This window comes from Macellibacteroides fermentans (genome assembly GCF_013409575.1).
GTDB lineage: Bacteria > Bacteroidota > Bacteroidia > Bacteroidales > Tannerellaceae > Macellibacteroides > Macellibacteroides fermentans.
The window spans coordinates 173,015-230,685 of the sequence record NZ_JACCCY010000003.1 but is presented as its reverse complement, the minus strand read 5'-3'; the positions used below and the strand labels follow the sequence as shown (position 1 = coordinate 230,685).

Here is a 57,671-nt window from a genome sequence, read left to right as displayed (position 1 = left end):
ATTATTATACGTAAAGAGTTGCTTATCCCGATACTTTGTGGTATCTTTTTCGCAGAAAGCATATCGGTGATGATGCAGGTAGCTTACTTTAAATACACGAAAAAGAAATATGGCGTTGGAAAACGCATTTTTAAGATGACTCCGTTGCATCACCATTTCCAGAAACCCGGAAATGCAGGCATCGAAGCCCTGTTGCAAAAGCCGTTCAATGTGGTACCCGAATCTAAAATCGTAGTAAGGTTCTGGCTTATCGGCATTATTCTGGCTGTTATTACAATTGTCACTTTAAAGATGAGATAAAGATGGGTAAAAAGATGGTAATTTTGGGAGCCGGCGAAAGTGGAACAGGTGCTGCTGTGCTGGCTAAAGCCAAAGGGTATGATGTGTTTGTTTCGGATTTATCGGTCATTAAACCCGTTTACAAAGAGATGATGGATGCACGTGGCATCGCCTGGGAAGAGGGGCAGCACACGGAATCGATTGTTCTTGCAGCAGACGAAATAGTAAAGAGTCCCGGTATTCCCGACAAAGCAGCCATCATTAAGAAACTGAAGGAAAAGGGTACCTCCATTATTTCTGAAATAGAATTTGCAGGAAGGTATACCAACTCCAAAATGATATGTATTACCGGTAGTAACGGCAAAACCACTACCACGATGCTTACATACCATATCCTTAAGCAGGCCGGACTCGATGTGGGACTTGCCGGAAACGTGGGAAACAGTCTGGCGTTACAGGTTGCAGAGCAGCCGCACGCATACTATGTGCTTGAACTAAGCAGTTTCCAGCTGGACAACATGTACGACTTTAAGGCCGATGTTGCCATATTAATGAATATAACTCCAGACCATCTGGACCGCTATAATTATGAATTTCAGAATTATGTGGACTCTAAATTCCGCATCATTCAGAATCAAACGGAGGAAGATGTCTTTATCTATTGGAACGACGATCCCGTGATTGCCCGTGAGATAGCAAAGCATAATCCCAAAGCTGCGTTGTATCCTTTTTCTGAAACAAAAAAGGAGGGCGTAAAAGCATTCACAGAGAACAAACAAATAGTAATTGAAACAGATAACGGAATATTTACAATGGATCAGGATCAGTTAGCATTAACGGGTACGCACAATCTATATAATTCGCTGGCTTCGGGTATTGCTGCAAAGGTGACGGACATCAAAGACGATGAGATACGTGCTTCGCTGAGCGACTTTGCCGGCGTGGAGCACAGATTGGAAAAGGTGGCCCGTGTTCGTGGTGTCGATTATATCAATGATTCCAAAGCTACAAACGTAAACTCCTGCTGGTACGCCCTGCAGAGTATGAATACACCCGTTGTGCTTATCCTGGGAGGAACGGATAAAGGAAACGACTACACCGAAATTGAAGAACTGGTGATAAACAAGGTGCACTCCCTGATCTTTCTGGGTGTAGACAATACCAAGTTGCATGCGTTCTTTGATGGGAAGGTGCCGGTTATTGAAGATGCGCAGTCGATGGAAGAGGCCATCTCCAAAGCATATAAACTGGCCAGTAAGGGAGATACGGTATTGTTGTCGCCCTGTTGTGCTAGTTTCGACCTTTTCAAAAATTATGAAGACAGAGGCAACCAGTTCAAAGCTTGTGTGCTAAACTTATAAAACAGCGGATTATTTATGGATCTGGCAAGTAAACTATTTAAGGGCGACAGGGTGATATGGATCATTTTCATGTTCCTGTGCCTGGTCTCGGTGGTCGAAGTTTTTAGCGCAACCAGTACAATTGCGTATAAAAACGCAAATCACTGGGCTCCCATAGTGCGCCATGCCACTTTTTTGCTGGGCGGATTTGTTGTGGTTATACTACTGCATAACATCCCTTACAAATTTTTCTCGGCATTCATCGCTTTACTTCCGCTGTCTGTACTGATGCTGCTTATCACTCCGTTTATCGGCGTGAGTGCCAACGACGCCCATCGTTGGTTGGAGCTTTTCGGAGTGCAGTTCCAGCCGTCGGAATTCGGAAAACTATCGTCGGTGGTTTATGTTGCCTTCTTGCTGAGCAAACGTAACAAGTTTACGGATGTGCAGCTATTCAAATGGCTTTTGTTAGGTGTCGGAATTATCTGTGTGTTGATTCTTCCCGAAAACTTCTCCACGGCATTTATGCTCTTTGGGGTGTGTTTTCTGTTGATGTTTGTAGGACAGATCCCACTCAGACTGCTGTTTAAGCTAATGGCCGTTCTTATTCTGGTCTTTTCCTTTTTAGGAGCCGCCCTCATCTTTATGCCCGACAGTGCAATGAAGTACCTGCCTAACCGTGCCCAGACCTGGAAAGCACGTATTGCCGACTTCAACCACAAGAGTGATTTTAAAGAGGGTGAAACCTATGTAATCAACGACGACAATTACCAGGTATCCCATGCCAAAATAGCCATTGCCCGCGGAGGAATTATCGGCCAACTGCCCGGTCACGGTCAGCAACGCGATTTCTTACCCCAGGCCTATTCAGATTTTATCTATGCCATCATTATAGAAGAGCTGGGAGTTGTAGGAGGGGTGTTCGTATTGTTACTCTACATCATGCTGCTTATCAGGGCAGGTATGATTGCCCGGCGGTGCGATAAGCTGTTTCCTAAATTTCTGGTGCTGGGCTGCGGGTTGCTGGTGGTTACACAGGCACTTGCCAACATGGCGGTGGCAGTAAACCTAATACCTGTAACCGGTCAGCCGTTGCCTCTTATCAGTCGTGGGGGAACCTCCACGGTTATCACCTGTATCTATTTCGGCATCATTCTCAGCGTGAGCCGTTTTGGAGCCGGTATGGGAGAAGAGGATACTACGGAGGAGGGACCCGAAGAGGCGGAAGTTTCGGAGGAGCCGGAAACCGAAGAGGATAACACGGCGGTGAAAACAATAAAAGAACTTGAAACAATCGTAGAATAAGATATGAGAACGTATCGGATTATGATAAGTGGCGGTGGAACGGGAGGACATATATTCCCGGCTATATCCATTGCCAACACACTGCGGAAACGGTTTCCGTCGTGCGAAATTTTGTTTGTAGGCGCGGAAGACCGTATGGAAATGGAAAAAGTTCCGGCGGCGGGTTATCCGATAGTAGGACTTCCGGTAAGCGGATTCGACCGGTCCAATAAGCTGAACAACATCAAGGTGATCGGGAAGTTGTTGAAAAGTCTGCGCCTGGCAAGTAAAACCATCCGCGAATTTAAGCCCGATATCGCTATCGGAGTAGGAGGATATGCCAGCGGTCCCACGTTGTGGATGGCAGGCCGGCAGGGAATCCCCACGCTTATCCAGGAACAGAACTCGTATGCCGGGGTAACCAACAAGCTGCTGGCCCGCAGTGCCCGCAAGATCTGTGTTGCCTACGAAGGAATGGAGAAGTTCTTTCCCTACGAGAAACTGATTGTTACCGGTAACCCGGTACGGTCTGATCTGGAAGAGGCTCTCACCAAAAAAGAGGAGGCCGTCCGTTTCTTCGGATTGGATCCGAACCGCAAAACCATCTTGGTTGTGGGAGGCAGTCTGGGCGCAAGAACCATCAACCAAAGTATCATTGCCGGTCTGGATGCCCTTTACACCCTGGAAGATGTGCAGGTAATCTGGCAGACAGGTAAGAATTACCACGAAGAATCGTTGAAACACCTGAAGGCCTATCATGGAATTCCGGTCTGGTGTTCCGACTTCATTACACGGATGGATTATGCCTATGCGGCGGCCGATCTGGTTATCTCCAGAGCCGGTGCAGGTTCAATTTCAGAACTATGCCTTTTAAGGAAACCGGTCATTCTGGTACCTTCGCCCAACGTGGCAGAAGATCATCAGACTAAGAATGCCCTGGCTTTGGTAGTTAAGAATGCGGCCATCATGATACCCGATGCCGAGGCGCGGGAGAGGCTCATCCCAACGGCCCTTGAGGTGGTGCGCGATGAAAAGCAGCTGGCTATGCTCGGAAAGAATATCGAATTGCTGGCCCAGCACCGGAGTGCCGAACGGATTGTGGATGAGATTGTAAATATTATTGATAAATAAGAAAGGTTCGTGCAGAACCTTGCAAGAAGATAGAACGAAGATGAATATAGATAAAATTAAATCGGTATATTTTGTAGGAGCCGGAGGTATCGGAATGAGCGCCTTGATCCGCTATTTCCTTTCTAAAGGCAAGCTGGTGGCAGGTTACGATAAAACCCCGTCCGATTTAACAAAACAACTTAATGAGGAGGGAGCTTTGATTCATTACGACGACAACGTGGACCTGATTCCCGAAGTCTGCCGCAACCCCCTCGAAACTCTGGTAGTCTACACCCCGGCTGTACCCTCCACCCATACGGAGCTAAGTTATTTTCAGTCGGCAGGCTTCGAAGTAATGAAGCGTGCCCGCGTATTGGGCGAGATTACCGGTTGTACCCGCGGACTCTGTGTGGCCGGTACCCATGGTAAAACAACCACCTCATCCATGATTGCGCATCTGCTTAAACAATCGCATGTGGGCTGCAACGCTTTTCTGGGCGGTATCCTGAAAAACTACGACAGCAACCTGTTATTGTCGGAAACCAGCGACCTTACGGTAATTGAAGCCGACGAGTACGACCGTTCGTTTCACTGGCTCACTCCCTATATGGCCGTAATCACGTCGGCCGACCCCGACCATCTTGATATCTACGGAACGGCTGAGGCATACCGCGAGAGCTTCGAGAAATTCACCTCCCTGATTCGTCCGGACGGATGCCTGCTTATGCGCAAAGGCATTGCCGTAACTCCCAGACTGAATACAGGCGTTTCATGTTATACCTATTCGGCTTCCGAGGATGGCGATTTCCATGCAGAAAACATCCGTATCGGAAACGGTACCATTGTGTTCGACTTTGTTTCGCCGGACGGAGTAATCAAAGATGTGGAACTGGGAGTTCCCGTTAAAGTAAATATAGAGAATGGCGTAGCCGCCATGGCCATCGCCTGGTTGAACGGCGCTACCGAAGAAGAATTAAAGGATGCCATGCAGACCTTTCAGGGACCAAAGCGCCGATTCGATTTCCGCATGAAAACGGACCGTTGTGTGCTGATAGACGATTATGCCCATCACCCCGAAGAGTTAAAGGCGAGTATTCAGTCGGTGAAGGAACTCTATGCCGGCAGAAAGGTTACCGGTATCTTCCAGCCGCACCTGTTTACCCGTACACGCGATTTTGCACCCGAGTTTGCCGCCAGTCTTTCGCTGCTGGACGAACTGATCCTGCTGGATATCTACCCTGCACGCGAAGAACCCATTCCGGGAGTAACCTCGTCCATCATCTTCGACCGGGTGACTATCCCTGCAAAGAGGCTTTGCACGAAAGCAGAACTGCCCGGTATCATCGAGGCAGGAGCGTATGATGTTGTACTGATGGTTGGAGCCGGCGATATAGACCGGTTGGTTGAACCTGTAAAACAAATATTGGAAAAACGGTGATCCGCGCATTATCCATAGTAGTTGCCACGTTGTTGTTTGCCTACATCGTGTTTGTCTCTTTCTATTTCAGGGAAAAGAGACACAACCCTCGTTGTCACGACCTGGAGATTGTGGTGGAAGACAGCCTCGACAAACACTTTGTGAGCGAATCAGATATCATAGCCATACTCAGGCAAGCCGATCTGAACCCCATCGACAAACGGGCAAGAAAGGTTAACACCAACAAGATTGAGGCCGAACTGCTCAAGAACCAGATGATAGCCCGGGTGGAAGCCTATAACACCCCTTCCGGAACAGTCAAGCTGGAGGTAACGCAGAAAGTACCCATTCTGCGCATTATGAGTGTGCGGGGTAACTATTATGTGGATAACGAAGGCAGCACCATGCCAGTTAGTCCCCGCTACGTGGCCCACGTACCAATTGCAACCGGTTACATAGAAAAAGAGCTGGCTATTACCGATTTATATAAATTTGCATTATTTTTGCAAAAGGATGAGTTCTGGAATGATCAGATTGACCAGATATTTGTTCATCCCGACGGCGAAACAGAACTTATACCCCGGGTGGGAAGTCACCGGATCGTATTAGGTACACTGGACGATTTTGAAACCAAGTTTCAGAACCTGAAGCTGTTTTACGATCAGGCCATCCCTATCGTAGGATGGGAGAAATACAGTGTAATCAGTTTAAAATATAAGAATCAGATTGTTTGTACAAAAAAATAAATGATATGGCATACACAGACTTTATAGCAGCTATTGATCTAGGTACCTCCCGGATAGTCGGGATGGTGGGAAAGAAGAACGAGCACGGAGTTCTTTCCATAATTGCCTACGAAGTTGAAAACTCCGGTAACTGCATCCGGAGGGGATGTGTATATAATGTGGAAGAAACAGCCAATAAAATTAAACGCCTGGTAAGGAAACTTGAAAACAAGCTTCACGAGGCAAAGATAGAGAAGGTGTACGTAGGCGTAGGCGGACAGTCACTCCGTTCAATCAACCACACAGTACCCCGTGTACTTGGTACGGAAGGAGTGGTGACGGACGAGATCATCTCTTCGCTGCATGCAGAATGCCTCAACTTCCATCCCGATATGCTGGATGTGCTGGCTGCGGTGTCTCCCGTATATTACCTGGATAACAAACCCGAGGCCAATCCGGTGGGCATTCCCTGCACACGCATCGAAGCAAAATATAAGCTTATTGTGGGCCGTCCTTCGCTGAAGCGACATATCATAAACAGTATCGCCGAAAGAGCCCAGATAACCATTGCCGGAATTATTGTCTCACCCCTTGCCCTTAGCGATGCCGTTCTGAACGACGACGAACGCGATCTGGGATGTGCGCTGATCGGTTTTGGAGCCGGCGTTACAACACTTACCGTTTATAAGGGAGGAAAACTGCTGCATCTTTCTGTTATTCCGTTGGGAAGCAATCTGATCACAAGAGATATAACCAGTCTGCATCTGCCTGAAAGCGAAGCCGAAAGGGTAAAACAAACCTACGGAAGTGCCATGATGGATCAGGATAACGACCAATCCATCCAGGTAAGTCAGGCCGACGGCTTGGGTATGCGTGAAATCAAGCTATCGGATCTCAACAACGTGGTTGAGGCACGTATGGGAGAAATTCTTGAGAATGTGTACGCCAGACTGGATGCCATCGAGATGGAGGGAACGTTAGGAGCAGGTATCGTTATTACAGGAGGTGGAGCAGCGTTAAAAAGTCTGCCCGAAGTAATACGCAAGCGCACTAAAATGGAGGTACGTTACGCGGCTACCCGCAGAGGGATTGTGGCCAGCGGCGACCTGGAAGCAGGGAATCCTTCGTATGCATCGGCCGTAGGCTTGTTGCTGAACGGAACCGAAAACTGTGCCGGCTTTGTGCCGAAAGCCTATGCTGCAGAACCAGAGGCCTTCCTGATTGAGCCGGTAGAGGTACCGTCCATGCCGAAGAGTGAACCCGTTAAGCCGTCAAAACCCAAACCGGAAAAGAAACAGGGCGGGCTTTTAAAGAACCTTTCATCCAAGTTTGACAGCATGACACGGAATCTTTTTGATGATAGCGAAGATAAGTCATAAGCAATTGTAATATAATAACTGAACACATGGACGATACAATATTAGAATTCAATTATCCTACGGATAGTCCATCCATCATTAAAGTGATTGGAGTAGGAGGGGGTGGCGGTAACGCCGTAACCCATATGTATAAAGAAGGTATTCATGATGTTACATTTGTATTATGTAATACCGATAATCAGGCGCTTCTCAGATCGGATGTTCCTGTCAAGATAACTTTGGGACGCGAGATCACCCAGGGACTGGGAGCCGGCAATAAACCCGAGCGGGCCATGATGGCTGCCGAAGAGAGCCTTGATGATATCCGGAAGATGCTTAGTGACGGAACCAAGATGGTATTCATTACGGCAGGGATGGGAGGCGGAACCGGAACCGGAGCAGCTCCTGTTATTGCCCGTATTGCCAAAGACATGGGTATCCTTACGGTGGGTATTGTTACCATTCCCTTTGTATTTGAAGGCGAACGCAAAATTATACAGGCACTTAACGGTGTTGAAGAGATAAGCAAGAATGTAGACGCACTTTTGGTTATCAACAACGAACGCCTGCGCGAAATATATGCCGACCTTTCCATTACCAATGCTTTTGGCAAGGCCGATGATACGCTTACGATTGCAGCAAAAAGTATTGCCGAGATTATTACCCTGCCGGGACTTATCAACCTGGACTTCGCGGATGTGAAAACAACCATGAAAGACGGGGGAGTGGCCCTGATGAGCCGCGGATACGGCGAAGGCGAAGGCCGGGTGCGCAAATCTATCGAAGATGCGCTTAACTCGCCGTTGCTTAACAACAACGATATATTTAATGCCAAGAAGATCCTGTTTAACGTTTCCTTCTGCGAAGACACCGAACTTCGTATGGAAGAGATGAACGACGTACACGACTTTATGTCGCGTTTTGGACGGGATATCGAGGTTATCTGGGGTACTACCCTTGATAACACCCTTGGAAACAAGGTGAAGATCACCATTCTGGCAACCGGATTCGGCGTGGAGGATATTCCTCAGATTGCCGATCGGAGAAGAGCCGAAAACTCGCGGATGTCTGAAGAAGAACTCCGTCAGGAAGAAGATCGCCTGCGCAAGGAGCAGGAAGAGAAGGACCTGATTGACAAATACTACGGAGCTTCCGGTCAGCGGATGCGTCGTGCTTCCACCAGAGCGAAAGCCGTTATTCTCTCTACAGAAGAGATGGACGACGACGCCTTTATCGTATTGATGGAAGAGAATCCTACCTATAGCCGCGATCCGAAGATAATTACCCGTGCCCGTTCCAAAACAACCCGCGAAGAGGTAATAGCGCCGGTTATACAGGAAGAGAGTATCCAGGTAACTGAAAAGAAGGAAACGCCCGAAAACAACGGACCGGTGATCCGTTTCCGTTAATGAATGAACTGTTTGTAAAATAATAAAGATATGAATCTATTTGATCAGGTAAGTGCCGACATTAAAGCAGCGATGCTGGCCAAAGATAAAATCCGTTTGCAGGCATTGCGCGGAGTAAAGAAAGAATTTCTTGAAGCGAAAACAGCCAAGGGAAGCGATGGAGAGCTGAGCGACGAAGCTGCAGTTAAAATCTTGCAGAAGATGATTAAGCAACGTAAGGAAAGCGCAGAAATCTACGTAACTCAGGGCCGTCCCGAACTTGCTCAGGATGAATTGAGCGAAGCCGCTTGTATCGAAGTATATCTGCCCAAACAGATGAGTGCCGAAGAGCTTGAGCAGGCTTTGAAAGCAATCATCGAGCAGACAGGTGCCGCCGGAGCCAAGGATATGGGCAAGGTGATGGGCATGGCCACCAAAACACTGGCGGGAAAAGCCGAAGGCCGCATGATCTCCGAAACCGTAAAACGCTTGCTGAGCTAATTGCCAGGACCCAATCATACAAAATCCACCGTTCTTAGATGAAAGAACGGTGGATTTTTTGTTTAAAATACTTACCTCGAATATATCTCTTTTCCTTCTGAAATTAGACTAATTGCCTTAGATATAGTACACTCCTGCCGCTACCTACTTTTTCGAGTTTGTTTTGTTCGATCAGTTTCTTTATATCGGCCAATGCAATTTCCTTCGAGCACTGGTTAATTGCCATACAACGACTCGTAGAGATAGCGCGGGTCACCTGCAGTTCGTTCAGTATCTGCCGGAGTCTTTGTTCTTCAGTCTTCACCTCTTTCTTTTCCGATGTTTTCCGTTCCAGGGTCATGGAGCTTAAAGCCGACTTCATAGTTGGCGAGCAACGGAAATTGACGTTCTTAAAACTAATTGAGCCCGATCTTATCTGCGATTCTTTAGTAACTCCCGCCGGACATTTCAGCGAAACGGAATAATGCCCCAATCCATCCAGATTTACATTCTTACCGTTCTTAAGATGCGTTATAATAAGCGACGTAAAAGCCTCCAGCATCCCCTTGACATCTGCCGAACAGAATGACGACTGGTGTGATATTTCCGTAGCAAGATAGTTGATATCCACCGTCATGGAAGGTACGATCCGTGCATGTAATTCACCTTTACTCTCTTCCCCATTTGTTGGGGGATTTTTATACAACCTGTAGTTAGCAGCCATACCTATATATTTAATTGTTGATCCTATTGTAACTAATCGATTTTATGCCGAACTGCTAATCGTTGGACCTAGGTCTACTTTTCGTTGGACCATGGTTGAGATATCGTTGGACCCAGGTCAATATATTGTTGGACCTAGGTCCAACGATTAGTTGTTCGTTTGTAAAGATACTAATTATATAGTCAACATCACTAGTTCTCCATTGTATTTTTGCTAATTCATTCCTTATAATTTCTTCAACACAGCAATGTCTCTTTACAACCCACCATCTAAGATGATTCATTCAATATTGACATTTTTTATGATTAATTTATTAAATAGCTTGTGCTATTAATAAATTAATTGATACATTTGGAGCGACTAGTATTAGTTATTTGTAACAACCTTTAATAATAATGTAATGAAAAACACCCGATTGCCTATTATAGGTTACCAATTCAATTTCATTCAGTGGATTTTTCTTTTTGTATTTCTGTTTTTTTTCTCTGCCTGTAGTCATGAAGATATAACGCATAAAGACTTGAATCAATTGCTTATAATACTCTTAGGTTTTTTATTAGCGTTTATAATTTACATTTCAAGAAGACTTTATCAAGCTCGTACAATATTAAAAGAAAAGGAGAATACTCATATTATTAATCTTTCGAATGAAGAAGATTTACGTGAGATGAATTTTATTCAAACTGAAATTTATTTGAAGCTTAAAGAAATAAGTAGCGACGAAAAAGGGAAAATGATGACCCAGGAAGACTGGATCACGTTAGAACTGGAATTAAATAATATATATAACAACTTTGCGGTACGCTTAAAAAGCTGTTGTGAACAAATTTCCGAAACAGAACTCCGCGTCTGCTATCTCCTTAAAGCAGGTTTTTCTGTAACTTCCATCGCAAAAATTATAGGCAGAACCAAATCGGCAGTCTCTATGAGCCGAAAAAGATTACTAGAAAAAATAAACCGTTGCGATTGCCCCGCAACAGATTTAGATGATTTTATAACAACAATCTAGCCGTAAAACTCATTTGTGATCAATTAATGAACAAAAGTGAACAAAAGTGACCGAAAAGTGACCAGCTTTATGGGTATTGAACCAAATTTAGTGCTTAGTTTTGGAGTAACTAATTTATTCTATGTTCGAAGGATATATTATTCTTTGTACTAAAATTAAAACAAGTAATAATTTTAAGTTAATCTACAAATTGTATGGATTATGGAAAAAGTGGATATCTTTAGTTCATTCTGCAAAGTTGTTCTAAAAGTATTATTTTGCAATGGGCTATTAATTTTTGATAGTGAAAAATTCTTTATGCGATTGGTATTTAAAGATGAAAAAGGTTTTGGTTTGTGAGAACTTGATCACAATAGAAACTTTAATATTACTAATTTTAGTTATCGATACTAAATAGTCATTGCAAAGTTATAGGGCGATGAATAACAGACCGATCAACTGTTATAAATAAATTCTGTAAAGTAAATTAAATTCATTTTATCATGAAAAAGTTAAAAAAATTGTCATTAAACAAAGAAACTATTACCAATCTTAATGATAATGAAATGAAACAGTTAGAAGGAGGCTTGTGGGATTCCAGAGTATGTGGAACTTACTTTAATGGAGGAGGCTGTTATGGAACAGGGAGTAAAAACTCTTGTGCAGTAAATGCAACAGGGTACTATAATACAGCACTTATTTGTTTCTAAATCAGACACTAAGCCAACCCCGTCAGATGTGGAATATCTGACGGGTAATTTTTAACATTTTAAGCTATTCTATGAAAACTAAATATAAAATAATTGGTCTGTTGGTAACCTTCCTCATACCCATATCTTTAAATATGTACTCTAAAACTAAGAATGAGTGGAAGAAAATAGATAATTTATCGAATCAAGAATTAAGTAATATTGGTTCTTTAGCTAAACTATATGGATATTCAAGGTATTTTTATCCTAATCAACAAGTTCTTAGGGAGATAGATTATATAGACTGGTACCGATTCCTTGTGTTTGCTTCAAATAAAGTTATAGATTCAGAAACAGAAACAGAGTTTAGAAATAAAATTCTAAAAATCTTTACGCCAATTGTTCCTGAATTATCCTTTGATACGCCAGATAATTCAAAAAGTGTATCTGCAAATGCAAACGAAAGTTATGCTTGGGAGCATTATGGAATAGGAATTCGGTTGTACAACAATATTTTTCATAGTGATATTATAAGTTACAATGCCAAACAAAGAATTAACTTACCTACGCCTGATTCTATGTATTCTCTTCCGTTAAACGGCAATATGAATGCTTATATGCCTCTTTCAATTTCTTACCAGCATAGCCAGCCTTCGGATAAACTGAATCAACTAAAAAAAGATATAAAAAAGATTAAATTTAAGCTGGCAACAGAAAGTTTCTTGAAATTAGCTTTTGGAAAACCAGAAAAAAAATTTGCTTTTTTACAGGATTACCATTTTAGGATGGCAGATATTATAGTGCGATGGAATATTATTCGACACTTTTATCCATATTTTGAAGAAGACGGGCTAAATATAAAATGGGATGATGTTCTTAAAACTTCGTTGATAAATGCAGTAAAATGTAAAGATCAATTTGAATACTATGATGTGGTCAATAATATGTTGAGTTATGTCCATGATTCACATATTTCAGTTAATAAAGGAGGATACGTTGGTGGTATTGCTGCTATGGTTTTACAATATTATATTCCTGATATAAAACTCGATTGGTGTGAAGACAAAATATATCTTAGAGAGGTTCCTGACACATTAACTGACAGGTTGTCGATAGGGGATGTTCTTGTCTCGGTAAATGATATTCCTATAGATAAATTAATTGAGAAGAAATGGGATTTAGTTTCTGCATCAACAAAACAAGGGAAGTATGAAGCTCTATTAAGAGAAAGACTTTTGGGTGGATTTACTAAAGATTCACTCCTTAGTCTAGAGTTCAAAAAAATAAATAATGAAAGTGAGTTTGTTAGGCTTTTTGCAAATTATAATGATGATATAATATACAAAGAGGAATATCCTTACTTTATTAAAAGACTAGATAATAATATTTATCATATAAATTTAACGCACAAAGGCCCGGATGCCACTTATAGCGTTTTTAAAGAGTATATTGAAGAATTTAAGAATGCAAAAGGGATTATATTAGATATAAGAGGATATCCCGATTACAATGTAACTGATAGTATCATACCGCATTTTTATGTAGATTCAATAAGATGGGGTGACTTTGGTCGTCCAATATATTACTACCCCAATCAAGAAAAGGTCATATATGATAGGGGTGTCGAATACTTGCCTAAGACGAGTGATTATATTAATACACCAGTATCTGTTTTGATAAACCATAAAGCGATGAGTTATGCAGAGACTATTATTGAAATTCTGAAAAGAAATAAAATAGGCACACTTATAGGAGAACCTACGATTGGAACAAATGGGGATGTTGGGATACTCAATCTCCCAGTGTACGCATTTAATATGTCTATTATAAAAGATTTCTCCGGCTATCATGGGAAGGGAATATTTCCGGATATCACTGTCAAAAGAACTTTGGAATCGATACAAAACAATAAAGATAATATACTAGAAACCGCTATAAAACACATTTATGAATTGGATACCAATAATAAATAAAGAATTGCACGATCAAGTTGACGGGAAGATTAATGAAATCTTTTCTGCGCTTACACAACATGAAGCAGATTTTAAAGTGCCTGACCTATTTACAGGAGAATCTGGGATATGCCTTTTTCTTGCATATTATTCACAACTGAGTAATAATTCGGATCTAGATCTTACTACTTACATCGATAATATCGTTGATATGACAGATGAGATATTCAGTACGCCTTTGAACGATTATAAGGATATTACAATTATCTCAGAATTAGGATGGATGATTCAACATCTTTCTCTTCATAACATGATTGATATTGATTCGGAAGATTATTTTCGTGATTTGGATGAGAGTTTGTACGAGTCATTATTCTTGTTTATAAATAATAATAGATATGATTGTCTAAATGGAGTTATAAACATAGGCATCTACTTTTATAATAGATATTTATATGGAAATAATGAAAAATGCTACACATATCTGGAGGAAATGGTTGAACAAATGGCTGCAAAGAGAATAGAAGAAGACGGATTAGTCAAATGGATGTCGATTGTTGACTATAAGAATCATCGGCTTGGTTACAATTTAGGTATTGCTCACGGTATTCCTGGACTTATACTTTTTTTTATAAAACTTTACGATATAAATATAAAAAAAGATTTATTGTCGCGTTTGATAATAAAATCATCTTTGTACCTGCTTTCTCACAAACGTGTTTTAGGAAAATTTAAGTCATACTTTCCCGGTATATACTCAGATATTGAGGAATCGGATAAAACTAAATTATCATTAAATAACAACCATGAAACAAGACTGGGATGGTGTTATGGCGACTTATCAGTGGGTTATGCTCTATATAAGGCATCATTATTGGGCTTTGATGAGATAATGTTTTTGGAAGAAGAATCTCTGGATATTTTAATTCAAACCACGTATCGGAAAAGCTTGATTGATATGGGTATTAAAGATGCATGCTTATGCCACGGTACCGCTGGAATATCTCATATTTATAATCGATTATATCATTTGAGTGGTAATGATGAATTTAAAAATGCAGCTTCATTTTGGCTTTGTGAAACATTAGGTATGGCTAAGGAAGAGAATATATTTGCTGGATACGTTACAGACTTGTATAATAATGAAGAGAAGAAAATAGAAATTCTTAAAAATCGGTCCTTTTTAAGTGGAATTTCTGGAATAGGATTATTCTTTCTTTCAGTACTTCATCCATCAGAGCCATATTGGGACGAATGTATGTTATTAAGTTAATACAATGTATATGATGTATAGGCCATTCGATACCTTTGTTTTTAGGACTCCGTTGTTTCCTATAAATAAATTAAATGATATTCTTTCAAATGAAACTCTATTTGGAGATCTAATTAAAGATTTAATATTCCATGAAGCTATATTTTTGGCGTCTCCGGTTCTTTATAAAGAAACCCTTAAATATTTAAATAATAATTTAAATGATAAAGATGCGAAAAGACTATTAAATTCTCTCACCAAATATATTGAAAGGATGTTTGTCCGATGTACACCATTTGGCATATTTGCGGCATGTGGTGTTGGTCAAGTATGTAATAATGCTAATAATTCAAATATTGTTATTACTGTATATAACAATTGAAAAGTATACCATATTCCAGTTGAAAAGTATACCAGTGCTCATTGTTTGCGAAGATAAAAAAAGTTATCTAAACGCAGGTTAGATTCTTTTATTTTTGATCCATTTTTGAGTTTCTTTCATTCTAAAAGAATCACCGTTCATATTTATTAGATATGCTTTATGGGTTAATCTATCTACCATTGCGGCCGTGAGGATTGGATCTCCGAAGATTTCTTTCCATCGATCGAAAGCCAGATTGGTAGTAATAATTGTTGCTTTTCGTCCAGTCCTTAAGGAAAGGTGATTGAACAAGGCTTCAGCACCATCTTTGTTAAAGGATACATAACCAAACTCATCACATATTACCAGATCGTATTTAATAAACTTCAACTCCAGCTGGTGCAGCGTTCTGGCCGAACGGCATTCCCGGATCTGAGTAAGCAACTGGGGGATGGAAGTAAACAACACATTATATCCCATTTTACAGGCATTAATACCAAGGCCGATGGTTATATGGGTTTTTCCGGTTCCCGGATTGCCGGCAAGGACTATATTCTGAGCGTTTTTAATAAACTCAAGAGTTTCTAATTCAGGCAATACGATTCTTACATCATCGGGCAGTTCTTCCCGGTTCAATTCCTGCAGGTATTTATACTGAGGGAATCCGGCACGTTTAACATGAGCTTTTTTACGATTCTCTTCTCGATGTGCATCTTCATTCTGAAGCAGGGTGAAGAGGAACTGTTCATAGCTCCAGGAGTGGCAAACAGCTTCCTGTGTGGTATCTTGCAATGTTTTGCGAATGGAAGGCAACTTCAGCGTTTTCGACAAGTCTGTTATTTGCTGCCTTAGGTTGGATTCATTTTCTTTCATTATTATACTATTTTAGAGTTGTTGTTCATCATCATAGACCACATGGATAATTGCTTGATGGCAAAATCTTCTATCTCGTCTTTTTGTTCATGCTTGTAAAGCGGAGGTGTTTGATTGAGCCTGTTATATAGCAAGGTTGTAATATGTGCTGCTGTAACCGTTTTGATACCGGACTGTTCGGCATCTTTGCCAGCAAGAGCGATTTCATCGTAAGAGATTGCACGTTCTTTTGCGAAGATAAGCAGGTCTATAAAAGACTTTCCATTATCCGTAAAGTACTTATAATACAGCCCTTTCATTGATTCCGGAGCTTGAGATAAGGCAACAGAACCACTTAAAGCACCCGGTTTTCGCTTCAGTGTCTGTAGATAATGATTGAGATTGAGCGACCAGGTTGAATAATAAGAACGTTCATGTTCCGCCACAGGGGCATTGTCCATATATATCAGTAACTTTTCACTGAATATTTTAACCTCGACCATTCTGCCTACCAACGTGTCGGGTACAGAGTAATGGGAGGTATTCAATGTGATGGTAGACCATTTATCTACTTTGAGTTCTCGCCTTTCAAAACAACCCATTGGTGTTGTATAGGGTAACAGCGAGCGAAGATCTTCCTCCAGTTTTGGCCTGATATCTTCGGATGCGTTTAGCTTCCTGCAGGTCTGGCGCAGATGCTCCGTTGCCTGTTCTATGGTATCAAAAGTGTCTTTTAGGCAGAAGGCTTTGCGGCGCAAAACCTCCACCGTACGTTCCACATGTCCTTTTTCGTTTCCTCGTCTGACATTACAGAACCGGTATTTGAAGCCATAGAATGCCGTCATTCGAAGAAGAGCCTGGGTTGGTTCCTTTTCATTTCCGGCAAAAGAAGCTACGGCTACACGCATATTGTCGTATACAACTTCATGGGGAACACCTTTACATTCTTCAAAATAGTTGGCGTGAGATTCCATAAAGGCCAGCGTGTCTTGCCGGTGAAACAGATCCCCCCAACGGCCATTGCTGCTACATAAAGCAAATGCGGACATGTACAGTTTCTGCCAACGACCCGCTATGCAAAGCTTTACTTCCCCCCAATCGAACTCCGCCTTCTCACCCGGGATATAACCCTGTTTGATAAAGCTTTCCTTTTCTTTTTGACTGCTTTGGTTGCTGATATAACCACATACTGTAGAATAGGATATGTCATAACCTTTTTCCACTAGCAACTCATGTATATCTTGTTTGAACATACGCTGCTTATGACGCCCGGACCGTTTCTTAATTTCGTTTTCCTCCAGACAATGGTCTATAATACGGATGATATTCTCGGTAAGACGTCGTTTGGGACGATTTTCTGTTTTATAAATTGGGGGCGTTAATATATACGCCTCTATCCTGGATTTATCCCCTTCCTGTTCCTTCAGGGCTTTGGTATACTCATCCAGGATACGGTGAACCGTAATGCGGCTAAAACCTAGTCTGCGTGAAATTTCCCTTTCACTCAAACCCTCATAATTTCGTAATCTGATAATTTCTGATTTGTCTTTCATGCTAATCATTTTATCTCTGTGCTGGTTTTTACATCACAAAGAAATTAAACGTTATGGAAGTAGTGCTTAATCTTGATTAATTATGTCAGCACTTGATTCCGTTTCGGCTACGCCTGCACTACATCAAGTGCTGACCTGAACCTCTACTTTTTCTGATTAGCTGGTATACTTTTCAATTGGAATGGTGGTATACTTTTGAACTGTTATTTATAGTATATATAAAGGAAATATGTATTTCTTAGTAAATGCATCATCATTCTTTGAAGATGGTTCTTCTTCTCCATTTCCTAATTTAACAGAAGATAGTAACCCGGTTGTTGTTAAACTAAAATTAAAATAATAATATTATCACTAGTGTCCGGTTAAGGACTTTAACAAACTCCTGAAACCCGCATTGATAAAGGCTTTCAAATACGTTCTTTAATTTTTCGATTTGAAAATATTGGAAATTACCTAGATTTACGAAAAATACCGTAAATCATGAATATAGGGAAAACCGTTTTCGCGCAACTGATGTCATTTTTACCGACTTATGAATTCAACAAGTGTGTTGAAAAGTACAAGGGTAACCATCGCGTAAGGAACTTTACCTGTAAGGAACACTTTTATGTGATGGGTTTTGCTCAACTTACCTATAGGGAAAGTTTACGTGACATCGAATCTTGCTTGACAGCGTTTTCCAATAAATTATATCATTCAGGCATAAAGCAGCCGGTTCCTAAATCCACATTGGCAGAGGCCAACGAAAGTCGGGATTGGCGAATTTATGCAGACTACGCACAAGTTCTGATCAAGGAGGCTCGACACCTTTATGAAAAGGATAACGAGTTCAAGCTTGATGTCAAAAACATGGTGTACGCCTTGGACAGCAGCACCATCGACTTGTGCTTAAGTCTTTTTCCATGGGCGAAGTTTCGCAAAAACAAAGGTGCTGTTAAAATGCACACGTTGCTGGACTTGCGGGGCTCCATACCCACATTTGTACATTTGACGGATGGTTTATGCCACGACGTCAATGTAATGGAACATATCGTAGTCGAGCCTGGTGCCATTTATGTAATGGACAAAGGTTATGTCGATTTCTTTCGGTTCTACACTATCATCCACGAACAACGCGCGTTCTTCGTGACTAGGGCCAAGGATAACATGGCTGCCAGAAGAGTGTATAGTCGAAAGGTGGACAAGACCACCGGACTCAAATACGATCAATCTATAAAACTGACAGGCTTTTACATCAAGAAAGATTATCCAGACTATTTGAGGAGGATAAAATATCAAGATGCCGAAACCGGCAAGATTTATGTTTTCTTGACGAATAACTTAGAGTTACCAGCCTTTACAATTGCTCAGTTATACAAAGAACGATGGAAGATTGAACTGTTTTTCAAATGGATAAAACAGCATCTTCGGATAAAAGCTTTTTATGGCACCAGCAGAAACGCAGTGTACACCCAAATATGGATAGCAATCTGTATGTATCTGCTTGTCTCAATAGTCAAAAAGAAAATGAAATTAGAGCCGCCGCTCTACACTTTATTGCAGATTTTCAGCTTGACTTTGTTTGAGAAAATGCCTATAAATGAGCTATTTATAAATACAAATTACAATTTAACCAGTCCGAATAGTTCTAACCAGTTGAATATCTGGTAGTTTTAACCGGACACTAGTGTAATATTATATAAGTCAATAAGCTTATAAAGCCTATTTATAAGCTTATTGACTTACAAGCATGAACCATAATGATTTTGAGTTTTGTTAAAGAGGTTCCTTTAACAAAACTCAAAAGATTGTAAAAGCAATATGGGATTCGCTGGATTCTTATGTTCTACTAGATAGAAGAGGGCGAAAATGTGTTTGCAGTGTAATTGGTTTATTTGCCGGACAGATTAGCCAGGTAGGTATCTATCATGCGTTTGGCTGCAACAAATGAGCTTATTTCGTTGCTTAACACCTGGTTTTCGGTCTGCGACAGTATGGCGGTTACGGCTTTGTTGTTGTAGAAGCTGTCTTTCAACGTTTCGTTGATACTTTCGTACATCCAGTATTTGGCCTGTTCGTTTCGTTTGAAGTCGAAATAGCCGTTGTCTTTGGTAAATCGTACGTATTCCGCTACCATATCCCAGATTTGCTTTATACCTATGTTGTAGTAGCCCGAATAGGTGAGCACTTTAGGGAACCAGCCCGATTCGGCAGGCGGAAACAGGTGCAAGGCGTTTTTAAACTGAGAAGCGGCCAGTCTGGCTTTATCCACATTATCGCCGTCGGCTTTGTTGATTATAATCCCGTCGGCCATTTCCATAATACCTCTCTTAATACCCTGCAGTTCGTCTCCCGTACCGGCAAGTTGTATCAACAGGAAGAAATCGACCATCGAGTGCACAGCAGTTTCACTTTGTCCCACTCCCACGGTTTCAACAAATACCGTATCGAAGCCGGCAGCTTCACAGAGTACAATTGTTTCACGGGTCTTTCTGGCAACGCCTCCCAACGATCCGGCCGAAGGAGAAGGTCTGATAAAGGCATTCTTTTCTCTCGAAAGAGCTTCCATACGGGTTTTATCTCCTAAGATACTTCCTTTGGAGCGTTCGCTGCTGGGGTCGATAGCCAGTACAGCCAGCTTGCGGCCTTCTTTGATGAGGTGCATGCCGAAAGAATCGATGGAGGTGCTTTTGCCGGCTCCCGGTACGCCCGTAATGCCGATGCGGACCGATTTACCTGCATAGGGCAGACAGCGTTCGATAATTTCCTGCGCCATTTGCTGGTGTTCGTGCTTGGCACTTTCCACCAGGGTAACGGCCTGACTCAATATAGTGATGTTACCTTCCAGAATTCCTTCCGTAAATTCGGCAGGCGTATAATCTCTGCGCTTGATCCTCTTTTTGAGGTAGGGACTTACAGAGGGCACTTCACGTACTCCCTTGTTTACTTTCAGTCCTTTGTATATATCTTCGTTTTCGGGATGATCCATGTTATTCATTTTTATTTGGATGCCGATATTTTGATCAGTCGTACCGGACCGTTAGGGTCGTTGCATACGATGTTGATCAGGGCTTCCAGTTTTGTTTTAATTTCTTTGGGACGCAACTGAACCGTGAAGGTGCATGTAGCTCCCGGTTTAATCTCTTTTTTCCCTCCCTGGATGGTTACCAGTTCGTTTTCGCAGCTGATACTGTGAATAACCAACGGCGATTTTCCGTTGTTTGTCACTTTAAATTTCTGGCTTGCCTTGCCTTTGTCTGATAAAACTCCGAAATCAATGAGTGTAGACGAAAGTTGAATCTGCGGGGCATTGGCTTTGGCAGTTGCAGAAAGCCGGCTGAAATCGTCCACCAGGTTGGCCGACACCTGTAATTTCCCTTTTACTTTTTTGCCTCCCTTGCTTATGTTCAGGGTGATGTTGTCTGTATATCTGCCTGGTTTTTTGGCAGCGTGACCGTCAAATAACAACGTTATCTCGCCTGTTTCGCCGGGTTTAAGTACGGAGGGATTGATTTCCGCCATCAGGTAGGAGGGGAGTTTGTCGGTCTGGACAGACAGCTCTTCCTTGCCACTGTTCAGAATCATGACCCGTTCGCCTGATGTTGCCGTGGGTATAACACTGCTGAACAAAACGTTTTTTGTGTGCAGCTTCAATTCTCCGATGGAATAGGGATATGAAAAATCCGGTCGGAACGGGCGTGGCGTTACCGTACCTTTTACAGCAAGGTTGAAACTTCCCTTTTTACCGTTACTGTAAATAGAGATGATCTTTGTGAACGGCCCGGGCCTTCCGGCGGGGTCGTAGCTGACTTTTACTTCGGTTGTCTTACCCGGACTTACAGGTTCTTTGGACCATTCCGGACGGGTACAGCCGCAGGAGGCGGTAACCCGGTTTATAACCAGCGGCTTGTCGCCTGTATTCTGAACAATAAATACATGCGAAGCCAGTCCGGCTTCTTCGGCAATGGTGCCGAAATTGTACGTGAGTTCTTCCGAATGGATAACTGCTCCCGTTTGTGCGGAAGCAGTTAATACCATCAGTATGAAGCTACATAGTAGGAGCAACCGTTTCATGTTTAGTCAGCTTTGTTGCGCAAGGCGCAGTTATTCAATACTTATTTGCCTGTTACTTCGCCACGGATGGAGAGGATAAAACTTCCTACCTTGCCGTTGCTGTATACGGAAATAGTTTTTGAAAACGGACCCGGACGGTTTACCGGATTGTATGTAACATCGATTTTACCTGTTTTGCCGGGAGCAATGGGTTCTTTAGTCCAAACCGGGGTGGTGCAGCCGCACGAAGCAATAACCCGTGTTATCACCAACGGGGCATCGCCCTGGTTGGTTATTACAAACGTATGTGTTACATTGCCATCCGCTTCTTTGAACTTGCCAAAATCATGAACCGCATTATCTACTGCTATTACAGCTTTTTTCTCCTGAGCCGTAGCCATTCCGGTTACCAGCATAAGAGCCATTAACATAAATACCACTTGTCTCATCATAACTATAAAATTTATATGCTTACAGCCACAAAGTTAATAATTTTATCATACCAACGCCGGTTACGCATCAATCTTGTACCAAAATTTTTGAACCGGCTGTGTGGGAAACAAATTCGGGTGCATACAAACATTGAATGGTGCTGATGCCTCCGCTGTAATTTCCGCTTCTTTCCGTATATACGGCATACTCCAGCACAAAGGTCCCTTTGGGTAGCCGGTGGATAAAGAAATGTTCGGCGGCATCTTCAGGAGCATGGTACATCCAAAGACCGTCTTTATAGCTGGAACCTGCCATTTGTTGGGTTGGTTCAAAGCATCCGGCACGTAAATCCTTGAGATGCACATATTCCATGTCGCGGTCTGCGCGAAGGGTCAGCCGTACTATTACTTTATCGCCTTTGTGCAATGGATTACCATCGGTTACCGGTTGCAGTTCGATTCCTTGTCCGTTGTTTCTTTCTACAAACAGCTTCTTTTCTACCTGCAAAGCGCCTTTACTTGCGGTTACTTGCTGGATTTCCTCGAAATACTGACGGTAGAGGGCGCCCCATAACGGAGCGTTGGCGGCCGACTTAACCACAACTTTTTGCATGGAGGGGGTGATTGCGCTGCCGGTAACCACTGTTTTTATATATCCCGTTCCTGCTTCTCCCTGATTTGTATCGATCTGGTTGTTTCCCCAGGTGAGGGTGCTGCTGTTTTGATTGCTCAGCCAGTCACTTCCTGTGGCGATAATGGCATGTATTGCATTTACCGTTGCGGGATCGGATTCCCAAACCTGCGTTCTTTTCTGGTTGAGAAGCCACTGTTTGAGGCGATCGGTTTCGCGGGTGTCTGCCGACAGGGTACGGAATACCTTCATCAACAGGCAGTGGGTGTCTATAGCACTGGTAAAGAAACCTGACTGGCGGTTGTTGGCCCAGTACATACCCAGCTCTTCCGATTGTGTGGCTGTTTTGCGTAACCAGCTCAGAATGGCCTTTGCTGTTGCTTCTTTGCCTGTTTCGTGCATCAGCAGGGCGGTATAGGCTTTGCCGTAGAGTGACTGCTTGTTCCAGTCTTTTTCGGCCAATTTGCTGTAATGAAGGATGGCCCGGCTTGTTTTCTCGTCGGGTTGTGCCGCATTCTTAAATTGGATGCGGAGGTAGATATAGCCCGGTATGCTGTTGTCCGATAGTTCCTTCTTGTCATACATTCGTACCAGTTCGGTATCCATGTAGGAAAGCGCTTTGTTGATCATCACTGTTTCTGTCTGGGTAAAGGTCATGTTGCCGATTTCGGCAAGCTGTGCCATCCCCTTTAAGATATAGAGGGTAAGCTGAGGCGTTTCGGGCATTCCTTTAAACCAGCTCCAGCCTCCGTCTTCGCTTTGCAGTTCCTGTAAACGGCTTATGGCCTGATCGCGTAGCTGCTGGTTCCGGTTGCTGTCAAACAGCAGGGTGAGGCGTTGCTTTTGTTCTGCCTCGCTGGCTGCTTCCAGTACCCAGGGTGTTTCTTTCAGAAGCAGCTGTTTGAGCGATTCGTTTTGCTGCAGCTTCGATTGAAGGGTCTCCGCTGTTTCTCCTTGTGCCTTCCATTGGGCAACCATGGGCTGGATACGTGGATTGGATTGGGCGAGCGACGAAGCGATGGTATTGCTTACATAGGCGGTAAACCAGGAGATGAGGTTGTCTGTTGCGGGAACCGACAGGGTAGGCAGGGCCTGGACTGCATACCAAACCGGATTGGCGGTTACTTCGAGTGTCATGCTGTAGGGGGATTTGCTGCCCGGTGAACCTCCCTGAGGGAAGGTGACTGTTTTTTCTCCGCTGCCGGATTGGTAGAAGGGAATGCTTTCAGTAATTGAAATGCGGTTGGCAAGTACGGGCAACAGGTGTTGTTCGCCGTCGCTGGCCTGGGGTGTTTCGGCAATGATGCGGCAGATCAGCAGGTCGTATCCTTCCGGAACAGGGAACTGCCAGCTTGCTTGTCCGCTTTCTCCGGCAGCAAGTGTAAAGGGTTTGGCTGCTTTTGTCATGCAGACCACTATTTCGTCGGTCGCTGGGTCAACCAGTTCAAGGCGGACTTTGCCGGATATTTCGTGGTCTGCCAGGTTGATAATCTGGGTGGCAACGGATACATCGTCTCCTTTCCGCATAAAACGGGGTAGGTTGGGTAGTACCATCAGCTCTTTTTGTGAGACAACATTGCCGCTCCAGGTTCCGTATTGCAACTCTTTGGTATGGGCAAGGGCCATCATCCGCCAGGTTGTATTGCTTTCGGGCAGGCGGAATTTTACCTCCCATTCGCCGGCCTTGTTGGTCTGCAGTGTGGGATAGAAGAAGGCGGTTTCGGCAAAATTGCGACGAAGCTGAGGGGCTGCTTCCCTGTTTTCGGGTTGAACGTTCGGGGCTGCGGCAGGAAGTTGGTCGGCTATGGTAACTACTTCCTGTAAAGCAGCATTGCCCGATTCCATTTTACTTGAGACCGCCATACCTGCTACAACCGACTTGGTGGCCATTCGCTGGATGCCCGATCGGTACAGGTTGTATCCATCCGGCGAGTAGAATGCTCCCTGCCAATCCAGTCGGTCGAATTTCCATTCCAGATCGGGAATTTCTTTCAACGGTGCAGCATCCCAGTTGGAGTCGTCTTGAAAGGATTTGCCGCTTACCCAGCTTATGGTTGGTATATGAACGTAGGAAGTGGGATTGAACCACCAGTTGTGACCCTTTATCTTGTCCAACGATGCATCGTACATGCCTGCAAGGATTTCGGCCATTACGGGTAACGAATCCTTATCGGCAATCTTGAATGTCCACGTTTCTTCATCTCCCGGTTTTAATTTGTCGCGGAAGGTTACCGGCTTGATAAACAGCTCTCGTGAGGGTTCTTGTTTCTTCAGGGAGATTTGACGGGTGTGGAATGCTCCGTCTTTTACAAAGGCGAAGGATATGGTTACACCTTTCCCGTACTCATTCTTGTACGGCAGACGGAACCTGCGGTTAGTATCGGACAATTTGATCCATTCGCGGTGTATGATTCCCTTCTCTCCGGCTATTTCATATAAAACGGAGGCTTGTTTGCAGCTGGTTCCGAAGGTGAAGAGGGCCTCTTCGCCGGGAAGACAGCTGGTTTTTTCTTCCACTACCCAGGCGGGAGCATAGACTGGCGGCTTTTTGTCGCCCGTTCCGTAGAGGATAAACTCACTTTGTTCGGTTACTGTACGGTTTTTGGAATCACTTCCTTTTAGCTCGATGCGGTATCTTCCGGATGGAAGTTTCCGTAATAGGGAGCTGCCGATGGAATCGCCGGCATTGAACTTGCCGGATATAACCTGGCGTACTACCGGCAACTTGCCCGGATCGGTATCCATTGCCGACGAAGGGTTGTCGCGAAGCAAAGAGATTACGTAGGAGCCGTTGACTACCTGTGCGGGTTTGTTGTTGCTGTTGGTTACTGTCAGCAGAATGCCTGCTTTTTCCTTATCCAGCATTTGCTCTGTTTCGGCATGCAGGAAGATGGATGCTGCGCCGACGAGAAACTCGGACCGGCTTTCCTGTGATTCTCCTTTGCTGTCGGTCGACACCACTATCACCTCGTAACGATACATAGCTTTTGGATCTTTTGAATCGGCTTTTGCTGCCTGAGGCGTAAAGCGGATTGTAAACGTCCCGTCTTGTTTAATGGATACGGTTCCGTTGGCAACCTGTCTTTCTTCGGAACGAGGAATGAATCCCCGCATCCATTGTGGTTTCCGCATGATCCGGTAGTTTACGGAGCCTCCTTGTATGGAGGTGCCCGAGAAGGTTTTTGCTTCGCCGTGAATAAACAGGTCGTCGCCAAATGCCACCGCATCGGTCACCGGTTGTAACTTGAGGTCGAAAGTTGGTCGTTTGTATTCAGCTACATCGAAGTTAACCGCTCCATAGCTGGTTTCGATGGTGAATGTTCCGTTCAGGACAGATGCCGGCAGCGTGAATTCGCCGGAAAAGGACCCGAAGTTACTGGTGCTTACTTCGCGGGTAGCCACCTCTTTGTAGTTGGCATCACGTAGGGTGACGGTGTATTTGTTTCCGTTAAGCAGCTTCGGTTTTTCTGTATCGCGTACAAAGGCAATTCCTTTAAAGAATACGGTTTGTCCGGGGCGGTACAGGCTCCGGTCTGTGAACAGGGATATCTCAGGCTGCTCTTCCACTTTTACTGAGTAGGGGCGGTAGGCATAGAAATTGGAAAGCAGCGAACTGCTGTCGCCACGGCTTACCGGCTGATATAAAAGAAACTTGTTGATCTCCGGCAGTGAAACGAGTCCGTTTCCATCGCTGACCAGTGTGTTTGTAAGGTTCAGTTTGTTTTTGGTCCGTTCGAACAGACGAACCGCAATGTTCTTAAGGGGCTGTCCGCTTTTAAGATCGGTTACCAGCAGCTCCTGTTTACCGGATGGAAGGGTACGCGAAACAGCTGCCAGGCGGGTTACTGCTACAAGATGGCTGACCGTTTCCCTGTTTCCGGGAGAAGCAATTTCGCATTCGTACAGTCCGGGCTCGAGGGCTGGCAAGGCAAGAGTAGTGTCTTGGGAAGACCAGGTGTTGGGGCTTACAAACGTATAGAGTTGTTGGGTGACTAGCTTTCCTCTTTTCTGTTTGACCTCTTTGATGTTGCCCGTATATTCCGGGGCTTCTTCAGGATGCAGGAGACTGCGGTAGATGGAAAGGGTTACCCGTGACTGATTCTTATATTGCAGTTTCAGCTGATTGCTTGTGCCGGGATAGATTGCCTTTTTCCCGGTAACAGAGAGGGTAGGCTGTTCGATCTGATCGATGGCAGCTTGAAGAAGGGCGGTTCTTTTATAGGATGGAAAGGCCGCAATACCCTCCTTGCATAGATTTATCAGGAGGACCTGTATGGAATCTTGATTTTCTGTTGCGTTGAGAATGCCCTGAAGCATATTAACCTTGACAAGCCGGATCTCATTGGAGAATTCGTTGCTCTTGTGCTTCTGCAGCAGACTGTCCAGGGTAGCCATATAAGATGCATCGTCCGGATCTTCTTGCGCTGTTGCATTATATTGCAGGTGCTGCAGCGTGGCATACAGGGCTGCCTGTTCGTTCTTATTCTTTTCGTGAAACGACCGCAGCTGGTTGTACAGACTATTTATAACAGCGGCTGTTGCTGCGTCGTCTTGCTGAAGAGTGGAGAGGGTTTGGATTCCTCTGTAAGTCAGCAGATCGAAAAGGCTGGGGCGCAGTTGAGGGGAGTCTTCACCCGACTCAAGTATCTCACGGTAGTTTTGTGCCGATTTTTGTTGCAGTACTTCGGCCGGAGTAAGTGATTTTAGAACCAGTTCTTTTATTTTGTCGGCATACAGATTGCTTGTCCACTCCCGGATATCTGACGGAACAAAGCCCTGAATGTTGGTGCGCCTGTTGATATTGTATCGGTTGGCATTGTAATGCTCGTTGTATAAGTCGGCTTCCATGGAGTAGAGGATGGCTTTGATAGCCGGATCCTTTTCCTGCAAGGCCTTCTGCTCCGTTTTGGAAATCAGGGCAGGCAATTGATCCCGGTCTTTTTCCAGTGCCTCTTTGATCTCTGTAATATAGGCCTTGAGGGTCGAAGATTGAGGTGTGGCTGCCGGAGCGGCTTTGACAGTAGTTTCCGATTGGACAAAATTTGCCCGGGTGTAAATAAATGCCGCAGGTATACCACACAATAGTACGGCTGTTAAGAGTATTGATTTTATCTTCATATCATTTAGTTTATAGTATAACCATTATCTATACACTATAGATACAAAGAAAAGGGAAAAAGCTGTATAAGGCAATTGATTTTGTTAAAAAGGGGGGAGGTGTAAACAAAAAAGAAGCATCCCGTTTGGGATACTTCTTTTTTAAACACAAAGGTGTTATTTTATTCTTTGGTGACTTCTTCACTGTTAGGAGTGATAAGCTTATATCCTTTACCGTGAATGTTGATGATTTCGATTCCGGGATCGTCTTTAAGCAACTTACGAAGTTTAGTGATATAAACGTCCATACTACGGGCATTGAAGTAGTTATCGTCTACCCAGATAGTCTTAAGTGCATAATTACGCTCCAGAATCTCGTTTGCATGAGCACAAAGCAGACTCAGTAATTCGCATTCTTTGGTAGTAAGTTTGGTGGCCTTGTCGCCGATGGTTAATGTTTGTTTTTGTGTATCAAACATAAAGTTACCTAAACGGTAGAAAGGAATGTCTTTCATCTTTTTCCCCTTAACACGACGAAGGATGGCTTCGATACGAAGCAGCAACTCTTCCATACTGAAAGGTTTGGTCAGATAGTCGTCCGCACCGATCTTGAAACCTTCCAGAATGTCTTCCTTCATTGTTTTAGCAGTAAGGAAGATAACAGGAATGTCCGGATTGAGTGCTCTGATTTCCTGAGCCAATGTGAAGCCGTCTTTTTTAGGCATCATAACATCCAGTACACATAAATCGTATTTGCCTTTGGTAAAGCCTTTGTATCCAGCTTCTCCGTCGGAGAAAAGATCAGTAACATACCCTTTTGCCTGTAAGTATTCTCTTAAAAGCATTCCTAAGTTTTCGTCGTCTTCGCAAAAGAAGATCTTTAGTTTTTCTTCCATAACTAACTTTTTATAAGAGGTAAAGTAATAATAAATTTTGTTCCCACATTGATTTCACTATCGGCACGGATGCTGCCGTTGTGATCTTCAATAATTTTACGAACATAAGCGAGACCCAGTCCGAATCCCTTTACATCGTGTACATTCCCGGTAGGCACACGGAAAAAGCGGTCGAAAACCTTCTTTACATACTCTTTCTTTATACCTACTCCGTTGTCCTCAATGGAAATCATCAGTTTTCCATTCTCATTCCATGTCCGTGCCATAAGCTCCAGCGGTACATCCGGACGGCGGTATTTAACCGCATTGTCCATCAGGTTGAACAGCACATTGGTGATGTGCATTTCGTCCACATAGATGCTTGACTCTTCAGCCTGCAAATCAATATCAATGGATCCTCCGTACTTTTCCACTTTTAAGGTGAAAGTATGGGCGATATTCACCACAAGGTCGTTGGCATCTACCTCTTTAAGCTTAAGGGCGGCCTTCTGACGTTCGAAAAGAGACATCTGCAATACCTTTTCAACCAGAAATCCCAATCGTTTGGTTTCGTCGTTTATCACACCCGAAATGTGCTTGAATACATCCGGACTTTTGGTTATATCCGAGTCCTTCAGCATTTGTGCAGCCAGAGAAATGGTTGAAACCGGAGTTTTCAGTTCGTGGGTCATGTTGTTGATAAAGTCGTTCTTCATTTCCGACAGTTTCTTCTGGCGGAATACAATGTACATTGTGAATACGAAGGTTATCAGCAATATAAGGGAAAAGATAACCGACGGAACCAAAAAGGTGACAGAACTGGATATATAATCGTCCTTTGTGGGGAAATAAACTCGTAAGAAATTTTGTTTCGATGGCGGATCGTTGGGGAAAAGTACCTGCGTAATCACATCGGATGCGATGCGATCCTTCTGGATGTCGTCACTTTGATAGACAACCGTCCCGTTTTTATCGATCACCGAAAACTGGTAAGGCAGATTCAGCCCGTTGTTCAGAAACTCGGCCTTCAGGTAATTGTTCAATTTTTTGAAGTCCACCCTTTCCTGAATAGGCTTCAGACTGGAGGTGTACAGCATATTCAGAATAACCTCTTTGATCAGCTCCTGTTGATACTGGTACCGGTCTTTCAATGTTTTTTGCAAATCGCGGGATGTATTTACAATGTTATTGGCTGACGATTGACGCGGATTGGCCGGGACCGACTGTATCCGGCTGGTATATTCCCTTTTCTGCATGATGGATACCGAGCCATCCGAGTCTGATATCTGTAGCTGATATTTTTCCTGATTGATTACCTGGGCCAGATCCTGTGCATCCTGAGAACTTTGAAATACAAAGCTGTTCTGATCGCGTTGTATATCTTCTTCCAGGTATTTTTTAGTTTCATCAAGTTCCAGATTCTTCGAAACCTCGAGCAGACTTCTTTTTACAGTTTCTGTAAACTGGTCGTTGCTTGTCTTAAGGATGATGCTTACGTAGGTAACCTGCAGATATAGCAGTCCCCCGAACGCAAAAACCATAACCAATGCAAGTAACCAGATTGTAGACTTCCTCATAGCAAGAATTTTTCTCTATTATAGGAAACAAATAAAGCGCCTTTTAGTTTAATATTTACACAAAAAAGTTAAAAACATTGCGCCTAAATGTTTAAAAACATTTATTTATAACTTTATGTATATCGATATTTTAAGTTAATTGATGGGTGCCTGTAATATAAACTGGTTGATCCTGAATGATTTTAGGGTTTTTAAGGATGTTTTCAGGTGGTTTTTTTACTCAAATCTGCATAACACACCCAAATGGGTCGCGTAATTGGGCCTTTTCAGGGATAAATTCCGGTCGGATTTATTTATAAAGAGAGCTCTCCTTTACCTTGCCGGATGATCTCGAAAGCATCGGTTGTACAATCTACAACGGTTGAGGCAACGGTTTCGCCATACCCGCCATCAATAACAACATCTACCTCGGATTCATATTTTTCGTGTATAAGTTCCGGGTCTGTAGTATATTCGATCACATCGTCGTCGTCGTGCACCGAAGTGGTGAGGATTGGATTGCCCAACTGCTTTACAAGTTCACGTATGATGTTGTTGTCTGGTACACGTATACCTACTTCCTTTCTGTTCTTGTAAATTTTAGGAAGTTCGCTGCTGGTTGGAAGAATAAAAGTGAAAGGTCCGGGGAGGTGTCTTTTCATTAGCTTGAATGCCGCATTGCTAACTTTAGCATATTCGCTGAGGTTACTGAGGTCATAACAAATGATAGACAGATTGCTTTTCTGCGGGTTAATGCCTTTCATCCGGCATATTTTTTCGACAGCCCGCACATTGAGGGCATCACATCCCATGGCATAAACAGTATCGGTGGGGTAGATGATAAGTCCCCCGTCCCTAAGGATTTCGATTACTTTGTCGATTTCCCGTAAATTGGGATTTTCGGGATAAATTTTTACTAACATAAACGAATATATTGTGCCACCCCCGAAGGGGTGGCGATGTATTATCCGTAGATAATCTTACCATTTTCGTCGGTAAATTCTTCCATACCGGCGCTGTATTGGTTCATTGCCCGGAGGCTCATACCCATGCTTGAGAATCCTCCGTCGTGGAACAGGTTCTGCATTGTCACCTTACGGGTAAGATCAGAGAACAATGTTACACAGTAATCGGCGCATTCGTCGGCTGTAGCATTTCCTAACGGAGCCATCTTGTCCGAAAAATCAAGCAGGTGCTCCATACCCTTTACACCGCTACCGGCTGTAGTAACCGTTGGCGACTGGGAAATGGTATTGATACGAACCCCTTTCTCGCGACCGTAAATATATCCGAAGCTACGCGCAATGGATTCCAGCAATGATTTGGCATCTGCCATATCGTTGTATCCGAAGAATGTACGTTGGGCTGCTACATAGGTAAGAGCTACAACTGATCCGCCTTCTGCGATAGCATCCTGTTTCTTTGCAACCTGAAGCATCTTATGAAATGACACGGCCGAAATATCCAAAGTCTTTTCCAGCATATCATAATCCAGGTCGTCGTAGGTACGCTTCTTGCGCACATTAGGACTCATTCCGATAGAGTGTAAAACAAAATCAATTTTTCCTCCTAATATTTCGACAGATTTGGAAAATACATTTTCCAGGTCTGCTACGCTCGTCGCATCTGCAGCGATCACCTCTGCATTCAGTTTCTTTGACAAGGCATCTACCTCACCCATACGAACAGCAACAGGTGTATTGCTCAATGTAATAATCGCACCTTCTTCTACGGCTCTTTCTGCTACCTTCCACGCGATAGACATGTCGTTCAGCGCACCAAAGATGATGCCCCTCTTGCCTTTTAATAAATTGTGACTCATACCTATTTCTATTTAAATATGGCACAAAAGTATATAAAATGTGCAATATATACAACCTTATTCCCTGAAATACACTCTTTTTACTCTTGGAGAGATCGAAGTGAGTATCTCATAGCTTATTGTTCCAAGTGTTTCCGATAGTTCGGATACGGGTAATTCATCTCCAAAAATAATTACCGTATCCCCTTCGTTCACCTCTATCCCGGTTACATCAATCATGCATGTGTCCATACAGATATTTCCAATGGTGGGACATCTTTTCCCGTTTATCAGTACCTGACCGGCTCCGTTGCCCAGGTGGCGGTCCAGTCCGTCGGCATATCCGATCGGGATGATGGCAATGCGGGAATCCCTTTTAACATAACTTCGTCTGCTGTATCCAATTGAATCACCTGCCGGAACCTCCTGTATCTGAAGGATGGTGGTCTTGAGGGTATTTACATTACGAAGACCTTTCTGACCACTTGCACTCACTCCGTAAAGTCCGATGCCCAACCGGACCATATCCATCTGGTAATCGGCAAATCGTTCGATGCCTGCCGAATTGAGGATATGCTTCAAAACGGGATATTCTATTCCTTGTTCCAGTTGTGAGGCAGCCTTTTGGAACGTCTCAATCTGTTTGAGGGTGAAATCATCAAAAACGGACGAGTCGCTTCCGGCCAGGTGGGAAAATACAGATCGTACCGCTACACCACTTTGCGACTTCAGGCAATCGCATATGGCTTGCATGTCTTTGGGCTGAAACCCGAGGCGATGCATTCCAGAGTCGATTTTAAGATGTATGGGATAGGAGGTGATTCCCCTGCGTTCGGTTTCGCGGATCATCGCTTCAAGCAAACGGAAACTGTAAATTTCCGGTTCAAGCTGATTCTCGAATAAGGCATTGAAACTGCCGAATTCGGGATTCATGACGATGATGGGAATGGATATACCTGTGCGCCGCAAATCGGCACCTTCGTCGGCTACCGCCACGGCCAGGTAATCGCAACGATGTTCCTGCAATGTTTTGGCAAGTTCGAATGAGCCAGCTCCATATCCGTAGGCTTTTACCATACAGATCATCTTGGTTTCGGGCTTTAGTCTGGAGCGATAATAGTTGAAGTTGTGAACAATGGCATCCAGATTAACCTCCAGAATGGTTTCATGCACTTTTTTCTCCAAGAGTTCTGTAATCTGCTCGAAGTGAAAGCGTCTGGATCCTTTGATGAGTATGATCTCATCCTTGAAATTTTTAAAGGAAGGAGATTGTATAAAGTCGGTTGTAGAAGGATAAAACTCCTTTTCCATCTCAAAAGCCGCTCCGTATTCCTTTAAATCCCTTCCGATCCCGATGATTCGATCTATCTTTTTTCGTTGTACCAGATCGGCAACCTTCTTATAAAGAGATTTTGGCAGGGTACCGGATTGAAGTATGTCAGACACGATAAGTGTACGTTTCATGGCTTTATCCACTTGCCTTGTCTGCAGAAAATCAAGTGCTATACCCAACGAATTAATATCTGAATTATAGGAGTCGTTAATGAGCAGACAGTTGTTGATGCCTTGCTTGACCTCAAGGCGCATGGCTACCGGTTCAAGATGAAGGAATCTTTCTTCGTGGTTCACACTGGTAGGCTTGAGATAAAGCATCAAAGCCATACAGTGAATTACATTTTCGATGGAAGCATCGTCTGTGAATGGAATTACATACTTACGGTTATACCCCAACAAGGTACAACTGATTGTGGTACGATCGTCCTGCTTGTCGACCGATTTAATAAACAACGGAGCTTCCGAATCGGTCCGGCTCCAGGCAATTGCCTTGTGCGACAGACAGGCCGCTTCAATACAATTGGCGATGAAAGCATTATCACCGTCATATATTATGGCTTCGCTATCCTGAAAAAGTTGTAACTTCTCAAGACACTTCTGGCGGGTTGAGATGAAATTTTCCTGATGCGCCTCGCCGATATTGGTTATGATACCGATGGTTGGGGCGATTATAGGCTGAAGCCGTTCCATTTCATCGGGTTGGGATATGCCTGCTTCAAAAATACCGAGTGTATGTTTCGGATTGATCTGCCAGACAGAGAGAGGAACTCCCAATTGCGAATTGAAACTACGGGGAGACCGCACAATATTGAATTCGGTATGTAATAACTGGTATAGAAACTCTTTCACAATGGTTTTGCCGTTGCTACCTGTTATACCGATAACAGGAATCTCGAATTTCTTCCGATGATGGGCGGCCAGTTGCTGCAAGGCGCGAAGCGGATCTTTTACCAACAGGAAGTTGGCATCAGCATACATATCGGTTGATGGGGGTATTTCGCTTACCACAAAATTGCGTACGCGCAGCTTATATAATTCAGGAATGTATTTATGCCCGTCGTTTGTTTTAGTCCTGAGGGCAAAAAAAAGACTCTGCTCTGGAAATGAGACTGTCCGGCTGTCGGTAAGCAGCATCGTTATCGTGTCTTCGTGCAACAAATTGCTTTTGGATCCGATAATTTTAGCAACCTCTCTAATTGAGTATTCCATATTCATTTCAATTTTGACTTCAACGCTTTTAGTTCGTTTTGTGTATCAAAGGACGGTATTTTCTTTGTAATTTGTTCTATTTTTAACATAGTTTGAAGGATAAATTTCTGATAAGCCTCACTCTCCGGTTGGAAGGGCTTATGGTTCATCGCTTTTTGAATCTCTTCCCATTGATGCATAATTTCTTTTGTGTCGGATGTCATAAAACAGGATACAAACTGATTCCATATATATTGGATTGCCTGATTGGACGGATGGACCATATCTTCGGCGTAAAACCTGTAATCTCTCAGCTCATCCAGCATGATTTCATAAGCCGGAAAGTAGTCTGCAGATTCCGGATGCCGTTCCATCAGTTGCTGAACAGCAAGTATCAGGGTCGCCTTGCTGATCTGATTGCCATGTGCACCATCTTTCAGGTGACGGATAGGACTAACAGTAAAAAGTATCCGCAGGTCGGGGTTTATCATTCTGAGTTTTTGGATGAGCTCCGACCAAAGTTCTGTTATGCCTTCCACTGTAAGAATCTCGCGGATAAATTGCCGGTCGGGTAACTTATGGCAGTTGGCTACAATCCGGTTGTTCTCTTTTAGACGATAGATATAGGCACTCCCGAAGGTAACGAAAAGGAATTTTGCATTTGTTATGTAGTCTGATGCAAAGCTCATCTGGCGGTTGATCAGGCGAAGACAATCTTCCTCGTCAACCGAAGAAAAACGACTGTGATGATCGAAGCTATGGAAACAGCCTCCGTGCTTAAATAAATCCGAAGGTTTATATATCTTTCTATCCAAAAGAGTCTGAATGGATGACGCTACAGAGCAAGGATTGTAGAGTGTCCCAAAAGGATTGACGCAAACCTGGAATTTAGATTCATCCAGTTTTTTTCCTATATTTTCTACAAAACAGGACCCCAAAAGGAGTATTTTATCGTTGTAGGTTGCTTTAACCTGATAATTTGGAAGGGAGGTCGGGGTGCTGAATTCCATGATAAAATAGTGTGTCTAAATTATTGCGTTAGCAAAGTTATATTATATGCGCTTAATTCTCTACATTTGCATCAAAAAAATACCAGCAATGGCATCTAGCAATGAAGAGTACATATTAAATAAGATTGATTCTCCGGCCGACTTACGTTTGTTGCCTTCCGGAAAATTAGAACAGGTATGTGCCGAACTGCGTCAATATATTATTGATGTCTTGTCAGAAAATCCAGGACATCTTGGAGCTAGTTTAGGTACTGTGGAACTTACGGTGGCCTTACATTATGTATTTAATACCCCCGTAGATCGCCTTCTATGGGATGTGGGACATCAGGCATACGGTCATAAAATACTGACCGGGAGAAGGGATGCATTCCATTCACTTCGGAAATATAAAGGTATAAGTGGGTTTCCTAATCCGAATGAGAGTGAATATGATGCATTCATTGCAGGGCACGCATCCAACTCTATTTCTGCAGCATTGGGTATGTCCGTTGCTTCCCTAATAAAGGGGGAGGATCAGCGACATGTGGTGGCTGTGATAGGAGACGGGGCTATGACGGGTGGATTGGCTTTTGAAGCATTGAATAATGCTTCGACAGATCCGAATAATCTGCTCATTGTCTTGAATGATAATAATATGGCTATCGACCATAGTGTAGGGGGCCTGAGTGAATATCTCGTAAATATCACAACGAGTCAGACTTACAACAAAATGCGTTACGACGTATACCGCGGACTACGGAAGCTGAATTTGATTTCGGAAGACAGTCGCGGTAGTATTTTGCGCTTTAATAACAGTCTGAAAGCACTGATTACGCAACAACATAATTTGTTCGAAGGATTCAGTATACGTTACTTCGGTCCGGTTGACGGTCACGATGTGAACTATATGGTGAAAGTGCTGAATGATATAAAGGATATGAAGGGGCCAAAACTTCTGCATATCCGTACCGTGAAAGGAAAAGGTTTCAAACCTGCTGAGGAGTCGGCTACCGAATGGCACGCTCCGGGTAAATTCAATAAGGAAACAGGGAAACGAATCATCGCTCCGCCTACTGTTGAACCTCCTTTGTTTCAGGATGTTTTTGGACATACATTAGTGGAATTGGCATCTAAAGACGAGCGGATCGTGGGGGTAACTCCGGCTATGCCTACGGGGTGTTCGATGACTTATATGATGAAGGAGTTTCCAAGTCGCGCCTTTGATGTGGGAATTGCAGAAGCACATTCCGTTACATTTTCGGCAGGTATGGCAAAAGAGGGATTGATCCCTTTCTGCAATGTATATTCATCTTTTATGCAAAGGGCTTACGATCAGCTGATTCACGACCTGGCTTTACAGAAGCTTCATGTGGTGCTTTGCCTGGATAGAGGCGGACTGGTTGGAGAAGATGGTGCAACTCATCACGGTGTATTTGATTTAGCCTATATGCGTCCGATCCCTAATCTGGTGATCGCATCTCCCATGAATGAGCATTATCTGCGAAATCTTATGTTTACCGGCTATAAATACGATGGCCCGTTTGTAATTCGATATCCGCGCGGCAAGGGGGTATTGGTAGACTGGAAAAATGAAATGACTCTTATGCCCGTCGGAAAGGGGCGTAAACTAACGGATGGCACTGATGTGGCGATTTTATCCATTGGTGCTTCCGGAAATGACGTGTCGAAAGCAATTGAATTAGTCTCCGCTGAGGGCCTTTCTGTTGCCCATTACGATATGATTTATCTAAAACCGATTGATGAGGATCTTTTACATGAAGTAGGAAAGAATTTTTCAAAAATTATTACGGTTGAAAACGGAGTTATTCAAGGAGGTTTAGGCAGCACTGTTCTTGAATTTATGTCGGATAACGGATATTATCCCCGCATAAAAAGGATTGGCATCCCTGATAAATTTATAGAACACGGCTCTGTGCCTGAATTAAATAAACTGTGCGGTATCGATGTTGGAAGCATTGCTGCATGCATACGGAATTTGGTGTCTTTTGAGTGTTAGAATTTTTTTTGGTGGTTTTCAAAAATAGGTCTTTTATTATATAGGTCTTTTATTATAAGTGTATGAAAATTGTCATTGCCGGTGCTGGTGAAGTGGGTACTCACTTGGCCAAAATGTTGTCGCAGGAAAATCAGGATATTATCTTGATGGACCCAAATGAGGAACGCTTGAAATTTACCAATAACATGGAGGTTCTGGCGATGGTAGGTAATCCTACTTCTTTAAAGGATTTGCAAGAGTCAGGAATAAAGGATGCAGATCTTTTTATCAGTGTAACACCCGAAGAGCCTACAAATATTACGGCCTGCATGTTAGCTCATAGTCTGGGTGCCCATAAAACGCTGGCCAGGATAAATAACTACGAATATTTGCAACCCAAAAATATTGAGTTTTTTCAAAAACTGGGCATAAGTTCTATGATTTACCCCGAAATGTTGGCGGCCCGAGAGATTGTTACAGCCGTTCAGCGTCCGTGGGCTCGTCAATATTGGGAGTTGTTTGGGGGAGCCTTAATCCTTATCGGGGTAAAGGTCCGCGACAATGCTCCTATTGTGAATAAAAGGCTGACAGACCTGAGTCTGGATCAGAAGTTGTATCACATCGTAGCCATTAAACGGTGTAATGAAACTATAATCCCCCGTGGAACTGACCATATCGCTTCCGGAGATATCGTATTTTTTACTACGACGCGTGAACATGTAAAAGAGGTGCAGATTCAGACTGGCAAATCGGATCCGGAGGTAAAGAAGGTTGTTATTATGGGCGGAAGCCGCATTGCTCTTCGTACCTGCCAGTATCTGCCAAGTAATATCCGTGTAAAGGTTATTGAGACAAATAAAGAAAAGAGTCAGCGGATTGCTGAAGTGGTTCCGGGAAATGTATTGATAATTAATGGAGATGCCCGTGATACGGATCTGCTTCTGCAGGAGGGTATTAAAGATGCACAGGCCTTTATTGCGCTTACTGAAAACGCGAGTACGAATATTCTTGCATGTCTTGCTGCCAAACGATTTGGTGTTTATAAGACCATTGCCAAAATTGAAAATATAGATTATATTCCTTTGGCTGAAAGCATGGATATCGGTACAATTATCAATAAAAAGTTGATTGCCGCCAGCCATATCTATCAATTTCTTCTCGACGCAGATGTCTCCAATGTAAAATGTCTGGCATTTGCCAATGCCGACGTGGCCGAATTGGTTGCACGCCCCAATTCTAAGATTACAAAGAAGGAGGTGAGGGAGTTGAAATTACCAAAAGACATTACTTTAGGCGGTCTGATACGAGATGGCAAGCCGATGATGATTCAGGGAGACACCCATATTCAGCCTTACGACCACGTAGTGGTGTTCTGCCTGGATACAGCTATGCGAAAAGTAGAGGAGTTTTTCAACTAATCTGAAGGCTTGAGAGTATGTCACAATTGAATATCCGGTTTATTTTCAAGATGCTGGGGTTGATGTTTATCCTCGAATTCTTATTTGTATTAGTTGCAATCGCTGTTGCTTTTTACTACAAAGGAGACGATGTTTATCCCTTGTCCCAAACAGCTGGAATAATGCTGGTGTTGGGTATGTTATTTTATTTAATTGGCTTCAAGGCTAACGAGCGCTATGCGGGCAGGAGAGAGGGTATGATAACGGTAGCCCTTACCTGGGCTGTATTATCCTTCTTAGGAATGTTGCCCTTCTATCTGGGAGGGTATATTACAAATCCTGCAGATGCTTATTTCGAAACAATGTCTGGTTACACAACAACCGGTGCTACTATTTTGTCTGACATTGAAGCTTTACCCAAAGGAATTCTTTTCTGGAGGAGTTTGATTCAATGGCAGGGGGGAGTTGGTATGATTGTGTTTACGGTAGCTTTGATGCCTATCTTCGGAGGAGGAGCCTCGGAGTTATTCGATGCAGAGTCAGCAAGTATAACCCATGATCGTTTCAGACCCAGAATTACACAGGTTGCAAAAAGGTTGTGGGGGGTTTATGTATTCCTGACAGGTATTCTGGTATTGTTATTGTGGGCTGGACCAATGGACTTGTTTGATGCAGTCTGCCATTCGTTTACTACCTTGGCAACCGGGGGGTATTCCACCAAGAATGCAAGTGTTGCCTATTGGAACTCTCCCTATGTTGAATACATGATAACGATATTCATGTTTATCGGGGCTATCAACTTCACATTGATTTACTTTTTCTTTAAAGGTAACTTCAAAAAATTATTTCATGATGAGGAGTTGCGTTGGTTCTTCTTCATTGCTGTTGGCGCAATCAGCATTGCCACTAGTTGGGTTTACTTTAATGGTTTTGAGACAGATTATGAGACTTCGTTCCGAAAGGGGGCTTTTCAGGTAGTTTCTTTGCTTACTACTACTGGATTTGCAACTTCAGATTTTATTCCGTGGGGACCATTTTTCTGGCTTCTGGCTTTGATGTTGATGATTATTTGCGGATGTGCCGGATCAACAACCGGAGGATTGAAGACGGGTCGTTTTGTTATTCTTGTAAAGAGTCTGCTTAGCGAGTTTAAAAAACAGACCCATCCGCATGCTGTTATTCCGGTTAGGATGGATGGTCATGCTGTACCGGTGGATATTGTACGCCGCGTGTTGGTATTCTCATTCGTCTATGTTTTCATGATTGTGGTTTGCTGTTTTTTACTCATGTTTAATGGGGTTGGTTTTGAAGAGGCTATTGGTGGATGTGTTTCCTGCGCCAGTAATTCGGGCCCGGCGCTCGGAACAATCGGTCCGGTAAGTAACTATTCCAGTTTACCCGATTTCTCAAAGTGGGTACTTTCATTTTTAATGATGACAGGTCGTTTGGAGATATTCACGGTGTTGTCGTTATTCCTTCCGGGTTTCTGGAAACAATAATTTAACTGTATACAATAAAGTAGCCTGAAGAGTATTATCTGATGGCTACTTTCCGAACAGTTTCTTCGATTCGGATAATATAGTAGCCTTTAGAAATATTTACAAGATATTCGCCGGATGGTTGTTTCATCTCTATTTCGCGGACTTTCAGACCAACAACACTAAAGATTTCGAGTTTGCTTCCTACGGGGGCATTGACCACACTGATCCTATTGTCTGTAACCGTTATCTGGATAGAATCTTGTTTGAGTTGCATTATAGCCGCATCTTTCTGCTTCGGATATTGCTGTTGTGCAGTAGCCGAACCCAGAAGTGAAATAAATGCGATAAAAAAGCAATAGAATATGCTTCTCATACTATAAGCCTAATTTCTGACAAATGTAGGAATAATTCCTGAATGCAGTCAAGGGATTCCTGTTTTTTTCTTACTATACAGTCAGTGTCATTCCCTCATCGGCAAGGATGGTTCCCGGAAAGATCTCATCGGCCTCTTTTTTCAAGGTGTGGAGTTCTTCGTAACGGGCAGAATAATGGCCGATAACAAGCCTTTTTACATTCGCTTTTCTTGCAATCTCGGCAGCCTGACGTGCGGTAGAATGAAATGTTTCTTTAGCCCTGGCAGCATCTTCGCTCGCAAAGGTGGCTTCGTGGTAGAGTAAATCAACACCTTCTATGATCGGTATGATTTTCTCATAATATGCGGTGTCTGAACAATAAGCATACTTCTTGGGAGTACTGGCCGGCCTGGTAAGTCTTCCGTTGGGAATACGTTCTCCTTCCGGTGTTATATAATCTTCACCCCGTTTGATGGATGGTAATAGCCTTACAGGTATTTGATAGAAATCGGTCATCTCCTTAATTATATGAGCCTCTTTTGCTTTTTCGGCAAATAAAAAGCCTGATGTTGGAAGTCTGTGTTTGAGGGGAATCGAATAAACCGAAACCGACCGGTCCTCCCAAATCAGCTCATGTTGATCGGGTGCAATATGATTGAACCGGATTGGATAGGGGAGCTCCCTGCAGAAGGTGTTCAGGATAGGTCTTAAATAAGTTTCAGTCTCCTTGGGCCCATGTATAACTAATTCGCCGTTTCGCCCCAGCATCCCTAATGTGGAAATCAATCCGGGTAATCCAAAACAATGGTCACCATGCATATGAGATATAAAAATATGATTCAGCCGGCTGAATTTGATTCTCATTCTACGCATCTGAACCTGGGTAGCTTCTCCGCAATCAATCATGTATAGCTTGTCCCTCAGGTTTACAACTTGCGATGTAGCCAGATGGCGCGTGGTAGGTAATGCAGAACCACATCCCAATATATTGACTTCAAAACATTCCATATAATTAATATTAGTATTTTATATGTGGCCTTTCATGAATGAACGAATAAGATTAAACCCTAAAGTTAGTGAGGCCAGAATAGTATGCAAAGATAGGCCTTTTGTGTATATGGGAGAATAGAATAAATGAATCTTTTTGATAATCAGGGTTAAATGTAGTTCGAAGTGAGAGGTTTGATGTGAAAAAATGCAAAAAAGGACAGTCTAATTCTGTTTTTGTGCATGTTTTTCATTATGTTTGTCAGACAAAGAAAAAATAATATCATTTTGTCACAGAACATCCGGTGTGTTCTAAACCTTAACAGTAATTTTTGTGTTAAAACGGTTATATATGAAACCGGTGAAGGAATTGACTTCACCGGTTTTCTTTTTGCTTAATAAGTATGATTTCCCGAACTCATCTCTTTACTGTCAATTTTGTGTATGTCTAATGCACGCCATGCATAAAATATATAAGCAGCCACAAAAGGTACCAGAATTGAGACGTAGCTCATCACTTTTAAAGTGAAGAAGCTTGACGAACTGTTGAAGATGGTCAACGAACTCTGCAGGTCTACCGATGATGGATAATAGGCGGTGTTATTATAGCCTGTTATCAGGAAAAGGGATAATACGGTAAGCACGGTGCCACTGCCGCAGAACCAGATTCCTTTTGTGAACTTATCAGAAACGATTGTTTTACCAATTCCAAAAAGAACAGCAACAACTCCGATCAATAAGATCGCAAGTATTACAGGCATTTCTATTAAATTAATGAAATACTTGTTGGGTTGCATAAATATTTCGCCGGTAGACGGATCAATAGCATACCCTTCACGAAGCATTATGTGTACAAGAAATGCCAGAAAGAATACAAGGAATAGAGCGGCGTTGGGAAGAAGTTGCTTTCTGCAACGTGTAGTCAGCTCCTCATCGTTTATATTATTAATGAAGTAAAGTATTGCCTGCACACGAGATAAAAAGAATACGGCCAATCCCAAACATAAATTCCAGATATTAAATGCGGCTTCCAATCCATGCAGCGGATTGCTCCACGAAGAAATAACCGGCATGCCAACGTTCATAATCTGATCTTTGTTTACTGTAAATTCAGATCCCGTAAAGAATGTGGCTACTGCTGTACCTAATAATAGTGGACCGCCAATCCCATTTATCATAAGGAATATCTGGTAGGTTCGTTTCCCTAGTAAATTGCCTTTTTTTGATTGGAACTCGTATGATACAGCCTGAATAACGAAGCAAATCAAAATAATTGTCCATACCCAGTAGGCTCCGCCGAAGCTTGTGGAATAGAACAGAGGAAATGAGGCAAAAAAAGCTCCGCCGAAGGTTACCAGCGTTGTAAAAGTGAATTCCCATTTCCTTCCGGTCGAATTCAGCATCATTTTTTGCTGAAGCTCTGTTTTGCCCAGATTAAATAATAAAGACTGCCCTCCCTGAACAAACAAAAGGAAAACAAGCAGAGCTCCCAATAAAGAGATAACAAACCACCAGTAGTGTTGCAATAATATATATGTGCTATCCATAATTTCTAGTTTTATAGTGTTAATGTGAATCAGCAGGACCTTTTTTGATTTCTTTCAGCATAATTCGTATTTCGGCAATCAACAATATTGTAAAGAGAGCCAGAAACAGGAAGAACGTTATTTGAACGGAAGAGGTGCTCAGCCTGGAAATAGAAGTGCCCGTAGGTAATATATCCTGAATAGCCCACGGCTGTCTTCCTACTTCGGCAACCACCCAGCCCGCCTGACCGGCTATATATCCCAGAGGTATTGTCCAGAGACAAATATAATGCAACCACTTTTTGTTTGTAAATGTGTTTTTAAATGAGAAAATAGTGGCAATCAGGAATAAAAGAATAAAATATCCTCCCAGAATTACCATGATGCGAAATGCATAAAAGACGATGGATACATTCGGGACCAGGTCGGCCGGATCTTTTATATAACCATAACCAAAATAGGGGAAATTGGCTTCAAGTGTATCCCTGTGCTGTTTCATGGCAGCCTCATCCTTCTCTTTAGCTGCTTTTCTGTATTCGGACAGAGCCTGGATGGCTATCCTGCCCCTGTTCATTTTTTCTTCTGCGGAGAGAGCTATGCCCTGTTCTGTTTCGTATCCCCCCTTTATAAGGTCGTTAATACCCGGAACGAAGCCATCAACATCTCTTTTTGCCAGGAATGACAGCGCATAGGGAATCTGAACTCTCATAAGGAATGCATCGGCATCATCCCGGTAGCTTGTTTTTTCGGGATTGAGAATTCCTACAGCAACGAGTCCGGCTTGCTTCTGTCCGTGATACAGGCCTTCCATTGCTGCGAGCTTCATAGGCTGTTTATCTGCAACCTGATAGGCAGAGCCATCACCAGTCCAGGCGATAAGGATGGAGGAAATCAATCCAAATACAGCTCCTACCTTGATACTTGCCAAAGCAAACTCGGTATCACGTTTCTTAAGCAGGAACCAGCTGCTTACTCCAAGAACAAATACGGCTCCCAACACCCAGCCAGACAAGACTGTGTGGAAGAATTTATTTATCGCTACCGGCGAAAGTGCAACTGCCCAAAAATCGAACATTTCGTTGCGTACCGTATCCGGATTGAATTTCATACCCACCGGATACTGCATCCATGCATTGGCAATAAGAATCCAAAGTGCAGATAACGTGGCGCCGATAATTGTAAGCCAAGTGGAAGCAAGATGGAATCTCTTGCTTACTTTATCCCAGCCAAAAAACATAACAGCAATAAATGTTGCTTCCATAAAGAAAGCCAAGATACCTTCAATAGCTAAAGGCGCACCGAAAATGTCGCCAACAAACCAACTGTAATTAGACCAGTTTGTCCCGAATTCAAATTCGAGAATAATACCGGTGGCAACACCGATGGCAAAATTAATACCAAAGAGTTTCATCCAAAATTTGGCGGTGGTTTTCCAAAATTCATTTCCTGTCTTGTAATACAAGGTTTCCATAATAGCCATTACTACACCTAATCCCAACGTTAATGGAACAAACAGCCAGTGGTACATGGCAGTAAGAGCAAATTGAGCCCTTGACCAGTCAATTAGTGAAGAGTCGATACTTTCTATCATACGAAATAGTTTTTAATTGTTTATAGCGCGATCAATTAATTCTGTTGAAACGTGTTCTCCCTTTTCATCGGCAGTTTTATATTTTCCAAGATAACTCGGAAAAAAAAATAGTTTTAAAACGAAAAACATGATGAAAAGCTTGATAAGGATGATAAGCCATAAGGTTTTTCCTAGCGTCATTTGCCGGAACCCATCCATATAGAATTGATAAATTCTTATTATTACAGGTTTTTTTTTCATGATATCTAATGTTGTAATCTAAATAACAATAATAATTACAGAATGTTATCATCCTGACAAATATAAAACATCAGATGCATATTTCCCAGTTCAATTATAGTATTTATTTACAATATTTTATTTTTTATTTACATAGAGTGTTAAAAAAGATTATTTATGCCAAGAAATACGCTAAGGGGTGCTGCAAATATTACAGTATTGGCTACATTTGCCATTATTTGATCAGTGTAGAAAGGAAAATCACAACTTATTTATCATTTAAGTGCTAATCTATAAAAAAATTGTTACTATGTCGAACATCACAAGAAGATCATTTCTTCAAAAAGGAACGGCAGCAGCAGCTGCGTTGACCATTGTTCCGAACACTGTCCTTGGTAAGAGCCACGGACATACAGCTCCAACAGATAAATTGAATATTGCAGGTATCGGTATCGGAGGTATGGGTGCAGCTAATCTACGTAATATGGAAACAGAGAACATCGTAGCTCTTTGTGACGTAGACTGGAAGTATGCGAAAGGTACTTTTGACAAGTATCCTCAGGCCAAGAAATACTGGGATTACCGCAAAATGTACGACGAAATGGGTAAGTCTATCGACGGTGTTATGGTTGCTACTGCCGACCATACGCACGCTATCATTTCGGCCGATGCTATTTCAATGGGAAAACACGTGTATTGCCAAAAACCGCTTACACACTCTGTTTATGAGTCTCGTTTGCTGACTAAGCTTGCCGATAAGTATCAGGTAGCTACTCAGATGGGTAACCAGGGTTCTTCTGGCGAAGGCGTTAACCTTACCTGCGAATGGATTTGGAATGGTGAGATTGGTGAAATTACAAAGGTTGAAGCCTTTACAGACCGTCCTATCTGGCCACAAGGTTTGATGACTCCCGAAAAAGCAGACAAGATTCCTTCAACATTGAATTGGGATTTATTCTCTGGTCCTGCTGAAGTTCGTCCGTTCAACAACATCTATCACCCATGGAACTGGCGCGGATGGTGGGCTTACGGTACAGGAGCTCTAGGCGATATGGCTTGTCATATCCTTCACCCGGTATTTAAATCTTTGAAATTGGGTTATCCTACCAAGGTTCAAGGTTCATCTACTTTGTTGTTACGCGACTGTGCACCACAGGCTCAGCATGTGAAATTGACTTTCCCTGCTCGCGACAATATGCCAAAAGTAGGTATGCCTGAGGTTGAAGTACATTGGTACGATGGCGGTTTGAAACCAGATCTGCCTGCCGGATATCCTGCCGGAAGAGAAATGAACGACCAGGGTGGTGCTGTTATTTTCCACGGAACAAAAGATACATTGATTTGCGGTTGTTATGGTGTTAACCCATGGTTGTTGTCTGGTCGTAAGCCGGATGCTCCTAAGGTATGCCGTCGTGTACCAAAGAATGCTCACGAACAAGACTGGATCCGTGCAGCAAAAGAAAGTGCAGCTAACCGTGTTCCTACTGCATCAAACTTTGCAGAAGCAGGTCCTTTCAACGAAATGGTTGTAATGGGAGTATTAGCTGTACGTTTGCAGGCTTTGAACAAAGAATTGTTGTGGGATGGTCCTAATATGCGTTTCACCAATATTAGCGACGACGAAACATTGAAGATTGTTATCCGTGATGGATTCAAGATTCATGATGGTCACCCAACATTTAACAAAACAATGACCGATCCTATCAATGCGAAGAAGTTTGCTGAAGAATTAATCAAGCACAACTATCGCGACGGATGGAAATTAGTTGACATGCCTAGATAATTTTAATTAAAATAATAAAATGAAAAAAGTAGTATTATTAGCAAGTGCTGCAATTTTAATGGGATGTTTTGCATCTTGTGCAGGTGGAAATAAAAAAGCCGAAGAGGCTCCTGCCGTTGATTCAACTGCTGTTGCTGCTACTCCTGAGTACAAATTAATGGATCTGCCTACAGTAGACTTGTCTACATTCCCAAAGGATGCCGACGGATGGATCACTTTGTTTGACGGAAAGACTATGAACGGTTGGAGAGGTTATAACCGCGAAGACGTTCCTACAGCATGGGAAGTGAATGATAAGGCTATTCACATCAAAGGTTCTGGTGCCGGCGAAGCTGGTGCTAAAGATGGAGGAGATCTTGTATTTGCTCACAAATTCAAGAACTTTGAATTGGAATTGGAATGGAAGGTTGCAAAGGGTGCAAACTCTGGTATTTTCTATTTGATTCAGGAAGTGGAAGGACAACCCGCTTATATCTCTGCACCTGAGTGCCAGGTATTGGATAACGAAAATCATCCGGATGCCAAAATGGGTAAAGATGGTAACCGTCAGTCTTCTTCATTGTATGACATGATTCCTGCAAAACCACAAAATTCTAAACCTTTCGGACAATGGAACAAGGTTAAGATTATGTGCTACAAAGGAACAGTTGTTCACTACCAAAACGACGAGCCAGTTGTTGAATACCACTTGTGGACACAACAATGGAAAGAACTTCTTGACGCAAGCAAATTCAGCAAAGACAAATGGCCTTTGGCTTACGAATTGTTGCTGAACTGCGGTGGCGAAAACAAAGAAGGCTTTATCGGTCTTCAGGATCATGGTGACGATGTTTGGTTCCGCAATATTAAAATTAAACTTTTAGATTAATTTTATTTTGTCAAACAGAACTTGATATTATTAATAAGTAATACCCGGAGAGAGAAGACTCACTTCGGGTATTCTTTGTTTTCTATATCGACGGTCTGAAATAATTTAAATCATTTATAATAATACAAATGAAGAACTCGGAAAACTGTTGTGTGTACACAAAAGCTCAAATAACTTGGCTTGTGGTGTTAAGGCTGTTTATCGGATGGCATTTCATGTACGAGGGACTTGTAAAAATAATGAATCCAAAATGGACATCAATGGCCTATCTGTTGGATTCAAAAGGTCCCGCTTCCTCATTTTTCATTGGACTGACACAAGATCCAGCCACGATGAATTTGGTAAACCTCTGTAATGAGTGGGGATTGTTTTTAGTGGGTCTGGGTTTACTAACAGGCTGTCTTTCTAAATTATCCGCCATTGGTGGAATAACTTTTTTAGGAATCTATTACCTTTCTCATCCATCTTTTATTGGTGCCGGCTATATTATGCCGTTTGAAGGAACTTATCTCTGGATAGATAAGAATCTGGTGGAGTTGGCAGCCCTGGTGGTGTTGCTTGTATTCCCTACTTCCAAAATAATAGGAATAGATCGCTTGCTTGTAAAGGCTATGCCTAAAAGCATTTTGAAACTTAAATTGATTTGATGAGATGGCACAAGAAGATGTAAAGAAAACTCCGGAGAATAATCTGCCAGAATCATCCGGCCGTAGAGATGCTTTGAAAGCATTAGCTACAGTTCCTTTGTTAGGAGCAATGGCGTATGGAGTATATCAAAGACAAAAGTTTGAAAGAACACGCAGAGATATGTCTGATGTTTTTCAACTTAGCAAAGAGGGGCCAACCATGTTGGAGGCTCAGCCAAACGGAAAACAGATCCGTTTAGGTCTAATCGGTTTTGGTATCCGTGGAAAGCAATTGATGAGAGCTGCAGGTTTTGCAGAACCATCGTGGATTGATACCTTGATTGAAGCAAATAAGAAGGATAAAAAGGATAACCGCTATCAGCAATATCTGGAACAAGATGATCTGAATGTTGTTGTAAATGGGGTTTGTGATATATTTGATGTTTATGCCGAGGCTGCAGTACAGGCCAGTGCGAATATACACCGTGAGGGTAGTAACGGGAAATTTGGTCCTGCTCCCAAACGTTACCGCACTTACCAGGAATTGTTGGCGGCAGACGATATCGATGCTGTAATCATAGCAACACCCGACCATTGGCATAGCACAATGGCGATGGCTGCAGCTAAAGCCGGAAAGCATGTGTATGTTGAAAAACCATTGTCGTGGACCGTACCTGAAACATATATGGTACGCGAAGTGATCAAGGAAACCGGTATAGTTTTTCAGCTTGGACATCAGGGCCGTCAGACCGACAGCTATCAAAAGGCTAAAGAGATTATCAGCAAAGGCCTGATCGGACCTGTTAATCTGATTGAGGTATGTACAAACCGTAACGATCCCAATGGAGCCTGGGTGTACGATATTATTGAAGGCTCGTCGCCCGAGACAATCGACTGGAAACAGTTTGAGGGAGATCCGGAGCGTATCAAGGAATACCGCGACTACATGCTATCCAACAAGCTTGAGAAATATATGGGTCCGGACGATCGTTCGAAGTTCAGTCTGGAACGTTTCTTCCGCTGGCGCTGCTGGTGGGATTACAGTACAGGATTGAGCGGCGACTTGCTTACTCACGAGTACGATGCCATCAACCAGATTATGGAAGTTGGAATTCCGCATTCGGCAACCTCATCGGGAGGCGTTTATTTCTTTAAAGACGGACGCACCGTACCGGATGTATTACATACTACATTCGAGTTCCCCGAAAAGAACTTCACCATGCTTTATAGCGCTACGCTGGCAAACAGCCGTAACAGAGGTAAGGTGATTATGGGACACGATGCATCAATGGAAATCTCCAATACACTTACATTGAAAGTGGATGCCCGGTCTACACGCTATGCAGAGAAAATTGAGAAAGGTATTATTGTGCCCGACCAACCATTCTATAACTACATACCCGGACAAGATAACTCGGATACGATTACATCGGCAACCGAACTCTATTTTGCCCAGAGAGGTTTGTTGTATACCTATGTGAACGGTAAACGGTACGATACAACGTTCCTTCATATCCGCGAATGGCTGGAGTGTATCCGTCAGGGAAAAACACCGAGTTGCAACATTGATCAGGCATTCGAGGAAGCTATTACAGCCCATATGGGTACACGTGCATTTCTGGAAGGCCGTACTATGTATTGGGATAAAGATAAGGAAGAGATCGTACGGGGATAACCCGCTTTCTTTCAGCATATCTTAAAGGATGTCTTAAACCATTGGTTTAGGCATCCTTTTTGTTTTTAACGGATAAAAGCTATACCTTAATCAAAAGAAGACTATCTTTAAGCTCAAAGAATACTATATTTGTCAATCGGCTCCATGGAGACGTTTTAACGGGCCCATGGAGCTGTTGAAACGCGCCCATGGGGCGAAGCTTGTAAGGATATATATTTTAAACATAGTATAAGGAGGATGTAAGCTTACTATATACCACTTTGTATGCTACTTTAAAAAATATTCTTTTTTTGTATCTGTTTTTTGTAACCGAAAATCCACTCCCGTTGTCATATATGTAACAAGAATAATTAATTAAAATAACAACAGTATGTCAGGTTTATTAATCCCCATTGTGGCAATTATTTGTACGATTGGATTGCCAATTTTAGTAATTTCAATTATTGTGTATAAAAGCGTACAGACTAAACACCAGGAAAAACTGGCAATGATTGAAAAAGGAATGATTTTGCAGGAACCCGAAAAGCGGACAAACAAATATACCGCTTTACGTAACGGATTGCTTTTGGTTGGACTTGCAGTGGGAGCTATGATTGGTTTAGGAATCAGCGAAACGTGGCTGCGTGATAGCTTTGCCGGCGATTTTATGATTGCGATTATGACTATTTTGTTCGGAGGAATTGCCTTTTTAGCCTACTTCTTTATGATACGGAGTATGCAGAAACAGGATAATAATCCGGAAATCTAAGAAAACAGTAATTCATAAAATCAAACAGGCAAGACTGCATGGACGAACAAAGGTGGATTGAAAACATCCTGGCAGGAGATACACAAAGTTTCTCCTGCCTCGTCACAAAGTATCAGCAAATGGCCTTTAGCATCGCATTCCGTATTCTGGAGAACCGCGAAGAGGCGGAGGAGGCCGTACAAGATTCCTATGTGAAGATGTATAGGGCGCTCCCAACCTTCCAGTTCGGAAGTAAATTCTCAACCTGGTTTTATCGGATTGTGTATCACACCTCCTTATCGGCATTAAGGCAACAGCGCCTGTTTTCCAGCTATGATGAGGCAACACCAGCCGATCTGACCGACGATGATATAGACAGTGCAACGGAGATACTGCAACGCGAGGATCGGAAGGAGATTATTACCAAAGTTTTGAAAAAGATGCCAAAGGATGAAGCCCTTTTATTATCTTTGTACTATCTGGAAGAGTGCTCTATTGATGAGATCCGTCAGATTACGGAACTCACAACTTCTAATATTAAAGTAAAATTGTTCCGTGGACGGAAACATTTTTATGAATCTTTGCAGAAAATAGCTAAACATGAAATGGTAAATATGATATGAACTCTATAAATCAAAAAGCAGATAACCTTACGCGGGCTTTATTAAAGGATTGCCGCGAGACTCCACCCAAAGGGATGGATCTTAAAATCATGGATTTGATTCAAAAAGAGGCTCCCTTAAAGCGTCCGGTAATTGTAGATGAGGGCTATTCGCAAGGAGGTATAATCGCTTTAGGCATCGGATGTTTATTGTTGATCCTTGTAGGCTTGCTTTTGCTTATCACGCATAAAAATGATCTGGGTACTCTTTATTTTCAGATCAGGGAGTCGTTCCCCTACGTACTGTCTATTTTATCGATCGTGAGTTTCTTTATCTTCTTTACGATGATGGACCGGTTGATGACATATACCAAATAATATTCTTACAAAAAAAGAGAGGCACCCTCACGGTGTCTCTCTTTTGCTGAACTAAATGATAAAATAAAAGTTATGTAGGAAGGGTTTTATCTGATATTCCCGAATGAATTTACCGAAATCTTTTTAGAAGCTTCCACCTCTTTGCTTTTCCAGTTATAACTCATGTCGTACGTCTTTTCACCGTCAAAGGTCTTAACCTTGACTTTGAAATTTACTGAATCTTTACCTGCTTCAACCAACTTGCTCAGGTTAAAGGCTACAAGACCTTCTTTACCGGCAACGGGCTGGTCGTTATAGGCATTGTGTCTGAACTCCAATACTTTGGGAGTCGATGTCTGTGTTGTATCCTGCACCAGGTTGATAAAGTGTGCCTTTGACCCACCGTAATTGAACCCGAACTGTACATTCAGGTAACCACCGCCTACCCACATGTCAATAATTTTAACCGGATCATTTCCATAAACAGAATCATTTTCTGCTGTTAACGTGGCGATAGGTTTAGTCAGGATATTTTGGATACTGTTTACCTTGATAAAATGATCGTATCCCTGAATCGAATCCGATAAGATTGTGTAATTTACCAGAGCGCGCTGATCATTTTTCGGATCGTAACCCGGATAATTGGTAGCAGCAGGCCAAAGCTTCGTTCCATCATCCAGGATCAACGAATACGTATTGTTGTCAAGCGGCTCGACAGTCGCGATGGATATCCAAAATTTACCTAAAGAATAATCATCATCGTCACTTAAGCATGAATTAAATACCAGAGGGGTTAAAATCAGACCGGTAAGAATTACAAATACTTTAAATGCTTTCATAGAATTCAATTTTATATTGTTACTTTATGATTTACACTAATAAAGATGCATGACGCCCGGAAATGCTGCAAACAATAATTGAAAAAGATGTTAAAGATTTCCTGTTTTGTAGGGAACTCAAATAATTTGTACCTTTACAACGAAATTGAAAGGTATAAAAGTATGATGAATGACAGACCTTTGATCCTGATCACGAACGACGATGGTATTCAGGCAAAAGGAATTAAAGAATTGATATTTTGTCTTCGGGCAGTAGGTGATATTGTAGTGTTTGCTCCGGACGGACCCCGTTCCGGCATGTCCAGTGCCATTACTTCTGTGGCTCCTATTCACTACACCCTTGTAAAAAAAGAGGAAGGCCTCACACAATACTGTTGTTCGGGCACTCCGGTAGACTGTGTAAAGCTGGCAGTGAACGAAGTCTTGGATCGGAAACCCGACCTGTTGGTCTCTGGTATAAATCATGGAACCAATATGGCAATCTGTGTTCATTATTCGGGTACCATGGGGGCCGCAATTGAAGGATGTATCTTTAATATACCCTCCATCGGAGTTTCCCTGACCGATACACATCCCGATGCAGATTTTACCGAAAGCTGCCGTCTGGCCCGTAAGCTGGCCCGTACGGTTTTGAAGGAGGGACTGCCAAAAGGAACCTATTTGAACCTGAATGTACCTAATATTCCAAGAGTAAAAGGGATGAAAGTCTGTAAACAGGCCGATGGCCGCTGGGTGAAAGAGTTTTTACGGATGAAGAGTCCGGCTGGTAAAGAGGTTTACTGGCTTACAGGCGAATTTCAGAATCATCACCCTGTGCAGGACGATAGCGACACCGTTGCATTGGAGGCAGGATATGCCTCGTTGGTCCCCTGCAAGATAGACGTGACCGACTATGCTTACCTGAATCGTTTTAAGCAATGGGAGATTGAAGAGCAATGAAATATTATCTGATTGCAGGTGAAGCCTCCGGAGATTTGCACGCATCGAATCTGATGGACGGACTAAAGAAGGAAGATCCGCATGCGGAGTTCCGTTTCTTTGGAGGAGACCTTATGTCGGCCAAGGGGGGAGTTCTTGTTAAACATTACAGGGACATGGCATTTATGGGCTTTATACCCGTACTGCTGAACCTGAAGACCATTCTGAGGAATATGAAAACCTGCGAGGAGGATATTAAGCTTTATAACCCGGATGTAGTAATATTGATTGACTATCCGGGATTCAATCTTAAAATAGCCAAGTTTGTGAAGACGGTTCTGAACATTCCTGTGTATTACTACATCTCACCTAAAATATGGGCCTGGAAACAATACCGGATCAAGTCCTTTAAAAAGTATGTAGACAAGATGTTCTGTATTCTGCCTTTTGAACCGGATTTCTTTCGGAAGCTGAATTATAAGGTGACATATGTTGGTAATCCGTCGGTCGACTCTGTGGCGAACCGGACTTGTGCCAACGAAACATTTGCCCAGTTTATACAGGAAAACCAATTATCGGATAAACCGGTAATCGCTCTTCTGGCAGGAAGCAGGCGACAGGAGATAAAAGACAACCTGCCCACTATGTTGGATGCCGTTTCGGGATTCACGGAATTTCAATACGTAATTGCCGGAGCCCCGGGTATAGACCCCGGATATTATAAAGAATATATTGGAAATCATAAAGCAAGCATAGTCTTTGATCAGACGTACCGGCTGCTGCAGCAAAGTAAGGCGGCCTTGGTTACTTCGGGAACTGCAACGCTCGAGACAGCCCTTTTCAGGGTTCCTCAGGTGGTTTGCTATAAAACACCCGTTAAAAAGCTGGTCAGATTTGTGTTTACTCACTTCTTTCATATCAAATACATTTCGCTGGTCAATCTGATTGCTGATAAAACAGTTGTACAGGAATTGTTTGCCGATTCCTTCTCCTGCCAGGCAATCCGCGAAGAACTGAATAAAATTATCCGGGTCGAAGCCTACAGAAACACGATGCTGGAAGGTTACGACGAGGTGATAAGCAGGCTCGGAAGTCCGGGCGCATCACACCGGGCAGCACGATATATGTTCGAATCTCTGTCCACCCCGAAATAAGGATTATATTATAAAGTAATCTAAAAAAGGAGCCGGCTTCAAGTGTTCGTTCAGATATTTAATTTATTCTGTTTATATTTGCAAGTTATCAACAGTTCGGGCAACTTATCAACAAACCAGTGATTGTTTTGCCTTAACAGGATTTGGATTAGTGATTTATGTTTAGTTTTGCTACCGAATTAAACGTGAAATTATGGGAAAAATTATCGCTTTAGCAAATCAGAAGGGAGGAGTGGGTAAGACCACAACGACCATTAATCTGGCTGCATCGCTGGCTGCTCTTGAAAAAAAGGTGCTTGTTGTAGATGCAGACCCTCAGGCCAATGCGTCGTCCGGATTGGGAATTGATATCCGCAGTGTCGAAGTTTCCATTTATGAGTGTATTGTGAATGGAGTAGATGCGCGGAGTGCAATTTCGAAAACGCAGGTTGAAGGTTTAGATATAATTCCATCGCATATTGATTTGGTAGGAGCGGAGATTGAGATGCTGAACCTGGATCAGCGTGAAAAGATTCTCAAGCAGCTTTTGCTCCCATTAAAAGAGCTGTATGATTTTATTCTTATAGACTGCTCTCCGTCACTCGGCTTAATAACAGTTAATGCCCTTACGGCAGCAGACTCTGTTATTATCCCCGTACAATGCGAATATTTTGCGTTGGAAGGAATCAGCAAATTGCTTAATACCATTAAAATCATAAAGTCGAAGCTTAATCCTCAGCTTGAGATAGAAGGATTCCTTCTTACCATGTACGATTCGAGACTTCGTCTGGCCAATCAGATCTATGAAGAGGTAAAACGCCACTTCAGGGAACTGGTTTTCACTACGGTGATACAGCGTAACATCAAACTCAGCGAGGCACCCAGTTACGGAATTCCGGCATTGTTGTACGATGCAGAATCCAGAGGTGCAGTTAATCATATGCAGCTTGCACGCGAGCTGATAGATAAGAACAAATAAAAGAAGATAAAAGTATATATGGCAGCAATAAAGAGATCGGCACTCGGACGCGGACTGGATGCTTTAATAACGATGGAAGACCTGAAAACGGGAGGATCATCCTCTATCAGTGAAATATCTTTATCAAAAATTCAGCCTAATCCGGACCAGCCACGTTCCATGTTTGAAGAAGAGGCATTGGAAGAATTAGCTACGTCTATACGCTCATTGGGTGTTATCCAGCCGATCACCCTGAAAGAAATTGGTCCGGACAGATATATGATCATATCGGGTGAGCGCCGTTACAGAGCCTCCCTTAAAGCCGGATTGGAAGAGATACCCGCTTATATTAAAACAGCCGCCGACGAGCATGTGGTGGAGATGGCCCTGATAGAGAACATTCAGCGCGAAGACCTGAATGCCATAGAAATCGCTTTGGCCTATCAAAAGCTAATTGATAATTACGAACTTACCCAGGAGAAACTGAGTGAACGGGTTGGAAAGAAACGAACAACAATCGCAAACTACCTTCGTCTGCTTAAACTGCCTGCCGAAATACAGGTGGGACTCAAGGATAAGAAGATAGATATGGGACATGCCAGAGCTCTGATCTCTGTACAGGATCCCGAAATTCAGCTGGCTTTGTACGAACAGATATTGCAGGATGGATTGTCTGTCCGCCAGGTGGAAGAGCTTGTGCGCAATGCCGCCGAAGCAGCAGTTCCCGAAGCAAAGGATGAACAGCCTAAAAAGAAGTTGCTACCCGAGGAGTATAATCTGTTGAAGGATCATCTGTCGCGCTTTTTCAACACCCGCGTCAATCTTTCGTGCAACGAAAAAGGTAAAGGGAAAATTACCATTCCTTTTGCTTCAGAAGATGAACTTGAAAAGCTGATCATGCTTTTAGATAAGTTGAAACGATAAAATGCCTATGATTCAGTATGTAGTCCGATTTTGTGTAGGTATAGGTCTGTTGCTGCTTACGTGGTTGCCGGGGCATTGTTTTGCTCAGACGGTACGAACGGATTCTACAGAGGCACAGGTTGTGGTTCCGGACTCGGCGGTGGCAGCCGTGTTGGCTTCTGCAGATTCCTTACCTTTGCCTTTGCCCGAACTTCCGGCCTTTAAGCCAGATCCCACAAAGGCAGTTTTATATTCGGCGATATTTCCCGGATTGGGACAAATATACAACCGTAAGTATTGGAAGCTTCCGTTGGTTTACGGTGCGTTTATGGGATGTGCATATGCAATAACCTGGAATAATCGTAATTACCAGGATTATCTGGAGGCTTATAAAGGGATCATGAGTGAAAAGCCTCTCGAGAACAACAGTTGGATCGATTTTCTTCCGGCTAATGCAAACCCCGATGATTACCTGAATGATGCCAACTTCAAAGATCAGCTTAAACGGAGTAAAGACTATTACCGCCGGTACCGCGATTTAAGTGTAATCATCACTGTTGGAGTCTATTTCATTACGATGATTGATGCCTATGTAGATGCCCAGTTGTTTGATTTTGATATTTCACCGGATTTGTCTCTTCGTGTAGAACCGGTGATGACGCAGCCAACTAGTTATAGTTCGAGGACCTATGGTCTGAACTGCAGCATAAAATTTTAATACTATATGAGACGATATCTGCTTGCACTGTCAGGAATATGCCTGTCTCTTTCTGTCGCCTTTGCTCAGAAAGAGACTAATACGTACGAAACGATGCCGACAGATTCATTATCGGAAGAAGTTGGTTTGATACCCGAGAGTCTGGATGCGAACGTAGACAGTCTGCTCAACACGTGGCATATTCAGTATTTTACAAAGAAAGATGATTTCTGTGAGGATTCCGAATTCAATGTTTCATTTGCCGACTCGGTTTATGTAGACCGGCTGAAACGCCTGCCTCGCATTATACCGATGACGTACAATCCGGTGGTGCGGAATTGTATCGAAC

50 protein-coding genes (2 of these 50 running past the window's edge) are annotated in these 57,671 nt (G+C 42.9%); 31 read left to right on the top strand and 19 right to left on the bottom strand.

Annotated features, from left to right (window positions below):
* The 9 genes in view from mraY to F5613_RS10350 are tightly spaced (at most 40 nt apart) and all read left to right on the top strand, a layout consistent with a single transcriptional unit that may run on beyond the window.
* Positions 1-300 carry the final stretch of a phospho-N-acetylmuramoyl-pentapeptide-transferase gene (mraY, locus tag F5613_RS10390; RefSeq protein ID WP_179399707.1) on the top strand. The gene continues 960 nt to the left of window position 1, outside the view, so the window shows 300 of its 1,260 coding nt (coding positions 961-1,260); its start codon lies beyond the left edge, outside the window; the stop codon is at positions 298-300.
* Between the two features lie 2 nt (positions 301-302).
* Complete coding sequence (murD, locus tag F5613_RS10385) at positions 303-1,640, top strand: UDP-N-acetylmuramoyl-L-alanine--D-glutamate ligase (protein ID WP_179399706.1); 1,338 nt, start codon at positions 303-305, stop codon at positions 1,638-1,640.
* Positions 1,641-1,655: 15 nt separating this feature from the next.
* Positions 1,656-2,924 (top strand): FtsW/RodA/SpoVE family cell cycle protein, encoded by a 1,269-nt coding sequence (locus tag F5613_RS10380; RefSeq protein WP_179399705.1) that lies wholly within the window; start codon positions 1,656-1,658, stop codon positions 2,922-2,924.
* Positions 2,925-2,927: 3 nt separating this feature from the next.
* Positions 2,928-4,034, top strand: coding sequence for an undecaprenyldiphospho-muramoylpentapeptide beta-N-acetylglucosaminyltransferase (gene murG / locus F5613_RS10375; protein ID WP_179399704.1), 1,107 nt, complete (start codon positions 2,928-2,930; stop codon positions 4,032-4,034).
* A gap of 40 nt (positions 4,035-4,074) precedes the next feature.
* Positions 4,075-5,451 (top strand): UDP-N-acetylmuramate--L-alanine ligase, encoded by a 1,377-nt coding sequence (gene murC / locus F5613_RS10370; protein WP_179399703.1) that lies wholly within the window; start codon positions 4,075-4,077, stop codon positions 5,449-5,451.
* A complete protein-coding gene (locus F5613_RS10365) occupies positions 5,448-6,176 on the top strand; it encodes a cell division protein FtsQ/DivIB (RefSeq protein WP_179399702.1) in 729 nt (242 codons plus the stop codon). Before murC ends, F5613_RS10365 begins: the two co-directional genes overlap by 4 nt.
* A gap of 5 nt (positions 6,177-6,181) precedes the next feature.
* Positions 6,182-7,534, top strand: coding sequence for a cell division protein FtsA (gene ftsA / locus F5613_RS10360; protein WP_179399701.1), 1,353 nt, complete (start codon positions 6,182-6,184; stop codon positions 7,532-7,534).
* 26 nt (positions 7,535-7,560) lie between these two features.
* Entirely contained in the window at positions 7,561-8,922 is a 1,362-nt protein-coding gene (ftsZ, locus tag F5613_RS10355) for a cell division protein FtsZ (RefSeq protein ID WP_079682671.1), read from the top strand.
* A 30-nt stretch (positions 8,923-8,952) separates the two neighbouring features.
* Positions 8,953-9,402, top strand: coding sequence for a GatB/YqeY domain-containing protein (locus F5613_RS10350; RefSeq protein ID WP_068184014.1), 450 nt, complete (start codon positions 8,953-8,955; stop codon positions 9,400-9,402).
* 103 nt (positions 9,403-9,505) lie between these two features.
* On the opposite strand, the gene F5613_RS10345 is transcribed toward F5613_RS10350, so the two are convergent.
* Positions 9,506-10,105, bottom strand: a complete 600-nt coding sequence (locus F5613_RS10345; protein WP_179399700.1) for an HU family DNA-binding protein — start codon at positions 10,103-10,105, stop codon at positions 9,506-9,508.
* A gap of 400 nt (positions 10,106-10,505) precedes the next feature.
* On the opposite strand from F5613_RS10345, the gene F5613_RS10340 reads away from it, so the two are divergent.
* The 5 genes from F5613_RS10340 to F5613_RS10320 all read left to right on the top strand — a co-directional run bounded on the left by F5613_RS10340 (position 10,506) and on the right by F5613_RS10320 (position 15,368).
* On the top strand, positions 10,506-11,114 hold the full coding sequence (locus F5613_RS10340; protein ID WP_179399699.1) for a helix-turn-helix transcriptional regulator: 609 nt from the start codon (positions 10,506-10,508) through the stop codon (positions 11,112-11,114).
* Positions 11,115-11,596: 482 nt separating this feature from the next.
* The gene (locus tag F5613_RS10335) at positions 11,597-11,803 is read left to right on the top strand and encodes a class I lanthipeptide (protein ID WP_179399698.1); all 207 of its coding nucleotides are present in this window, start codon (positions 11,597-11,599) and stop codon (positions 11,801-11,803) included.
* Positions 11,804-11,874: 71 nt separating this feature from the next.
* Positions 11,875-13,755 (top strand): S41 family peptidase, encoded by a 1,881-nt coding sequence (locus F5613_RS10330; RefSeq protein ID WP_179399697.1) that lies wholly within the window; start codon positions 11,875-11,877, stop codon positions 13,753-13,755.
* Entirely contained in the window at positions 13,730-15,007 is a 1,278-nt protein-coding gene (locus F5613_RS10325; protein ID WP_179399696.1) for a lanthionine synthetase LanC family protein, read from the top strand. Before F5613_RS10330 ends, F5613_RS10325 begins: the two co-directional genes overlap by 26 nt.
* A 10-nt stretch (positions 15,008-15,017) precedes the next feature.
* Positions 15,018-15,368 (top strand): lantibiotic dehydratase, encoded by a 351-nt coding sequence (locus tag F5613_RS10320; RefSeq protein ID WP_179399695.1) that lies wholly within the window; start codon positions 15,018-15,020, stop codon positions 15,366-15,368.
* Between the two features lie 78 nt (positions 15,369-15,446).
* Here F5613_RS10320 and istB read toward each other — a convergent pair whose 3' ends face one another.
* Together istB and istA are read right to left on the bottom strand one after the other, a co-directional pair.
* Positions 15,447-16,220, bottom strand: coding sequence for an IS21-like element helper ATPase IstB (gene istB, locus F5613_RS10315; protein WP_179399694.1), 774 nt, complete (start codon positions 16,218-16,220; stop codon positions 15,447-15,449).
* A gap of 2 nt (positions 16,221-16,222) precedes the next feature.
* Positions 16,223-17,752, bottom strand: coding sequence for an IS21 family transposase (gene istA / locus F5613_RS16540; RefSeq protein WP_179399693.1), 1,530 nt, complete (start codon positions 17,750-17,752; stop codon positions 16,223-16,225).
* Positions 17,753-18,232: 480 nt separating this feature from the next.
* Between istA and F5613_RS10305 the strand changes: the two genes are divergently transcribed.
* Positions 18,233-19,402 carry an IS4 family transposase gene (locus F5613_RS10305; RefSeq protein WP_179398827.1) on the top strand — a complete coding sequence of 390 codons (1,170 nt, stop codon included), beginning with the start codon at positions 18,233-18,235 and terminating at the stop codon, positions 19,400-19,402.
* 220 nt (positions 19,403-19,622) lie between these two features.
* On the opposite strand, the gene meaB is transcribed toward F5613_RS10305, so the two are convergent.
* The 10 genes from meaB to F5613_RS10255 all read right to left on the bottom strand — a co-directional run bounded on the left by meaB (position 19,623) and on the right by F5613_RS10255 (position 35,708).
* Complete coding sequence (gene meaB / locus F5613_RS10300; protein WP_179399692.1) at positions 19,623-20,720, bottom strand: methylmalonyl Co-A mutase-associated GTPase MeaB; 1,098 nt, start codon at positions 20,718-20,720, stop codon at positions 19,623-19,625.
* 11 nt (positions 20,721-20,731) lie between these two features.
* The gene (locus F5613_RS10295) at positions 20,732-21,805 is read right to left on the bottom strand and encodes a DUF1573 domain-containing protein (RefSeq protein ID WP_179399691.1); all 1,074 of its coding nucleotides are present in this window, start codon (positions 21,803-21,805) and stop codon (positions 20,732-20,734) included.
* A gap of 41 nt (positions 21,806-21,846) precedes the next feature.
* Entirely contained in the window at positions 21,847-22,233 is a 387-nt protein-coding gene (locus tag F5613_RS10290) for a DUF1573 domain-containing protein (protein ID WP_068186525.1), read from the bottom strand.
* A gap of 70 nt (positions 22,234-22,303) precedes the next feature.
* Positions 22,304-27,964, bottom strand: coding sequence for an alpha-2-macroglobulin family protein (locus F5613_RS10285; protein ID WP_179399690.1), 5,661 nt, complete (start codon positions 27,962-27,964; stop codon positions 22,304-22,306).
* A 161-nt stretch (positions 27,965-28,125) separates the two neighbouring features.
* Positions 28,126-28,839: a response regulator transcription factor RprY gene (rprY, locus tag F5613_RS10280; RefSeq protein ID WP_068186463.1), complete on the bottom strand. Its 714-nt coding sequence runs from the start codon at positions 28,837-28,839 to the stop codon at positions 28,126-28,128.
* 2 nt (positions 28,840-28,841) lie between these two features.
* Positions 28,842-30,395 (bottom strand): sensor histidine kinase, encoded by a 1,554-nt coding sequence (locus tag F5613_RS10275; RefSeq protein WP_068186465.1) that lies wholly within the window; start codon positions 30,393-30,395, stop codon positions 28,842-28,844.
* A gap of 293 nt (positions 30,396-30,688) precedes the next feature.
* Positions 30,689-31,297, bottom strand: coding sequence for an L-threonylcarbamoyladenylate synthase (locus F5613_RS10270; RefSeq protein WP_179399689.1), 609 nt, complete (start codon positions 31,295-31,297; stop codon positions 30,689-30,691).
* A gap of 41 nt (positions 31,298-31,338) precedes the next feature.
* Positions 31,339-32,196: an enoyl-ACP reductase FabI gene (locus F5613_RS10265; RefSeq protein WP_068186469.1), complete on the bottom strand. Its 858-nt coding sequence runs from the start codon at positions 32,194-32,196 to the stop codon at positions 31,339-31,341.
* A gap of 57 nt (positions 32,197-32,253) precedes the next feature.
* The gene (locus tag F5613_RS10260) at positions 32,254-34,719 is read right to left on the bottom strand and encodes a bifunctional UDP-N-acetylmuramoyl-tripeptide:D-alanyl-D-alanine ligase/alanine racemase (protein WP_179399688.1); all 2,466 of its coding nucleotides are present in this window, start codon (positions 34,717-34,719) and stop codon (positions 32,254-32,256) included.
* 2 nt (positions 34,720-34,721) lie between these two features.
* Positions 34,722-35,708 (bottom strand): GSCFA domain-containing protein, encoded by a 987-nt coding sequence (locus tag F5613_RS10255; protein WP_179399687.1) that lies wholly within the window; start codon positions 35,706-35,708, stop codon positions 34,722-34,724.
* An 88-nt stretch (positions 35,709-35,796) separates the two neighbouring features.
* Between F5613_RS10255 and dxs the strand changes: the two genes are divergently transcribed.
* From dxs to F5613_RS10240, 3 genes are all read left to right on the top strand, one after another.
* On the top strand, positions 35,797-37,704 hold the full coding sequence (gene dxs / locus F5613_RS10250; protein WP_179399686.1) for a 1-deoxy-D-xylulose-5-phosphate synthase: 1,908 nt from the start codon (positions 35,797-35,799) through the stop codon (positions 37,702-37,704).
* Positions 37,705-37,766: 62 nt separating this feature from the next.
* On the top strand, positions 37,767-39,101 hold the full coding sequence (trkA, locus tag F5613_RS10245) for a Trk system potassium transporter TrkA (protein ID WP_179399685.1): 1,335 nt from the start codon (positions 37,767-37,769) through the stop codon (positions 39,099-39,101).
* Between the two features lie 17 nt (positions 39,102-39,118).
* The gene (locus tag F5613_RS10240; RefSeq protein WP_246303395.1) at positions 39,119-40,579 is read left to right on the top strand and encodes a TrkH family potassium uptake protein; all 1,461 of its coding nucleotides are present in this window, start codon (positions 39,119-39,121) and stop codon (positions 40,577-40,579) included.
* Between the two features lie 34 nt (positions 40,580-40,613).
* Here the strand turns inward: F5613_RS10240 and F5613_RS16535 are convergent, their stop codons facing one another.
* From F5613_RS16535 to F5613_RS10215, 5 genes are all read right to left on the bottom strand, one after another.
* Positions 40,614-40,934, bottom strand: a complete 321-nt coding sequence (locus F5613_RS16535) for a hypothetical protein (protein WP_079682658.1) — start codon at positions 40,932-40,934, stop codon at positions 40,614-40,616.
* Positions 40,935-41,007: 73 nt separating this feature from the next.
* Positions 41,008-41,922 (bottom strand): ribonuclease Z, encoded by a 915-nt coding sequence (locus F5613_RS10230; protein ID WP_179399684.1) that lies wholly within the window; start codon positions 41,920-41,922, stop codon positions 41,008-41,010.
* A gap of 374 nt (positions 41,923-42,296) precedes the next feature.
* Positions 42,297-43,448, bottom strand: a complete 1,152-nt coding sequence (locus tag F5613_RS10225; RefSeq protein WP_179399683.1) for a cytochrome d ubiquinol oxidase subunit II — start codon at positions 43,446-43,448, stop codon at positions 42,297-42,299.
* 19 nt (positions 43,449-43,467) lie between these two features.
* A complete protein-coding gene (locus F5613_RS10220) occupies positions 43,468-45,018 on the bottom strand; it encodes a cytochrome ubiquinol oxidase subunit I (protein WP_179399682.1) in 1,551 nt (516 codons plus the stop codon).
* Positions 45,019-45,030: 12 nt separating this feature from the next.
* Complete coding sequence (locus F5613_RS10215) at positions 45,031-45,258, bottom strand: DUF4492 domain-containing protein (RefSeq protein ID WP_068186487.1); 228 nt, start codon at positions 45,256-45,258, stop codon at positions 45,031-45,033.
* A 289-nt stretch (positions 45,259-45,547) separates the two neighbouring features.
* Here F5613_RS10215 and F5613_RS10210 point away from each other — a divergent pair, with 289 nt between their 5' ends.
* The 7 genes from F5613_RS10210 (at position 45,548) to F5613_RS10180 (ending at position 51,895) form a co-directional block, all read left to right on the top strand.
* Positions 45,548-47,020 (top strand): Gfo/Idh/MocA family protein, encoded by a 1,473-nt coding sequence (locus tag F5613_RS10210; RefSeq protein ID WP_179399681.1) that lies wholly within the window; start codon positions 45,548-45,550, stop codon positions 47,018-47,020.
* Between the two features lie 19 nt (positions 47,021-47,039).
* The gene (locus F5613_RS10205; RefSeq protein WP_079682653.1) at positions 47,040-47,888 is read left to right on the top strand and encodes a 3-keto-disaccharide hydrolase; all 849 of its coding nucleotides are present in this window, start codon (positions 47,040-47,042) and stop codon (positions 47,886-47,888) included.
* 128 nt (positions 47,889-48,016) lie between these two features.
* Positions 48,017-48,535, top strand: a complete 519-nt coding sequence (locus tag F5613_RS10200) for a DoxX family membrane protein (protein WP_079682652.1) — start codon at positions 48,017-48,019, stop codon at positions 48,533-48,535.
* 4 nt (positions 48,536-48,539) lie between these two features.
* A complete protein-coding gene (locus F5613_RS10195; RefSeq protein ID WP_079682651.1) occupies positions 48,540-50,189 on the top strand; it encodes a Gfo/Idh/MocA family protein in 1,650 nt (549 codons plus the stop codon).
* 370 nt (positions 50,190-50,559) lie between these two features.
* Entirely contained in the window at positions 50,560-50,937 is a 378-nt protein-coding gene (locus F5613_RS10190) for a DUF6249 domain-containing protein (protein ID WP_079682650.1), read from the top strand.
* A gap of 38 nt (positions 50,938-50,975) precedes the next feature.
* The gene (locus tag F5613_RS10185; protein ID WP_068186499.1) at positions 50,976-51,539 is read left to right on the top strand and encodes an RNA polymerase sigma factor; all 564 of its coding nucleotides are present in this window, start codon (positions 50,976-50,978) and stop codon (positions 51,537-51,539) included.
* Entirely contained in the window at positions 51,536-51,895 is a 360-nt protein-coding gene (locus tag F5613_RS10180) for a hypothetical protein (RefSeq protein WP_079682649.1), read from the top strand. Before F5613_RS10185 ends, F5613_RS10180 begins: the two co-directional genes overlap by 4 nt.
* Positions 51,896-51,981: 86 nt before the next feature.
* Here F5613_RS10180 and F5613_RS10175 read toward each other — a convergent pair whose 3' ends face one another.
* Positions 51,982-52,713, bottom strand: coding sequence for a NigD1/NigD2 family lipoprotein (locus F5613_RS10175; RefSeq protein WP_179399680.1), 732 nt, complete (start codon positions 52,711-52,713; stop codon positions 51,982-51,984).
* Positions 52,714-52,875: 162 nt separating this feature from the next.
* Between F5613_RS10175 and surE the strand changes: the two genes are divergently transcribed.
* The 6 genes from surE to F5613_RS10145 form a co-directional block, all read left to right on the top strand.
* Positions 52,876-53,652 carry a 5'/3'-nucleotidase SurE gene (gene surE / locus F5613_RS10170; RefSeq protein ID WP_068186531.1) on the top strand — a complete coding sequence of 259 codons (777 nt, stop codon included), beginning with the start codon at positions 52,876-52,878 and terminating at the stop codon, positions 53,650-53,652.
* A complete protein-coding gene (gene lpxB / locus F5613_RS10165; protein ID WP_179399679.1) occupies positions 53,649-54,785 on the top strand; it encodes a lipid-A-disaccharide synthase in 1,137 nt (378 codons plus the stop codon). Before surE ends, lpxB begins: the two co-directional genes overlap by 4 nt.
* A 193-nt stretch (positions 54,786-54,978) precedes the next feature.
* On the top strand, positions 54,979-55,743 hold the full coding sequence (locus F5613_RS10160; protein ID WP_079682647.1) for a ParA family protein: 765 nt from the start codon (positions 54,979-54,981) through the stop codon (positions 55,741-55,743).
* Between the two features lie 18 nt (positions 55,744-55,761).
* The gene (locus F5613_RS10155) at positions 55,762-56,646 is read left to right on the top strand and encodes a ParB/RepB/Spo0J family partition protein (protein WP_079682646.1); all 885 of its coding nucleotides are present in this window, start codon (positions 55,762-55,764) and stop codon (positions 56,644-56,646) included.
* Positions 56,647-56,653: 7 nt separating this feature from the next.
* Positions 56,654-57,343 carry a DUF5683 domain-containing protein gene (locus tag F5613_RS10150; RefSeq protein ID WP_179399678.1) on the top strand — a complete coding sequence of 230 codons (690 nt, stop codon included), beginning with the start codon at positions 56,654-56,656 and terminating at the stop codon, positions 57,341-57,343.
* A 6-nt stretch (positions 57,344-57,349) separates the two neighbouring features.
* Positions 57,350-57,671 carry the 5' portion of a lytic transglycosylase domain-containing protein gene (locus tag F5613_RS10145; RefSeq protein ID WP_179399677.1) on the top strand. The gene runs 1,205 nt beyond the window's last position, so the window shows 322 of its 1,527 coding nt (coding positions 1-322); it begins with the start codon at positions 57,350-57,352; its stop codon lies beyond the right edge, outside the window.

Coding starts and splice junctions, on each gene's coding strand:
- murD (WP_179399706.1), top strand. CDS start 303: ATGGGTAAAAAGATGGTAATTTTGGGAGCCGGCGAAAGTGGAACAGGT.
- F5613_RS10380 (WP_179399705.1), top strand. CDS start 1,656: ATGGATCTGGCAAGTAAACTATTTAAGGGCGACAGGGTGATATGGATC.
- murG (WP_179399704.1), top strand. CDS start 2,928: ATGAGAACGTATCGGATTATGATAAGTGGCGGTGGAACGGGAGGACAT.
- murC (WP_179399703.1), top strand. CDS start 4,075: ATGAATATAGATAAAATTAAATCGGTATATTTTGTAGGAGCCGGAGGT.
- ftsA (WP_179399701.1), top strand. CDS start 6,182: ATGGCATACACAGACTTTATAGCAGCTATTGATCTAGGTACCTCCCGG.
- ftsZ (WP_079682671.1), top strand. CDS start 7,561: ATGGACGATACAATATTAGAATTCAATTATCCTACGGATAGTCCATCC.
- F5613_RS10350 (WP_068184014.1), top strand. CDS start 8,953: ATGAATCTATTTGATCAGGTAAGTGCCGACATTAAAGCAGCGATGCTG.
- F5613_RS10345 (WP_179399700.1), bottom strand. CDS start 10,105: ATGGCTGCTAACTACAGGTTGTATAAAAATCCCCCAACAAATGGGGAA.
- F5613_RS10340 (WP_179399699.1), top strand. CDS start 10,506: ATGAAAAACACCCGATTGCCTATTATAGGTTACCAATTCAATTTCATT.
- F5613_RS10335 (WP_179399698.1), top strand. CDS start 11,597: ATGAAAAAGTTAAAAAAATTGTCATTAAACAAAGAAACTATTACCAAT.
- F5613_RS10330 (WP_179399697.1), top strand. CDS start 11,875: ATGAAAACTAAATATAAAATAATTGGTCTGTTGGTAACCTTCCTCATA.
- F5613_RS10325 (WP_179399696.1), top strand. CDS start 13,730: ATGAATTGGATACCAATAATAAATAAAGAATTGCACGATCAAGTTGAC.
- F5613_RS10320 (WP_179399695.1), top strand. CDS start 15,018: ATGATGTATAGGCCATTCGATACCTTTGTTTTTAGGACTCCGTTGTTT.
- istB (WP_179399694.1), bottom strand. CDS start 16,220: ATGAAAGAAAATGAATCCAACCTAAGGCAGCAAATAACAGACTTGTCG.
- istA (WP_179399693.1), bottom strand. CDS start 17,752: ATGAAAGACAAATCAGAAATTATCAGATTACGAAATTATGAGGGTTTG.
- F5613_RS10305 (WP_179398827.1), top strand. CDS start 18,233: ATGAATATAGGGAAAACCGTTTTCGCGCAACTGATGTCATTTTTACCG.
- meaB (WP_179399692.1), bottom strand. CDS start 20,720: ATGGATCATCCCGAAAACGAAGATATATACAAAGGACTGAAAGTAAAC.
- F5613_RS10295 (WP_179399691.1), bottom strand. CDS start 21,805: ATGAAACGGTTGCTCCTACTATGTAGCTTCATACTGATGGTATTAACT.
- F5613_RS10290 (WP_068186525.1), bottom strand. CDS start 22,233: ATGAGACAAGTGGTATTTATGTTAATGGCTCTTATGCTGGTAACCGGA.
- F5613_RS10285 (WP_179399690.1), bottom strand. CDS start 27,964: ATGAAGATAAAATCAATACTCTTAACAGCCGTACTATTGTGTGGTATA.
- rprY (WP_068186463.1), bottom strand. CDS start 28,839: ATGGAAGAAAAACTAAAGATCTTCTTTTGCGAAGACGACGAAAACTTA.
- F5613_RS10275 (WP_068186465.1), bottom strand. CDS start 30,395: ATGAGGAAGTCTACAATCTGGTTACTTGCATTGGTTATGGTTTTTGCG.
- F5613_RS10270 (WP_179399689.1), bottom strand. CDS start 31,297: ATGTTAGTAAAAATTTATCCCGAAAATCCCAATTTACGGGAAATCGAC.
- F5613_RS10265 (WP_068186469.1), bottom strand. CDS start 32,196: ATGAGTCACAATTTATTAAAAGGCAAGAGGGGCATCATCTTTGGTGCG.
- F5613_RS10260 (WP_179399688.1), bottom strand. CDS start 34,719: ATGGAATACTCAATTAGAGAGGTTGCTAAAATTATCGGATCCAAAAGC.
- F5613_RS10255 (WP_179399687.1), bottom strand. CDS start 35,708: ATGGAATTCAGCACCCCGACCTCCCTTCCAAATTATCAGGTTAAAGCA.
- dxs (WP_179399686.1), top strand. CDS start 35,797: ATGGCATCTAGCAATGAAGAGTACATATTAAATAAGATTGATTCTCCG.
- trkA (WP_179399685.1), top strand. CDS start 37,767: ATGAAAATTGTCATTGCCGGTGCTGGTGAAGTGGGTACTCACTTGGCC.
- F5613_RS10240 (WP_246303395.1), top strand. CDS start 39,119: ATGTCACAATTGAATATCCGGTTTATTTTCAAGATGCTGGGGTTGATG.
- F5613_RS16535 (WP_079682658.1), bottom strand. CDS start 40,934: ATGAGAAGCATATTCTATTGCTTTTTTATCGCATTTATTTCACTTCTG.
- F5613_RS10230 (WP_179399684.1), bottom strand. CDS start 41,922: ATGGAATGTTTTGAAGTCAATATATTGGGATGTGGTTCTGCATTACCT.
- F5613_RS10225 (WP_179399683.1), bottom strand. CDS start 43,448: ATGGATAGCACATATATATTATTGCAACACTACTGGTGGTTTGTTATC.
- F5613_RS10220 (WP_179399682.1), bottom strand. CDS start 45,018: ATGATAGAAAGTATCGACTCTTCACTAATTGACTGGTCAAGGGCTCAA.
- F5613_RS10215 (WP_068186487.1), bottom strand. CDS start 45,258: ATGAAAAAAAAACCTGTAATAATAAGAATTTATCAATTCTATATGGAT.
- F5613_RS10210 (WP_179399681.1), top strand. CDS start 45,548: ATGTCGAACATCACAAGAAGATCATTTCTTCAAAAAGGAACGGCAGCA.
- F5613_RS10205 (WP_079682653.1), top strand. CDS start 47,040: ATGAAAAAAGTAGTATTATTAGCAAGTGCTGCAATTTTAATGGGATGT.
- F5613_RS10200 (WP_079682652.1), top strand. CDS start 48,017: ATGAAGAACTCGGAAAACTGTTGTGTGTACACAAAAGCTCAAATAACT.
- F5613_RS10195 (WP_079682651.1), top strand. CDS start 48,540: ATGGCACAAGAAGATGTAAAGAAAACTCCGGAGAATAATCTGCCAGAA.
- F5613_RS10190 (WP_079682650.1), top strand. CDS start 50,560: ATGTCAGGTTTATTAATCCCCATTGTGGCAATTATTTGTACGATTGGA.
- F5613_RS10185 (WP_068186499.1), top strand. CDS start 50,976: ATGGACGAACAAAGGTGGATTGAAAACATCCTGGCAGGAGATACACAA.
- F5613_RS10180 (WP_079682649.1), top strand. CDS start 51,536: ATGAACTCTATAAATCAAAAAGCAGATAACCTTACGCGGGCTTTATTA.
- F5613_RS10175 (WP_179399680.1), bottom strand. CDS start 52,713: ATGAAAGCATTTAAAGTATTTGTAATTCTTACCGGTCTGATTTTAACC.
- surE (WP_068186531.1), top strand. CDS start 52,876: ATGATGAATGACAGACCTTTGATCCTGATCACGAACGACGATGGTATT.
- lpxB (WP_179399679.1), top strand. CDS start 53,649: ATGAAATATTATCTGATTGCAGGTGAAGCCTCCGGAGATTTGCACGCA.
- F5613_RS10160 (WP_079682647.1), top strand. CDS start 54,979: ATGGGAAAAATTATCGCTTTAGCAAATCAGAAGGGAGGAGTGGGTAAG.
- F5613_RS10155 (WP_079682646.1), top strand. CDS start 55,762: ATGGCAGCAATAAAGAGATCGGCACTCGGACGCGGACTGGATGCTTTA.
- F5613_RS10150 (WP_179399678.1), top strand. CDS start 56,654: ATGATTCAGTATGTAGTCCGATTTTGTGTAGGTATAGGTCTGTTGCTG.